Below are 44,740 nucleotides of genomic sequence, written 5' to 3'. Positions count from 1 at the left end.
TGGTTATTAAATGGGATCGAAAAATCAAAAATAAAGGCAATGCTATTTTATCCGGTTTAGCTGCGTAGCAGCTTATCTAATTATGGGCGGGCAGGATGCCCACCCCACAATCAAATTCACGGGCGGGCAGGATGCCCACCCCACAATCAAATTCATTCTTTGTGGAACAGGCATCTTGCCTGTTCCTGACAATAGTGCAAGATATCCGATCTAAAAAAACTTTTGCTACCCCCTTGACACGTGTGTAGTATATATGTAGTATGTAGATATGGAAAGCGCAGGACAAGCAAAAACCTGTATTTTTCGTGCAAATTCTGAACCTTGACAACTAAATATTGCTCAAAATTTCAACGAACATCAATTTGAAAGTCTTGCAATACAGACTCGATTGTCATGTTGTTACTTTATACGAAACTGTTCGGTTACAAACTGACTCGGACCGAGTCAGATGTTGTACGAAATCAGTCTAATTTCAACGAATTTCATGCGGATTCAGAACAGACAAGTTCAGCCAGATTTCAATCAACCAATAAGGCTGAGGAAATCCGCAAAATCAAACAAGCTTATCATTTAGAACGGCGCTTATTTTAGTAAAGATTATCATATTTCGTGAATCTTTACCGATACTGGCAATTTGCTAAGTCTCACAAAAAGCCAAAGTCGAGAGCAGATAAGCTACTAATCCCAAATCCAAAATCGCTCTAGGAGGTATCGGTAATGGTTCATATTCGTTTTGAAGGACGTTCCTACGACGTGGCAGAAGACCAACTGGGTATCGCGGCAGGAATGAGCGATCGAGCTATTAAAGAACGTCTGGCCAATCATTTTGATGTCAAGGGATCTCGCTTCGAGTCTTACGTTCTCGATCGCCGTCCCAGCGGGGATTTAATTGTCCGCCCAGAAGCCGTTTACGGCTAGGAATTCACTTAAAGCACGTATTAGGCAGCGCACCCCAACTAAAGAAGCTTACAAACTGGAAACGTTCGACTTAAAATCGAATAGTAGGTTCAATTCCTACCTGCCGAGAGGCTAAAAAAAGCTTCTCTGACTTGTGCGCTGCCTTTTATAGCTGAATTTTTTATATCTGGCGCTTAAAAGTTCCACTTCGCGCCCCAACAAAGGAAGCTTACATACTAGCTCATTGGTAGAGCAATTCCCTCTTAAGGAAACGGTCGCGGGTTCAACTCCTGCGTATGTGCCAACGGCTTTCTTGACTTGCGCGAAGTGACTTTTTAGGCGCTATAAACTCTTGTTGTTAATTCAGGATAATAATTAAGTAATCCTGTTTGTATTGAAGACTTCCGTCCTCAAAAATAAATTGGGTATTAGCCATGAGAAAAAGACTGGCAATTTACCGATCGCCCAACGAGATAGACAGTCTGATTCATGCCTTCCAAGAATGCAGCCTGTCGCGAAGTCAATGGACGCACGAAGCACACTTAACCGTTGCCCTGTGGTATCTATGTTATGACTCGGAGCAAGAAGCGATAAATGCGATTCGCAATGGCATTAAACGTTACAACTCGGTTCAAGGAATTGAAACCACAAAAAACAGCGGGTATCACGAAACACTAACGCTGTTTTGGGTGCGAACTATTCGCGGGTATCTCGCCGATGAAAGCCAAAATCGCTCGATCGTACATCTGGCTAACGGTTTGATTGCAAAATATGCCGATCGCACTTTACCTTTTACCTATTACACGCGCGATCGTCTGATGTCCTGGGAAGCTCGAATTAACTGGGTTGAACCAGATTTGAAGTCCCTCGAATCCGAAATAGTCCGCCAGGGATTGAAATCCCTGTCTAATAGCTAAAGTCCTCTGAAGAGGACTAAAGATATTTGTTTTTGTTGGTTTTTAATCACAGAAAATACATTTTTAAACACGCATTTCAGTCCTCTTAAGAGGACTTAAGCTTTGAGCCAGGGATTTCAATCCCTGGCGGACTGAAAGCACAGGTGCAAAATATTAGGTAACACCAATGAATATGAATACAGCAGAGCGCGATTTGCGTTTGGAAATGCTCAACAGTCTGCTCACAAATCCTCACCGTGTATTAGAAAAAGTAGCAGAAATCCACAAGTTAATTATCGAATTAGACCCAATATTTTACGGTCATTTAGCAGTGTGGTATCAAGGTCACGGCGACGTGCGCGATCACAAGGAAGTTTTTGCCGGAAACTTGCTAACTTCGGCGCTGACCGAACACCGAGATGCCGGTTTTATGATGCTGCAAGAGTTCCCTCCCTACGAGGTTTCCCGGATTGTGGACTTTATGAAGCGGCACCAGAATAAGGTGCCTCGCAGCGCGCGCACTGCTGTCACTCGCTATCTAAAATCGCGGGAAAAGAATCCGCAGTTTTTCGATCGCGCCGCCATCCGCAACCGCAAGGCGATGAAGCATTTGTACGCAACGCTGCACGTCAAGCCGAGCGATCGCGCTAATGCTATTCTGTTTAAAGACAATCCGCCGGAAGACTCTCTGGCATTCGTTTTGAAGCAGTTAGCAAAAGCGGCGACACCTGCGGAACAGGCGAATTTGATTGTTGAGTACAAGATTCCGTATACGATCGCAGTTGGTGCGATCAAACAGCTAACGCCAACAGTTTTGGCCGCGCTGATTAACTCGATGTCGCCGCAGGAAGTCATCAACAATTTGAAATCGATTCGGTCGCGCGGCGCGATGGATCACGCGGAAGTCAAGCAGTTGATTGACTCGAAGTTGGATGAAGCCGCAAAGTGCGATCGGGTTTCTGCTTACAAAGCGAGTGTTGCGGGTGCAGGCGCGAACTTCGACGCAGCAACGGCGGCGAAGCTGGAAGCGGTGACAAACGAACAGGTGAAGAAGCGCGGCAAGATTGCTAAAGCAACTGGTTTGTTGATTGACAAGTCGGGAAGCATGGAAAGTGCGATCGAAGTCGGGAAGCGTCTCGCTGCTTTGATTTCGGGCATTTCCGAGGCTGCGCTGTTCGTTTATGCCTTTGACACGATGCCGTATCCAGTGCAAGCAAACGGCAGCGAATTGACAGACTGGGAACGCGCTTTCAAGCACATCCACGCTGGCGGCGGCACAAGTTGCGGTTGCGCGGTGGAAGCAATGCGGATTAAGAAGCAGGTTGTCGAGCAATTCATTATGGTGACAGATGAAGGCGAAAACGCTGCACCTTATTTCGCGGATGCTTATCAGAATTACTGCCGCAGTTTGGGGGTAATTCCTGATGTTGTGATTGTGCGAGTTGGTGCTTGGTGCGAATATGTCCAGAAGCAATTGAAGGACAAACAAGTATCGGTGGAAACCTTTACGTTTGCCGGCGATTACTACTCCTTGCCGAATTTAGTGCCGATGTTGAGTCGTCCTTCGCGGCTGGAATTGTTGATGGAAATTCTGGACACGTCGCTGCCGGTCAGGGATGATAAGTAAATTGTAGGGTGCGCACTGCGCACCTTACTTATTATATGCTAAAATTGGCACGGAGCTGAAGGACAAGACACTATGAAACTAGCGGAAGCTTTAATTTTAAGAGCTGACTGTCAAAAAAGAATGGAACAACTGCGAGCCAGATTGACAAGAAGTGCTAAAGTACAGGAAGGAGAAGAACCTGCAGAAAATCCCCAAGCGCTGATGAGCGAAGTAGATGCAGGGGTGCAAGAACTGGAAGACTTAATTAAGAAAATTAACAAGACTAATTCGCTGACAACTCTGGAAGATGGAGTGACTTTATCGGATGCTTTAGCCAAGAGAGATGCTCTCGCGCTTAAGCGCGGCATCTACAATTATGTAGTTGACGCAAGTGCTTTGAGGCAAGACCGCTATACTCGATCGGAAGTCAAATTTTTCAGTACAATCGATGTTGGTGAATTGCAAACGCAAATGGATCGAATGTCTAGACAGTATCGGGAGTTAGATACTAAAATACAGCAAGCAAACTGGAATACTGAACTTATCGATTGAGCAAGTTGGTAGCCAATGCAATAGAAGCGAGCACAACCCCCCAACATTGGGACCAGCCTTTGATGCTGCTGGCATGAGGGGTCATGCTAAAACCTCACAAATTAAGCCCAGTATTGTTACAAGCGTACAGGGCATTGTTAAAGTTACTACCGCGTGCTGGTCTATTGATATTGGTGAGGGTGGGTTAGGGGTTTCTTGCTCAATTGCAAAAAGTATTGGGAATTATAGTATAATGTCAACTCAAATGACCTCTGCTGAGGCTAAAACTAATTTAGATAAAATTTGCGATCGCGCTGTTGAAACTGGGGAAGTAATAGTTATTACTAGACCGAACGGCAAAAATGCGGTTTTGATTTCTGAGGCAGAATTAGAAAGTTTGCTAGAAACGCTTTATTTGCTGAGGTCGCCTGCCAATGCAACTCGTTTGTTTACAGCATTAAAAAGAGCTAAAGCAAGAGTCATTCAACCTCAGACACTCGATGAAATTTGCGAAAAATTTGGCATTAATGAAGAGGATGATAGTGAAAATGAGGTAGCGATCGCCAGTTAAACCATTGAGGAGAGAATCACAATCTTCTACTATACTCTAAACTTGGGAGGAGCAGTGGGTGACTTCAATATTAATCAAAGATTTAGCAACCGAATTAGAGCTTTTCACCGAAGATCCCGTGGAAAGATTTATTACCAGCGGGGTAAGTTGGGAACAGTATGAACAACTACTGACTCAACTCGGAGATAGTCCTTGGTATCGGGTTACTTATTTAGATGAAGTGCTGGAAATTATGGCCCCAAGTCGCCGTCACGATCGAGATAAAACCAATATTGGGATGCTGCTAGAAGCGTATTTTCAAGAAACACGGACTCGGTTTTGGGGATTGGGTTCAACTACCTTCCGCATTCAAGCAAAAAAGGGGGGTACAGAACCGGATGAGTGCTATTGTATCGGTACAGAAAAAGAATTTCCTGATTTAGCGATCGAGGTTGTACTCAGCAGTGGCGGCCTGGACAAGTTAGCAGTTTACAAAAAGCTCGGAATCAGAGAGGTTTGGTTCTGGAAAAATCGTCGCTTTGAGGTTTATCATCTTCGGGGAGAGGAATATGAAAAAATGCAGCAAAGCGAGTTGTTGCCGAATTTGGATTTATCACTGATTGCAGAGTATGTACAACGCCCCGACCCCCTTGAGGCGGTGTTGGAGTTTCGAGAAAGAGTTAGAGAAAATTTAAGAGAAAGTTGAGATTTAATATCAATCTTTACTACCAAACATCTCCCTCAATATCCTCAAGCGACAACTTTTTACCTATTTTCAATTATTCTCGAGTTTGAGCGATAATTTCTAGTAACTCTGGATTAGCGATGGATGACACTAACTGAGAATCCGCAGCAGCTAAAGCAGCGCGCAACTTTTCCGAAGTCAGTGCAGGATATTTCTCTAACACTTGCTGTTCGGTCCATCCCGCAGCAAAGAGGCCAAGCAAGAATTCTACAGACAATCGAGTTTCTGGCGCTGCTGGTTGACTTGTTGAAGCTTTCGGGTTTGGATGAATGAGCTTTCGCCAGTCCATTGTTTTACTTAAACGATTGGGGAAGATTCCGCCGATTATACTGCATTTGGGTACAGTAAAAACACTGACCTCGTTGACTGACTTTGTAACAGTGCCACCGCAGGTCATACCATTTTAGATTTTAGATTTTGGATTTTAGATTGGGAAGCACTGAGGAATTAAGGGTTTGAAGCTTGGCTAGAGTCGCATTTTTTTTGAACTGGTGTCATTTCGCGGTTTTGCGATTAAATTGTTATTACGATCGCAGTACAGCATTTTCTTATAGACTAGAGTGATGGGGTAGCGACGGGGCGATCGCCTTTTTTCATTTTGTCCGTTTGAATACCAAACCGCGTTAGCGAAGCCCTCGAAGAGGATCGCACTAAATCTCAACCCACTGTGCAACCCACAATACAACTACTTTAACTTCTTAAAACTATGGGAAAAAAGTCGAAAGCCAAAAAATCCCAGGTCAAAAAACCCAGTTTGCTCTGCCAGCGACTCCAAGAAGCTCTCGATCGAGGCAGCAAAGTTTGGATTAAAACAAATAATAGCAGTTTCGGCGGCATCCCGATTAATTTGTTCGGGGAGTTTGCGGAACTTTTGGTGATAGTTCCCCCTAACGAACAGGCGGAAAATATCGATGCTTACGGACAAGTTACGTGGCTGATTCGAGTCTCTGATATTATTGCACTCGCTTACCCTACTGAATACTGGTCTAAAGATAGATTAGAAAGTTTGCTGCCACCTGATGCAGTTACTTCAGAAGTAGGAGATTCACTGTAAGGCGCGCAATGCGCACCCAACTTTTAGCGGATTTGGATTTGGTAAGGTGCGCAATGCGCACCCTACATTTCCTATTTTCTAAGCTGTTTTACGAGCTAAAATATACACCGCTACGATCGATTTTTATCAGTTTAATTACTTGTTGCAAGCTGAAAGTTGGACTTTACAGTTGCCGCCATCTAGCTCGCTGCAACCGGCTAGAGCTTGAGCTTCTGCTGCTGCTTTATCGTCGCCCCAGCCCGCACCTGCTCCTCCTTTGCCTACTGCGATCGCTCCACAATTATTAGTATTAGAGGTCAGCGGTTCGCAGTCGTTAGCACCTTCGCTGTGTTCATTGCAGACGGCTACTGCTGCGTTAAGTGCTTCTTTCTCTGTAGCATGATCCCAACTAATACCAGTGGCGTCAGAAGTCGGAGAATAAGCAGTAGCTCCATAGGTGTCCTGAGCTTTAGCTACCTGGACAGAGCCAAAAATAGGAAGTGTCAAAGCTGTCACTACAACCAACTTAGAAAAGAGCTTTTGCAGCATATTTACTTGAGATATCTACAAGGTTAAATTTGGAGGCTCGCTCAATATTAGATTAGGATATTCATTTCTGTCAACACTATTTACAAATATTTATATTAGTTAAATTAAAAGTGTGTTCTGTAAAAAAAAGTAAGATTACGGAGGTCAATTCAGTGGCAGATATTCGCAAAATCCTCAGCCAACTCGCGGCAAAAGAAGGGCAGCTACTCGATACCCAATTCCTGGCTCCCTGCGTGCGCGGGGGAAGCGTGCGGATAAGGATTAGCTCAATGGTTTATACTTTTCAACCGCAGCCGCGCAACTTTGAAGGATGGGCTATTTTTGGGCCGATTAATGAGAAAATTGCTGCGGTAATTGAGGAGCCGAGTTTGCCGCAAGTGGCAGAGTATTTGCAACTGCTCGTACCCGTTCGCTTGCACTTGGCTTGCCTGCTGCAAGGGCAAACTTGGCTGGCTTATCCTGTTAACGAATCTGATGCTAAACAGCGCACTGGTGTTGCGAAACCCGTACCAGTTCATTTAGTAACTGAAGGTTCGCAGTTTGAGCCGATCGTTGCGCGGTGGGACGGTCATTGTTTGTGGTTTGAAGAGATTGACAGGCGCGCCGATCCGCTGCCGTCTGAGGAATTGAAAGCAGCTTTGAAAAAGTTGATTTTGCCTCAAGAAGTTCGCTTTAAAGGGATGACGCCAGAAATGCGAAGTGTTTACGAATTGGTGTCCCGAAATATTAAAGATTTCGATCCGAAAGTGCGGGCAGAAAAGCGCTTGCAGCGGGCGTTGAAAATGGCCGGCGGCGAGTTGCGGGATTTTGGCGATCGCAAAAATTACTGGCTGGTGGAATGGACTAGCGGCAGTGGAGAACATCACACTTCGGCGATCGCCAAAAATGACTTGACAGTGATGAGTGCTGGCATTTGTCTCAGCGGATTGGACAAAGACTTCGACTTGCATTCATTGGTTGGAGTCGTCGAAAATCGCTAATTCTTGATTACCATGAGTATATTTTTTCACGAACAACTTTACAGAAGTGCCGCAGTGATGTCGCTGGTAAAAAATTTCCCGGTAACGGTGTGCGGCGCGGGCGCTTTGGGTGCGAATATAACAGAAAGTCTGGCGCGATCGGGCTTTTGTCAGTTAAAAGTCATCGATCGCGATCGCATCGAGGAACGCAACCTTTCCACTCAACCCTATTATCGATCGGACATCGGCGCATTCAAAGCCAAAATTCTCGCCAACAACCTCTACCGCGCTTTGGGAGTCAGCATTGACGCGCACTCAAAAGAATTGACGCCTGCAAATGCCGATCGGCTGCTGGCCAACAGCGCCACAGTCATCGATACTTTTGATAACAGTATCGGCCGACAAGCAGTCAAGGATTACTGTGCGAGTGTCTCCCTTCCCTGCGTGCACGTCGGATTAGCTGCGGATTACTCCGAAATAATTTGGAACGAACACTATCGGGTTCCTTCAGCGGCGAATGATGACGTTTGCGATTACCCGCTGGCGAGAAACTTGGTAATGCTGACAGTTGCAGTTGCCTGCGAAGTAATTGTTACCTTTGCTGCTACCCAAGAGCAACAAAATTTAACTTGCACGATCGGAGATTTTGCAGTAAAGCCACTTATATTGTAAAATGTCGGTTGACTGTTGCCAGAAACCCGGTAAATCGAGATTGGATGCCCCCATCCCAGAAACCCGGTTTCTCACCCTCAAACAATCGTCCAACTTGCAAAAAACGCTTGAAAATTTAACAGGGAAAGTATGGCAGGATCGCAGACTTTTTATTTTGTACTAGCAATTCTCGGTTTATTAGTTTTGACTGGCGCAAATGGAGCCAACTATGCAGCGGGCGACGCAGTTTGCCACACTAATGATTGCCATAGACCAGAGGTGAGACACCATAAAAGGATTTTAAAATGCGGCTCGAAAGGGCACGATGTGAAGAAACTGCAAAAGTTGTTGAACGCGCGGGGCTTGTCCCCACACCCGATCGTAATTGATGGCGTTTTCGGTCCGACAACCGAAAATGCAGTGAAAAGATTTCAGCGGCAAGCTCATATTCCTGTAGACGGAGTTGTGGGAGGCAAAACTTGGGACAGACTGTTTGCTAGTTCGTAACTTGAAGCACCGGACAATAAAGGTTCCTAAGTCATCATTGCTAATCATTAATCGCTGCGGTTTGTAGTTGGACAGATAGCGCATTTTGTGCAACTACAGACACAGAAGCTTTAATCAACAATCAATCGCATATCTAGATTGCTAATGAATGAAGTTTTAGATTTTTGGTTTGGTCGATCGCACTCTCCTGAGTTGGGCAAAGTCCAAAACAAGTGGTTTGAAAAAGATGCGGATTTTGATGCCGAAGTGCGTTAGCGAAGCCCTCGAAGAGGATCGGGCTTTCTGCAGCAATACGAACTAGCCGCCTCCGGTCAACTCGACTCATGGCAAGATTCCCCCGACAACTGCCTAGCATTAATTCTACTGCTCGATCAATTTCCGCGCAATATGTTTCGCGCGACACCTCAAGCCTTCGCCACAGACAGCAAAGCTTTAGCCACCGCCGAATACGCTGTTAATCACAACTTCGATCGCGAATTGCTGACTGTACAAAAATTGTTTATTTATCTCCCTTTTCAACACAGCGAAAACTTAGAAAACCAGCAAAAATCTGTGGAACTATTTCGCCAACTCAGCGGCGAACCTGACAGCGATTCACTCATTGAATACGCGCAGCAGCATTTGAAAATAATCGAGCGTTTTGGGAGATTTCCCCACCGCAATCAAATTCTCGGACGAGAAACAACCCCGGAAGAAGCAGAGTTTCTGAGACAACCCGGTTCGGGATTTTAAAGCGCGATCGCAAAACTTTTAGGCTACTTAAATTATCAATATGTGCTTCAAACACCAAGAATATATGGAACAATTAATAGCATTTAAACTCAGTAAATTTCCTTTATCTCTCAGAAGCATAGTCAATTTAGAATATTTCGACGGCCCGCTGCTGTCGCTTTTTGAGAATGAATACGGCGATAGCTATCTTTATTCTTGGTGCGATGTAGATAATTTGTACAATCGCTGGTTGGTTTTCAGAGTTGCACAACTAACTCTCAAGCTTTACATAGAGGGACAAGTTTCATTGCACGAGTTAATTGTAAATCCTGTTGACGGATTTCTCTATTCATTAGATATATAGCAATCCTAAATCAGTCGCAAAATCGAGCGAGACCAGAATCCTTGCAGTGCGAGCATCTTGCTCGCGTATAATGCAAGCAAATCATTTAGGATTGCTATAGACAATGATTTACAGGTGAAAAACACATATTTAATCCTGCCTGAAAATTTACCTGCAATCTACTTACCCGAAACAGATTCCTATTACGAACTGTCTGATTTAAATCGCGAAACGGCGGAAGAAGATAGGTTATTAATTTTTCAAAAGCTTTCCGATGAATCCCAACTTAGCAAGGTTTGAAGCTGACTAAACAACCAGATCCCCGACTTTTTGAAAAAGTCGGGATCTAATCGATCGCCCGATCGTCAGCCGCGATACTGCACCCGATAAATCCGGTTGTTCGCTTCCTCAGTAAACAGCAAACTCCCGTCAGGTAAAACCAGCAAACCAACAGGCCGCCCCCAAGTTTTCGGGCCCGACGGATCTGTGAGAAAACCAGTCAGAAAATCCTCATAATAACCTTGAGGGCGTCCGTTCGCCGCATTAAAAGGTACAAACACGATTTTATAACCAGTTCCAGCGTTCCGGTTCCAACTGCCGCGAAACGCCACAAACGCCCCGTTCAGGAATCTTTTGGGAAACGTTTTGCCGTCGTAAAACTGAAGCCCCAAAGCGGCCGAGTGCGCCTGAAAAAGCACGTCCGGCATTAATGTTTTAGCCGCTAAATCAGGTCGATCGCTATTGCCATTTCTGGCGTGGCGCGGGTCGAGCAAATTCGGCTTAAAATAAGCGTAAGGCCAGCCGTAAAACTCGCCTTGACGAATTCTTGTCAAGTAATCCGGCACCAAATCATCTCCCAAACCGTCGCGTTCGTTGACTGTCGCGTAGAGTTGATTTGTTTTCGGGTGAAAATCCAATCCCACCGGATTTCGCAAACCGGAAGCAAAAATTTGCGGGTTCTTGCCGTCCAAATTCATCACTTGAACAGACGCCCTCGGCAGCGCTTCAGAATCGGCATTAGACTGCGATCCAACTGATACGAAAAGCTTGCTATTGTCGGGGGAAACGACAACATTTCGCGTCCAGTGTTGGTTGTAGCCGCCGCCCGGTAAATCGGCAATTTTTTGACCGGTACCGGTCAATTGTTCCTGCCCTTGTGTGTAGGGAAACCGGCGGACTTCAGCGGTATTTCCGAGGAAAAAATAGCGATCGGCAAAAGCCATGCCAAAGGGAATATTTAACCCGTTTTGGGCGCTGGCAAAAGTCTTGCGAACCTCAGCAACGCCGTCGCGGTTGGCATCCCGCAACAGCGTAATCCGATTCTGCCGGGTTTCTGTTACCAAAACATCCCCTGTCGGCGTCAAAGCCAGCCATCGGGGAGCGTCTAAATTGTCAGCAAAAACGTTGACGACGAAGCCAGGAGGCACTCTCAGCACTGGCGATGCGGGAATTGGTACTACTTGAGGAGGTTTTGAGGCGCTTTCGCTGGCTCCTGGCTGCGGCAAGGAAGTTGCAACAATGCGGATTGGCTGCGGCGAAAGCGGTTTGGTCGGTACAATTTGACTTGTCCCAACATTTGCCAGGGGTACAGGGGAGGGAATTTGCGACAGGGGGCCTTGGTCGCCAACAGCAGGCGCGATCGCATCTGTAGCTCGATCGCACGCAATCACCGACAACAGCAGAATTAGCAGCAAGAAACGCAGGTAATACATAGCAGCGATTTCTCAACAATTGCTGGACAATTTTATTATTCTAACTGCTATTAAACAGCGAAGCCACCGCGCACGCGGTGGCTTAATTCCGTTTACAAATCTAGCTCTACCAAAGTCCTCTCACAGGAGCCGGAGCCGGAGCCGGACGGGGAGCGGGAATCGGAGCGGGAGCCGGACGCGGTGGCGGAGCCGGACGCGGTGCCGGAGCCGGTAATGGGGCCGGGCGCGGTGCCGGTGCTGGGATTGGGGGACGAACAACGGTTGTGGCTACCACCTTATAATCGGGGATCACGACGATGTTTTCCACCTGAGATCCAGCTACGGTGGCTCTGACTTTCATTCCCGGTACGAGGCCAATAATTCTCAGGACGCATCTTTGAATCCTGAGAGTCCTGTACGGCGCGTTTTCTTCGCGAATTGTTACTACGTCGCCGACAATATTTTTGACAAAACCGGTAATGGTTCGAGTGTTTGCTGTTGTGGTGGTCTGCGTTTGGGCTATTTGAGTTGCAGGGTTAGCCATCGCAGGATGCACTGAGACCGCCGATATAAGCACGGACAGGGTTGCACCTGTCAATAATTTGATGTTCTGAAGACGCATTGAAACCTCACATTAACTGCTATTCAGGGTCGGGTTTGCTTCCGCTGCGCGAAAGTCCCAACCTCTATACCTAATCCAGTTTAATCCCCGGAGTAGGAAATTTATGACAATCTCAAAAAAAGATTATCGAACAAGTATTGAAAGACTAAATTTTACATCATAAGTTCCCGATTTACAACAAGTTCAGCGGTTCGCATCTATCGAGTGTTGGCGTGATATATTGAGTTTGTTCGATCGACCGTTGCAGTTTTTTTTAAGCCAACTTAACTGTTGCTGGGCGGGAAACTCTGCCAAAAGACAGATTGTGCTTGCCGGATGCAGCAGCCCCATAGTTTCAATTCTCGATCGCCAGCCGGCCTGCAGCTAAAAAATCAAATTAGTTGGAGGTAAAATTTAATCATTTTCTTGCAGGATTTACGCATAAACCGGGTTTTTTCACGAAAATCTCTCGCGGAACTCCACCGATCCCCTTATAAAAACCCGGTTTTTTTGGTATTATTGCCTAAGTTTTGTGTTTAGTTACAAGTTATCAGTTGTGGAATATAAACTAAAAAATGCGTAGCATTGGCAGTCAAAAAGCCATCGGAAAATTTTAGTTAGCGGGTGCGGTTTGGGGATAATGAGATAGGAACTTTGTAGGAACTGCTGGTGAGGAATTTAGTCAACAAAACAATGGTGAACAGCAAATTTTTATTTAACAAGTTAATTGTGGTGAGCTTGAGTTCAGTCGCGCTGTCGGTCGCCCTACAGCAGCAAGCTGCTGCCGAACCTGTTGCTAATTCAAGTAATAGCGCGATCGCAGCGCAGTCGGTCAAATCCGAGCCAAAACTGCCGAATCTCCCAGCACCAGAATTGCCGCCGTTGGGTGAACCGTTTCGGTATATTCCGCAGGAACCAAAGCCTCCGGTAAATCCAATAGAAGAAGTGCGTTTAGTGCTGAAATTGCGAGAACGCCGCGTCTATCTTTACCGAGAAAATAAGGTGCAAGCCAGTTTCCCGGTTGCTGTGGGAAAAGGCGGCTGGGAAACTCCTACAGGCAATTTTAAAGTTATCCAAATGATCAAAGATCCAGTTTGGCAAAATCCTTGGACAGGAGAACTTATTCCTGCGGGGCCGGACAATCCATTAGGGACTAGGTGGATGGGGTTTTGGACGGATGGCAAGAATGTGATTGGTTTTCACGGTACTCCGAATCCAGAGTCGATCGGGGGGGCGGCTTCTCACGGCTGCGTCAGAATGTTTGACAAAGACGCGCAGGCTTTATTTGAGAAAGTCGCAGTTGGAACGCCGGTGATAGTCGAGCATTAGTTATTCGGAGGTTGCGGTGCACAAAAACACATGAACAGGCAAGATGCCTGTTCCACAAAGACTTAAATTTGGTTGTGGGGAGTAGGGGTTGGGCATCCTGCCCGCCCATGAAAGACTTATTGATAATGCAGCTATTGGGTGAGTTAAAACTTACATTTTGCACCCCTCTCAGCAACAGGCAAGATGCCTGTTCTACAAAGAGTTAAATAGATTGCTGGTATTTTTCCAGCAACTCCGGGATGTAATCGTAGCCGTCAACACCGATCGCCGGAATGATGTTCGATCGACTTTTCACCAAAGCTTGTTTAAAAGCTTCAGCCCCCATTTGTCCCCGCAAAATTGTCAGCAAACCAGCCGCTTGGCGCCACTCCGCCGCCCCAATTTGCTCCAAAGTATACATCCCCAAACTGCCAGCAAATATCGCTTGTTCTAGTGCGTTGATTCGGTAATAAGCTTGAGCCAAATAAGCCAAATTCAGACCCTGCAAATACAAGTCGCCCGAAAATTGGGCAGCTTGCCAACCTTTTAGCAAATATTCGATCGCACCTTCAGCATTTTCCAGGGCGATTTTAGCAATACCGAGACTGCTGGAACAAAAAGCTTGACTTTGGCGATCGCCCAATTTTTCCGACAGCAACAAACCTTGTTCCAAATAGCCGATCGCACTCTCATAAACCTCCGGTTCCACCTCCTCCAACTGCCGCGCTTGAAACACTTCGCTGTAACCCAAATTAGCCAGGGCATTTGCCTCGCCTTGTCGCTCTCCCGCTTGTCGTGCCATAATTAAAGCCCGCTGGCTGTAATTAATCGCTTCCTGATAATTTTTTTGAGCAACATAGTTGCGGCTGATGTGATTGAGATTGGCAACTTCGCAAGCTTTGTCTCCTTCCATGCGGGCAATTTCCAGCGCTTGCTTGTGCAGCAAGATCGATCGCTCGTAAGCCCCAGCCGCCTGCATCGAATAACCCAAAAGCGTCATAATCCGAGCTTTCGCTTGAGTGCCTTCAACTCGCCGCAGCGGTTCATCTAAATAATCCAAGGTATGCCGCAGAGACTTGCCATCAAACGAAGCAAAAATCCCGCCGTAAAGCGGAAAGTATTCCCGCTGAGAAAAAGCGCGCAAAATTTGCAAAGTTACTTGAAAACAAGCATTTGCCAACTGCTCGCCGCTCTTGGTAGAATTATTAAACCCACTAGCTAGCTGACTCCAAATTACAGCAAAAGTAATGTAAGTAGAAATTGAAGCTTTTGTTGACACTTTGGAATCGTAAACTTGCTTGTCAAACCATGTCGCCAACGCCCGCTGCAAGCACTGCAATATAATCGCTAATTCCACCAATACGCCTAACTCTAAATTCGATTGCTTGGCTGCGAATTGAACTACCGATTCACCGAGCGCAATAGTATTCAATAGATCGTGCGGAAAGCGACTGTTAACTTTTTTTGCCCAAAAAGCCCAAGGTCCATTTTGTTCGGGACTACCGGCAAATCCTAGCTGCTGCGGCTGATAAATCCAGCCCACAAGTTCCGGTTCCAAACGCTGCCAAGATTCTAAACCTTTGGCAATGCCGGCGGTGATTTGCTGCAAATCTCGCTCGCTTTCGGGATTAGAAGTTTGCAGCATTTGTTGGTGCAGAGATTTTGCCAATTGCTGCAATTGATCGAGAGTCAGCGGATGTTCTTTATTCGGATCGATTACTTGCAATAATGCCAGGAGGCGGCCGTTAGATTCCGCAGTAAGGATTTGTTGGATTGAAGATGCGATTTCGCGATCGACGCGGTTATCTTTCTGCCAGCGTTCCCATTCTCCTTGGATGGTTTTGAGCGCTCTAATGGTGCGATTTGCCTTTGCTTGTTTGATTTCGTCTTTTTCATTTTTGAGCATATTTTCGGCGGCGTCGAGGCGTTCTCCGAAGCAGCGTTCAAAGATTTCGCCGGTGCCGGCGCCGATGTCTTGCACGAGCATTTGATAGACTTGTTCTTTAGAGCGAATTTGACCTTTGAGGGTGATTTCGACAATTTTGTCGATTAGGGCTAAGTAGCGATCGCGCAATGAGGTAGATTCTGGCATAATTTATTTTTAGTTAATAACTTTTTACGGACACCGCTGGCAGTCGGCAGAAATTGATCCTGCTACTTAATTTTACAGTTCATCTGGATTAATGCCCATTGCTGTGAGGCGATCGGCCAATCGATTTGCTCGCTGACTTTCTAATTCGGCTCGCTGACTTTCTGATTCGGCTCGCTGACTTTCTAATTCGGCTCGCTGCCTTTCAAATTCCTCTGGAGTCAGAACCCAATCGCCGCTAGCATCGTACCACCGCAGCCACAACCTCGAACAACCTTGATAACAACCTTCCCACAAACCTATACCTAATTCTAATTCCGGTATCCAGAAGCGCGACTCGGTTAAAACTTGTTCGCGGTAACGATTGCCAATCAAGCGAAATACTCTCAGTTGATTGTTGTACCGACTAAAAACAAAGTAGTAAGGAATCTGCAAAATCTGTTCGTAAACTCGCCACTTAGTAGGCGGTTTATTTGGTGTTTCTTCTGTGATTCCTAAATCCTCATCTTCAGTTCCAGGTGACAGCAGTTCCACTACTACCAGAGGACTGACATTTTCTTGCCACATCACGTAGCTGAGGCGCAATTCGTCACCTCGATAAAATCTCGGAACTCCCAAGACGACAAACCAATCAGGTCTTTTGTACCAATTGAGATGGTTAGAATCGTAGTAGAGATTGAGGTCTGTCGCTATAAATATTTGTTCTGGCCGATGGTTTGCGGGGCGACAGGTTAGACGCAGCAGTTCAGGTTGAAAGTCGTGGAATTCGTCAGGCAAACCGGGTTCCTCCGGGTCTTCACTGGGTAAATCATACATCGTAGGGAGGACTTTTGTTTGCGAAGGCTGCGAATCCGGTACGTACATCGTCATAAGATTACCCAGGCGAGACGGCTTGAGGAGATTGAAGCGGTACGGCAATTGTAATATTATAGCGCGATGCGATTTGTTGCGGCAGAAAATCGGTATCTTTTGCACCGGGAATCTTGGCTAAATAACAATCACGAACTGCAAACATAAAACCTTTAATTGCCTCTGCTGCATTCAGAAAGTCGGCATCTATTAGAAAATCGCGCCACTTAGTTTCATTGTCATCATAAGTCTCTACTAAATGCAGACCTGCTAAATACTCGGCTACGGGGTCAAGTACAAAGCGGACATTCTCTTGGCTAGGAAGATTCGTTTGGATGAGGTGGAGTTTTTCTTCGAGATAGTTGAGGCGTTGCTCTGCATTTTGTGAATTTAAGACAGATAGCGCATTGATGGCATCTTTAATCTTCGTGCTAGCGGGTCGATAAGTTAGTTTCAAGCATTCCCAAGCCAGCAATTGAGCATCTTCGTACATGGTACGATCGGTCAATTTATTCTCTACCACATCCCGGTTGAGTTGCTTCAGGTACTCCAGCATCAAATCTGGTATGTTTTGAGGTAAATTTTCATCTTTGATTCCTTCCATTTTAGCGATCAACACATCTGCGTACAGTTTGGCAAACAATACAGTTGTACTTCTGCCTTGAATTCTGATTTCCTCTAAAAGTTTAGCCAAATCGCCGCAGACATAATGAAATTGCGAACCGTTGAAAAGATGCAGTTTCCCTAGCTTATCCAAGTATTTTTCCATAAAAGCTGATAGCTCAGAACCTTCTATTCGCAACGGGTGAATCGTTGTTTTGGGGACGTTACGCATTGTTGAATCAAGTCGCGAAGTCACAACCAAAGCATTGACGGGAAAATCGGGAGAATTAGGGTTTATTTCCTTTTGAGTTGTTTCTGCCATTTCTGAAAAATGGTCGGTAATTACCAGGATCCGGCGCTGTTGCAGCAAGTGTTGCAGCAGTTCTCGCTCAATGGTGGTAGGATGGTTGCTGATAGATTTTAGTTGACCGCTTATGGCTTCCAAGAACGGATGTTTTGCTGCGAGAGATTCACTTTCTAGTTCTTCGATCAGAATTGGAATCATCAGGTGTTTGCAGAGGCGTTTGGTTTTATCTGCTTCCATTGCCCTATCTGCAATTTGACAAGCGATGCTAGTTTTGCCGATCCCGCCTTCACCCCAGATGAGCAGACAAATTCGCTTTTTGGTGAAAATTGATTGCAAATCTTCGCCCCTGAGTTCAGGTACTTTTTTGTCGTCTAATTCAAAAGCAACTGGGATGTAAGTAGCGCGGCTTTTGACTGTTTCTATTTGGGAAAATTGTTCGCGGACTATTTTGATGTGGGCTGAAACCCAGGCATCTAGGACTCTGGTACGGTAAAGAAAAAAGCTGAAAAAGGTAAGGTCGCGAGTTCGCACCGGAGCACCGCCCAATGTTTCAGGTAGTTTGAATTCATAGGGTTTGAGTGCGTCGTTGATTCGCAGCAGCCATAAGGGACGCAGCCGGAGGATTGCCAGCCAAAGGGAGGGGAAGAAGATTAGGTAAATTATTGCTGCTGCTACCCATTGATTCTGGCCAATTAATTTGAATAACTTGGCGTTTTGTTCGGCTTTGAGAACATTGATGTATACACGGAGATTTGCGATATCTCTTTTTGAGAAATCAGCTTTAGGTTCTGCCACAATTTTCAAGGCAGATTCTAAGTTTGATACAGCCTGATTTAACTCCTGTGAAGTTAGCATCTTTGCTTTTTCTTGAAGGCTAAGAGCAATATTCACCAAGGCATCGGCGGTACTGCTACGCACATCTGCATTGGAGTCTTTAAGCAGGGGAATTAGCTGCGGCACAGCAGTTTTAGATTCTGCACCGATACTCCCCAAAGCATAGGCTGCACCATAACGCACATTTAGATCGGAGTCTTTAAGCAGGAGAATTAGCTGTGGCACAGCAGCTTTAGATTCTGCACCGATACTCCCCAAAGCAGAGGCTGCACTGCTACGCACATTTGCATCGGAGTCTTTAAGCAGGGGAATTAGCTGCGGCACAGCAGCTTTAGATTCTGCACCGATACTCCCCAAAGCAGAGGCTGCACGGCTACGCACATTTGCATCGGAGTCTTTAAGCAGGGGAATTAGCAGGGGAATTAGCTGCGGCACAGCAGTTTTAGATTCTGCACCGATACTCCCCAAAGCAGAGGCTGTACTGCTACGCACATTTAGATCGGAGTCTTTAAGCAGGGGAATTAGCTGCGGCACAGCAGCTTTAGCTTCTGCACCGATACTCCCCAAAGCAGAGGCGGTACTGCTACGCACATTTGCATCGGAGTCTTTAAGCAGGGGAATTAGCTGCGGCATAGCAGCTTTAATTTCTGATAGCGTTCCATACTGATACCAGCGATTGCTAATTGTCTCTAGCACAGCAGCAGCGCGGCGACGTACCCGCACATCTGAGTCTTTCAAGGCTTTGACAAGGGCAGGAATAGCAGGAGCGCCAATTTTTTCCAGCACCTCGATCGCACTCCGGCGGACTAGAAAATTCTTATCCCGCAAAGCTTCAATCAAAGCGGGAATAGCTGGTTCACCTATTTTTCCTAACTTCTCAATAGCTGCATCAATTTCCCTTTCATCGTTGCTCTTGAACTTCTCAATGAGGGAGGCAATCTCTTTGGGATTAGCCTTGGATGCGCTCAGCTTTTGGGCCGCAGCATTCCGAGTCAACAGCAAAGGCGATGTGAAAGATAGAAACGAGAGGGCAATTACGGCAACTAATCTTTGTCGGTAGTGCTTCGTCATGGGCCAGAATCCTTGTATTTGATGAGCCGTCTCAGCCATTTGAATAATTGTATCTACATTCTCATCAAATTGGTTTCCAGAGTTCGGGCGATCTAAATTTGTGATTGTCAGTGGTGAAATCGATCGCCCTAAATCCTGCTTAAAAAGGGAGACTTTAATAACATTCCGCTTCCCTGCTTCAAAAACAATTCTTTACGTGTAACTCTTGCTGGGAATTTGAATATATGAATCCGGCATTTCATTCTGCTGGTGAATAGCAAAAAAACGGCGCTCAATTTCTTTTAGAACTGCTGCCTCATAATAAATCATGCCACAATCCATACAAATTTCAACTGGCGTGTTAGGAACTAGCAAATATTTACCTTGATGACTGTAAAGGTAATTATTTTTACGTTCCTCATAGCGGTTGCTACCGCAGGTATTACATCGAATTTCTCGCATGGGTCTATCCTCTAGTTCTAGGGTTAATAAAATTGGGGGGACTTGGAATATATACAGTTATAATTGCTACTCTTTCACCGCGCCAACCACAGACTCTATGAATAGGAATCTCACCTGCATAACCTAATATTAGACAACTTTCACCTCGACCAGTGTTAGGATATTGCTCAAGGATCTCTCCGTTGAGTAAAGCTTCCTCAACCTGAGTAAAGGTTAACCCATCAGCCTGACGCTCGATATCTCCATGAGCTGTGTAAACATACAGATTTTGGCGAACTCTTGCTTGAATTTCCTCTGCTTTCATTTGCTAGTTTCCATCAATAGCGGTTCGACGCGCTCGTGACTAATCAGCCGATGAGCATAAACTAGACAAGCCTGAATATCTTCTCTTTCTAGCCAGGGATAGCCTTCTAGAATCGTTTCAGGAGTGTCGCCAGCGGCTAACATTCCTAGAATATGCTCAACTGCCAGACGGCGACCCCGAATAATGGGTTTTCCGCTAAATATTTGGGGATTTACTGTGATTCGTTCTAAGAGTTTTTGGGCATCCATAATTAATTTGAGGCATAATTAGATATCTTATATTCTATCATTTGTTTATGATTTCCGACCCCCTTACCCTCTCCACAAGCAATCCTATTTTAGCCGCCAAAGGATTAACTCGCCGCTTTGGCGGTTTAATTGCTGTGAATGACGTATCTTTTACAGTTGCAAAAAACGAGATATTTGGACTGATCGGTCCTAACGGTGCTGGCAAGACAACTCTATTTAATGTTATGACTGGATTGATACCTGCTTCTAGCGGCAACTTGATTTATCAAAATGAAAATATTTCCCAACTGCGGCCTTATCAAATTGCCAATAAAGGTATTGCCAGAACTTTTCAAAATATCCGTTTGTTTGGGGAACTTTCTGTTAAGGAAAACGTGGCGATCGCCCGACACATCCACAGCCGATCGCAGAACCCGGTTTTATCACTGTTAGCGGGCATATTTGCTTTGCCAACAGCCAATGCAATGGAGCGCCAAACCCACGAGAAAGCGTTGGAATTGTTGGATTTAGTCGGATTGGGCGATCGGGCTGGCGAACAAGCGAAAAACTTGCCCTACGGCGACCAGAGGCGCTTAGAAATTGCCCGCGCTTTAGCGCTAGAACCGCAAATATTGCTGTTAGATGAACCTGCTGCGGGCATGAATCCCAATGAAAAGCACAAATTAAGCGAATTTATCCGAGAAGTGCGCCAACAATTCAATTTAACTGTAATATTGATCGAGCATCATGTACCGCTAGTTATGGGATTGTGCGATCGAATTGCCGTGCTGCATTTTGGTCAGCTAATTGCCTTGGGAGAACCTGCTGTTGTGAGGAACGATCCTGCTGTAATTGAAGCTTATTTGGGAGATGAAAAGTAGATAAATGGAAATTGGATAAAACTCACATATTGCACCATTCTCACGCATTCTGTAAAGGCTGGTTTCACGAATAATCTCGGCCTAAGACCAATCATCTCGTAAACCCGCCCCCGCTTGGGCGGAAAATCGCAATCTACCTCTTTTAAAAGACAAGGAGCGGGTTGTTTCAAAAATAATTGCTTCATACTAATAATCTCATAAACTCGCCCCCAGCCAACGGTAAATTGGAATCTACCTCAAAGTCACATAAAATGCACGATACCCCACCCAAAACCACCCAAAACATTCTCTTAGAACTCAAAAACCTTTCTGTAAATTATGGTGGCATTCAAGCCATACAAAATATTAATCTCACGATTAATGCGGGCGAAGTTGTCAGTCTCATCGGCGCCAACGGTGCGGGCAAAAGTACCGCCCTGAGAGCTATTTCTAAAATAGTTAATCTACACCAAGGGCAAATTATTTATAGCGGGCGCGATATTACCCGCCGCCAAGCTCACGAAGTTGTGAAATTGGGAATCGCCCACAGTCCAGAAGGGCGGCGGGTTTTGGCGCAGCAAACGGTGTTGGCTAACTTAGAATTAGGGGCGTATATTCGATCGGACTCTGTGGCCGTAAAAGCCGATTTAGAGCGCCAATTTGAAATATTTCCGCGCTTAGCAGAAAGGCGCCGCCAGCTAGCAGGAACCCTCAGCGGCGGGGAACAGCAAATGCTGGCGATCGCCCGCGCTCTGATGAGCCGCCCGAAACTGCTATTATTAGACGAGCCTAGTTTAGGCTTAGCACCCGCGATCGTCAAAGAAATTTTTGCAATCATTCAAAACCTGCGCGCCACGGGCGTTACAATCCTCTTAGTCGAACAAAACGCCAATTTAGCACTCCAAATTGCCGATCGGGCATAGGTGCTAGAAGCTGGTAACATTACCCTCACAGGTATAGCATCAGATTTACTTAACAACGAACAAGTAAAGAAAGCATATTTAGGTTAATTTAGTTAATATACGGAGAAATTAATGCACAAAATAGCCGCCACACCCGGAGGTTGGAACCCTCAAGCAGAAGGAGTAATTTTTATTCAGCAAACCCCCGCACCAATAGTATTTATTAGTGCTGCTGACACCGACATTCAAACACTCGCGGCCGCCTCATCAAAAATGCCTGCCGAATTCCCCAAAGTGCGCGCCGTAAATCTGCTTCAGTTGCAGCAACAACTAACAATTGATACTTATGCAGAAGAAATCTTAGAACGCGCAGAGGTCATAATCTTAAGACTGTTAGGCGGGCGTTCTTATTGGTCTTACGGGTTAGAAATTCTGCGGGAAACGGCGCAGAAAACTAATGCTGCACTGATTATTATGCCCGGTGAAGACAGTCCCGATCCAGATTTGCTCAGCCATTCCAATGTATCGCTGTCAGCAGTAAATCAACTGTGGCGCTATTTCACAGAAGGCGGAGTCCAAAACTTTGTTAACGCACTCAAATTTGCAGCCGATACTTGTCTGAAAACTGCTTACAATCCGCCTCTTCCTCAAACAGTTTGCCGCGTCGGGATTTACGATTGGGTAGGGCGCGGGGCAGACGGGCAAGAGACCCGTTCTACCGCTCCTTTAGGATTCGACTCATTCCCAAGCTCTGGCCGAAAACACAGATCGAAAGCCTCTGCCTCTATTGTAACTCATACAGCTAATGATAATACAACCAATTTATTAACTGAGCAGCTATCCCCAGAATTTCCAGATATTTTAGCAGACTTATCAACCCCAAATAAAGTCGGAATTTTATTTTATCGAGCTCATTACTTATCAGGAAACTTAGCACCAATTGATGCACTTTGTCAAGCTCTATCAGAGCGAAACTTAGTACCAGTTCCCGTCTTTGTGTCTTCTCTGCGGGAACCAGATTTGCAAATAGAATTGCTGGAATATTTCAAACCAAAAGAATCCGAACCAATTCAATTATTGCTCAACACCACAAGTTTTGCCGTCTCCGGTTTCAGCAGTCAAGAACCGGAACAAAACAGCTTAAAATCCTTAGACGTTCCCGTATTGCAAGCCATCTTCAGCGGTGGCGGTTTAGAACAGTGGGAAACGGAACTTCAGGGACTTTCGCCCCGCGATGTGGCGATGAATGTAGCATTGCCGGAAGTAGACGGAAAAATCATTACTAGGGCCGTTTCTTTTAAAGCGGTACAGACTTGGAACAGCGAATTAGAAACAGATGTAGTAGGCTATGTCGCTGCGGGCGATCGCATTCAATTTGTAGCAGATTTAACCGCGAATTGGGTGAAGATGAAACAAACCCCAGCCGCCAACAGACGCATCGCCATAATTCTGGCAAATTACCCCACTCGCAACGCCCGCTTAGCCAACGGCGTCGGCTTAGATACGCCCGCTAGCTGTGTCGAAATCCTCAAAGCTATGCAGCAAGCTGGCTATCAAATTGAAAACATTCCCGCTAGCGGCAACGAGTTAATTGAACTGTTAACTTCGGGAGTGACAAATGACCCGGAAGGACGCGAATTGCGGCCGGTTCATCAATCTTTGGATTTGGCAGAATATGAAGAATATTTTGCTAGTTTGCCGCAGGAAGTACAGGATGGAATTTGCAATAGATGGGGGCTGGCGGAAGGTCATACACAAGGTAGGGACACGGCAATGCCGTGTCCCTACTTTCCGATTCCGGGGATTCAGTTTGGGAATGTGTTTGTGGGGATTCAACCATCGCGCGGATATGAAATTGACCCGAGTTTGAACTATCACGCACCGGATTTAGAACCAACTCACAATTATCTAGCTTACTATTACTGGCTGCGAGAAAAGTTGGGAATAGACGCTATAATTCATGCTGGAAAACACGGCAATTTAGAATGGCTTCCCGGTAAAAGTATAGCATTGTCTAACAAATGTTATCCAGAAGTAGCATTAGGCGCGATGCCGAACTTTTATCCCTTCATTGTCAACGATCCGGGGGAAGGTTCCCAAGCAAAAAGACGATCGCAAGCTGTGATAATCGACCACCTCACCCCGCCGATGACTCGCGCCGAACTTTACGGGCCGTTGCAGCAGTTGGAGACCTTAATCGACGAATACTGCGAAGCCCAAAGCTTAGATCCGTCTCGATTACCCATGATTCGCGATCGCATTCTCGCCCTCACCAACAAAGAAAACTTAGATAAAGACTTAGGAATACAACTAAATAAATCGGAGTTTACCGAATTTATCACCCGCACAGACGGCTATCTTTGCGAACTCAAAGAATCCCAAATCCGCGACGGATTGCACATTTTCGGGCAGTGTCCCGAAGGTAGACAGTTGAGAGATTTGATAATTGCGATCGCCCGCCATCCCACCAACGCGCGATCGGGCTTAACGCGCGCTCTAGCTAAGGATTTAGACCTAGACTTCGACCCGTTAACGGCCGATCCCACCTCAATAATTCAGCACCGTACAGCGGGCGATTTAACAGCAGAACTCGAAGAAAAAGCCGCTAAATTAGTAGATAATTTAATCGAAAACATCCGCGTTCATCAGCGTTCATCTGCGGTTGCCAATCCAGAAATAGGAGAAGCAACCCAACAAGAATTAGACTGGATAAATAACTATCTTTTACCTTCACTCCTCCAAACAAACCAAGAAATTACCAACCTTTTGCGCGGACTAGATGGGCGGCACATACCCAGCGGCGCATCCGGCGCACCCACCCGCGGCCGACCCGATGTATTGCCCACAGGTCGCAATTTTTACTCAGTAGATATCCGTGCCATTCCCACAGAAACCGCCTGGAGAGTTGGCAGAGTTGCGGCAGAAACTTTAATCGAAAGATACACCCAAGAAAACGGCGAATATCCGAAAACTTTGGGTTTGTCAGTGTGGGGAACATCCACCATGCGGACGGGAGGAGACGACATCGCCGAAGCCTTGGCGCTGATAGGAGTTCAACCAGTTTGGGATGGCCCTTCGCGCCGGGTTGTAGATTTTGAAATCTTGCCGATTTCTGTTTTGGGACGGCCGCGCGTTGATGTTACTTTGCGAATTTCTGGCTTTTTTAGGGATGCTTTTTTTAATTTAATTGATTTGTTTGATAGTGCGGTAAAAGCTGTGGCAGATTTAGACGAATCGGCAGAAAACAACCCTTTAGCAGCACAAGTTAAGGAAGAGATTTTGTATTGGGAATCTACAGGTTTGAGTCGAGAAGAGGCGCAAGGACGATCGCAATTTCGAGTGTTTGGCTCAAAACCGGGTGCTTACGGTGCAGGACTTCAAGGCATAATTGAAGCTCAAAACTGGACAGACGACAGCGATTTAGCAAAAGCTTACATTAATTGGAGCAGTTACGCCTATACCTCCTCTAGTTCCTCAAATTTGCCGGGAGATGTAGCAGGAGTTAAACAGAGTGAATGGGGATGTTCTGCACCCGAAGCATTTGCCAAACGCCTCGGCCAAATGCAAATAGTTCTGCAAAACCAAGACAACCGGGAACACGACATTCTCGACTCGGATGATTATTATCAATTCCAAGGGGGAATGACGGCCGCAGTTCGCAATTTGCAAGGCAAAAATCCTGCAACCTATTTCGGAGACAACTCGATTCCTGAGAAGCCGAAAGTGCGACAACTGCGAGAAGAAATTGCGCGGGTTTATCGCAGCAGGGCTGTGAATCCCAAATGGATAGAAGGTGCGATGCGCCACGGTTACAAAGGTGCTTTTGAAATTGCAGCAACTGTTGATTTTTTGTTTGCTTACGATGCTACGGCCAATTGTGTAGAGGATTTTATGTATGAAGGAATCGCAGAGGCTTACATTTTTGATGAGAAAGTGCAGGCATTTATCCAAGAAAACAATCCTTGGGCACTGCGAGATATGGCAGAAAGATTGCTAGAAGCTCGTCAGCGGGGGTTGTGGCAGTCCGCGAGTCAGGATATACTGGATAAATTGCGATCGATCGCCCTTGAAGCCGAAGCAGTCATCGAATCCCAGACAGAGATACGGTAAAAAATATAACAATCTAAAATCCCAAATCTCCAATGCACAATCCCCAATCGAAAATCTAAAATCTAAAATCGAATGATAGAATATAGTTAATATCCGAGGAATCCATGTTGCGCGATCTCACCATCCAAAATTATCGCTGTTTTAAAGATTTTCATATCGATGACCTAGCTAGGGTTAATCTGATGGTCGGTCAGAACAATAGCGGTAAAACTACTTTTTTGGAAGCGATTTATTTATTAGTCCAACAACAGAATATTCAAGCTTTGTTTGATGTACTAAACAGTCGTGGCGAAATCAGCAACATACAAACTAAAGCTGCATCTGGTCAAACAGTCAACCGCAGCAAGTATCAATTTGAACATATTTTTTACGGACACCAACTAACTCCAGATCGAAGTATTTACATTCAATCCCAGCAAGAACAACAACTCTCACTCAAAATCCAAGCTAACCCTACAAACCAACAGATGGTAATTCCGGTAGCTGAAGAACTAGAAACAAAATTTTCAGCATGGGAATTAATTGCTTACTACAATCAGAATTCCCACGTCAAAATTGAACTGCTACGCGATGCTACTATTGCTCGTATTGCTAGTTTACTTCCTGCTCAATTAACAGAGTTAAATAATAATTATAACTATAACTATTTATCCCTTTTTGAACCCAATAAAGATAATTTTAATTTAATCAAAACTACGGCAATAACTTTTAACGAAATGGCTGTGTTTTGGGATGCTATTACACTGACACCAAAAGAAGAAAGTGTAGTAGCAGCACTGCAAATCTTAGAACCAGATGTAGAACGTATTAGTTTTACCAGTAATCCCACTAATAACAGTGGTATTTTGATTAAAATCAGAGGACAGAATCACCCAATTCCTCTAGGCAGTATGGGAGATGGTATGCAACGAATTCTTAGTATAGCAATGGCAGCCGTCTCATCCGAGAATGGTTTTTTGTTGGTTGATGAAATTGATACAGGTCTTTACTATCAAACCCAAACTGATATGTGGCGATTAATATTTGAAACAGCACAGCAATTGAACGTTCAAGTCTTTGCAACTACCCACAGTTGGGACTGCATAGCCGCATTTCAAGAAGCCTTAGAACAGTCACAAGATAGTTCGGTTGGCAAATTATTTCGCTTGAGCCGGCGCGGCGAGGATATTCGTGCAGTTGAATACACTCCCGATGAATTGTCCGTTGCAGTGCGCCAAAGTATCGAGGTGCGCTGATGCCAAAAGCACGAAAACCTCCTCAACCAAAACCTCAACAGTTATTGGTAGAAGGTAAGAATGACCGACACGTAATCTGGGCTTTGTGCCAGCAATATCAACTGCCAGAAACATTTTCCGTCGAAGTACCGCAAGAAGAAGGTAGAGAAGGAGGTACAGAAGGAGTTGAAGCGCTGCTAAATGGCTTGCCAGAAAGATTGAAAGCAGAGGATTTACGCACCTTGGGAATTGTGGTAGATGCCGATCGCAATTTAAGTGGGCGGTGGCAATCTCTTAAAGATAAACTGAGTTCGATCGGCTATCGAGACATCCCCCAATCTCCCCCTCCCGAAGGCTGGGTTTGCGCGCCTTCAGATCCATACTTGCCTCGCGTCGGAGTTTGGTTGATGCCAAACAATCAACTTCCTGGAATGTTAGAAGATTTTGTCGCCTATCTCATCCCCCCTGGCGACACGCTGCATCCGAAAGCCGAAGCAATTTTACAAGAACTCGAACAAGCCGGACTTAACCGCTACACTTTAATTCATCATCCCAAAGCGCTAATCCACACTTGGCTGGCATGGCAGAAAACGCCTGCAATGCCGATGGGACAAGCAATAACAGCGCAGGTGCTGAGCTGCGATTGCCCGATCGCCTTAATTTTTATTGAATGGTTAAAACATCTGTTTGAGCTAATTGCTCCATCCGCCGGATAATTAGTAATATCTAGTAATATTTTGCCCACGGTGAAAGCTGTATGATTCGCCGCTACATTGCTAGCCTCAGTACCAGCATCTTAAAACGTACCTTCGCTGCTGCCGCCGTGCTCGCGCTAACAGTCGGATGTTCGCCTCCCAAGCCGCCGAACACCGCAGCGACTTCTGGTTCGATCGAATCCCCAGCCCTAGCGCAGCCACCAACGTCTCTGTTAGCTAAAAACGGCAACAAAACCAAAAAATCCCTCAGCGTTTCCTCATGCCCCCAAAACGATGGCTTCACGGAGTCAGTTAACTTTGCCACCCAAGCTTCTAATTTGGCTCAATCAGCCAATTCAAAACAAGACTGGGACGAAGTAGCCGCCCTGTGGGTGCAGGCCGTCGCTTGGATGCAAGCGGTTCCCCCCGGCAGTCCCAGGCGGGCGTTTGCTGAAAAAAAAGTAATCGAGTACATGAGAAACCTGGTTTATTCCCAACAGCAAGCGGGCCGGGCCCGATCGCAAGCCAGTACAGTCAGCTTCAGCAGCGATTTGCTCGACGAACAACTACAACTTTACCTATCCTACGTTGCTGCTGTCGGGCCACCAGATGTTTTGATTGTCGGCAGTTCCCGGGCATTGCAGGGCGTCGATCCCAAACAGCTAAAACAATCTTTGGCCCAAAGGGGCCGTCCGGGCTTAAAAGTATTTAACTTTTCAGTCAACGGCGCAACTGCACAAGTAGTAGACTTTCAACTGCGGCGGCTTTTGAAGCCCGGTCATTTGCCTCAAATGATTGTCTGGGCCGACGGTGTGCGCGGATTTAACAGCGGCCGGGACGATCGCACTTTTAATTCGATCGTCGATTCTGAAGGCAGCCAACTTTTAGCCGCAGGCGTTCGCCCCAAACTGGAGTCCGATGAACCGAATGTGATTCCCCTGTGTTACAGATTCCCGCAGCCCTGCGCTAACAACACTTTCCGCAGAGCACTGACATCTGTCGATCGACCTTTCAGGGGCGGGCAAGATGCCCACCCCACAATCCAATTCCTGTCTAGTGGAACGGGCATCTTGCCCGTTGCTGACACCCACCCCCCAATCAAATTCCTATCTCGTGGAACGGGCATCTTGCCCGTTGCTGAGAATGCTGCAAGATATGAGTTAAAACGAATCGCAGCCGATGCAGCAACTCAAAAAGCACAATTGATTCCAGTCTCGCGACGCACAACAGTAGCAATGAGGCAAGTCAGCGAATTGGCAGATTCGATCGACTCCAACGGATTCATGCCTATAGCGGACAGGTACAATCCCGACACTTATTATCGAGAACGCGCTTACGTTTCAGGCCAGTACGATCGCGACTACGAAAACTTCAACCTCGGAGGCAAACAAGCAACAGCCTTTAATTCAGTTGTAGCATTTACCAAAGCTCGCAAAATTCCCCTGATTTTCGTCAATTTGCCCCTCACCGACGACTACTTAGACGGAACTCGCCTGCGGGCAGAACAGCAGTTCCGGCAGCGAATGGACCAACTCTCGCGGCAAAAAGGCTTCGCTTTCCGCGACTTGTCGCAGCGCTGGCCCGGCCGCAACGACTATTTTTTTGACCCCAGCCACCTCAACCGCTTTGGGGCGATCGCAGTTTCTCGCCTACTCGCGGCCGATTCCAGCATTATCTGGCCGCGGCCCAAATCCAGCCGCACCGAGGGATAATACCATTTTCGATTTTCGATTTTCGATTTTCGATTAAAGAATTGGGAATGACAGATGATATCAAATCCGCCCTTCATCGGAATTATTCATCTCTCTTCCCTTCCTCTCTATCCTCTGCGTCCTCTGTGGTTTAATCATTCCGATCTAACCGGAATTGATATGAGATAAGGGTTTGCAGCTTGCCAAAAATTGCATTACTTTTTGGAACTGCTATAAACCAGAGGGAGAGTCTCCGAGGGGAGATGTCCTGGGGCATCGGAATAATATTTTTCCAAGTACAGTGCGATCGTCCCGCTCGCGGCGATTCAGTCTAAAATCTAATAATCTAACAATCCAAAATCCAAAATCTAAAATCTAAAATTGATAGGTTGTGCAACTAAAACAAGTAATTATTGCCCACAAAGCCAGAGATACCCTCAGCCAGCGGTGGGCAGAACAGTGTGCCCGCCAGTTAGAAAGTCGCGGGTGTCACGTTTTAATGGGCCCCAGCGGCCCGAAAGATAACCCGTATCCGGTGTTTTTAGCTTCTAGTAACAGCCCAATTGATTTAGCGGTAGTGCTTGGCGGCGACGGTACGGCCTTGGCCGCGGCGCGGAATTTGGCGGCTGACGGCATCCCGATTTTGGCAGTGAATGTGGGGGGACATCTGGGTTTTTTAACCGAGTCTTTTGAGGATTTCCAAAATACTGAGGAGATTTGGGACAGACTTTCGGAAGACAGGTATGCCGTGCAGAAGCGGATGATGTTGCAGGCGGCGATTTTTGAGGGAAACAGAACCAATCTCGAACCGGAAAGCGAGCGATTTTTGGCACTCAATGAAATGTGTATCAAACCTGCTTCAGCCGATCGAATGCCGAGCTGTATTTTAGAAATGGAAGTTGACGGCGAAGTAGTCGATCAATATCAAGGCGACGGTTTAATTGTGGCAACTCCCACCGGTTCGACTTGCTACACCGCATCTGCCAACGGGCCGATTATTCACCCCGGAATGGACGCGATCGCAGTTACTCCAATTTGCCCTTTGAGTTTATCCAGTCGGGCGATCGTACTGCCGCCCGGTTCAGTCGTCAGCATTTGGCCTTTAGCAGATTACGAACTCAGTACAAAACTCTGGATGGACGGCATTTTGGCTACTGCAATTTGGCCGGGACAGCGCGTAGACGTGCGGATGGCAGACTGCGAAGCCAAGTTTATCATTTTGCGGGAAAACTATTCTTATTACGGCACTTTGAGGGAAAAACTTCACTGGGCCGGAGCCAGAATTCGGTACAGCAACAATCACCGCAATTAATCCGCATCATCCACCGTGAAACTGCATTAACCCGTGGGGCCCGTAAGCGTCAAAAAACCTCTGAAATCACCAACAATCTAGATACAAAAACCGCCCTCAGCCAACGCACAATTTCTGTACTCTGTTAAGATCGCTCAATATCTTGACAAACAGCCTGATCTATGCAGACTTTCAAAAAATCAACCCGACCTTTCAACCCTCAAGATACATATCCCTGTCCCGTGTGCCGCACCGGTCAAATTTCCACCATGCCGATGATGGAAGCCCTAGCTTGCAACTTCTGCCAGCACATTTTTACCGCAAGCGTTGAAAGACAATCGCTCAAAATGGCCGATCGCCAACCGCCCGTAACTTGGCACTGGAACGGCAAACGGTGGATAGGAGCCCACCTCGAAGGCGTAGAATTCGGATGGCCCTATTTTGCAGCAGCGATCGGTCTAATTTTCCTTCCCACTACCTTGCTGGGACTTTCAGCTTACTATTTTCCCCCGGTTCCCGGCAGCCGCTTGTCGTGGCTGCCCGCAGCTTGGACGGGCTTAGCTTTTTTGTCCCATTTAGGCATTGTGCTGTGGCTGATCGGTGAATTTTATCAATTCCCGGTGGCAACTTACTTCAGAGCTTGGGGGCGCAGGATTGGCCGGCGCTAGCTTAAATGCTCTCAAAAAGCCGATCGGCCGAGGACGGCGCACCGACATCGATCCAGGTAAAATTAGAGGCGATCGCAAAACTCAATTCCCAATCAGCACTTAAGCAGCTATAATCGATAGCTATTCTAAATAGTCAGATACAAACGCATTGCGATTTGTGAGGAGACGAATGAACATACTTGGAATCTCGGCGTACTATCACGACAGCGCCGCAGCCTTAATTCGCGACGGAGAAATTATAGCCGCAGCGCAGGAAGAAAGATTTTCCCGCAAAAAGCACGACGCCAGATTTCCCAAGAATGCGATCGCTTATTGCTTGAAAGAAGCGAACATAGATTTGCGGGAACTCGATCGCATAGTCTTTTACGACAAACCTTTAGTCAAATTCGAGCGCCTTCTCGAAACCTATTTAGCCTACGCACCCCAAGGTTTTCGCTCTTTCGTAACCGCCATGCCGATATGGCTAAAAGAAAAGCTTTACCTCAAAACCATGCTCAAAAGAGATCTGGCAGCAATAGCAAACTGTAAAACGAATAAACTGCCATCTCTGCTATTTACCGAACACCACCAATCCCACGCAGCATCGGCATTTTTCCCCAGCCCGTTTCAAAAAGCAGCCGTTTTGTGCCTCGACGGCGTGGGCGAGTGGGCTACAACCTCAGTTTGGTTGGGAGACGGGAACGAACTTACACCTCAGTGGGAAATCGATTTTCCCCACTCCTTGGGTTTGCTTTATTCAGCTTTCACCTATTACACAGGCTTCAAAGTCAACTCTGGCGAATACAAACTCATGGGTTTAGCTCCTTACGGCGAACCCAAGTATGTAGACAAAATTCTCAACTATTTAATCGACCTCAAAGATGACGGAACTTTCCGTTTGAACATGGATTATTTCAACTATACTGTTGGCTTAACCATGACAAACAAGAAGTTTGACGAACTGTTTGAAGGGCCGCCGCGTCAAGCTGAAGGAAAATTGACTCAGCGGGAAATGGACATTGCAGCTTCCATTCAAGTTGTTACCGAAGAAGTTGTTCTGCGGCTTTGCAGAACAGTTAAAAAAGAATTGAATGTCGATTATCTTTGTCTTGCCGGCGGCGTTGCTCTCAACTGCGTTGCTAACGGCAGACTCTTGCGGGAAGGTATTTTCAAAGATATTTGGATTCAGCCGGCGGCGGGAGATGCTGGCGGTGCTTTGGGCGCGGCTTTGGCGATTTGGTATCAGTATTGCGAATCATCGCGCGATGTTGTGGCGGGCGATCGCACAATTGCGAATAATAATGTAGAAGAGAAAACAGAAGCCCTGAGTGCAAACCAAGCGGTGGCAACTGTTACTAAGTCTACTGCTCATTTAACTTGTCGCGACCAAATGCGCGGTTCGTATTTGGGGCCAAAGTTTAGCGATGCAGAAATTCTCGAATATTTGGATGCTGTCAAAGCCAGCTATCACCGATTGGACGATGCCGAATTAATGCCGCAGTTGGCTGAAATTTTGGAACAGGGAAATGTGGTGGGATGGTTCCAGGGGCGGATGGAATTTGGGCCGCGGGCTCTGGGCGGTCGATCGATAATTGGCGACCCCCGCAATGCTAAGATGCAGTCGGTGATGAACCTGAAAATTAAATATCGGGAATCCTTTCGACCTTTTGCGCCGTCAATCTTAGCCGAACGAGTTGCGGATTATTTCGAGATTGACCATTCCAGCCCTTATATGCTATTGGTAGCACCTGTCAAATCCAGTCTCCGCATTCCGATGACTCCCGAACAAGAGCAGTTGTTTGGCATTGAAAAGCTCAACATTCCGCGATCGGAGATTCCGGCTATCACCCACGTCGATTACTCGGCTCGCATCCAAACTGTTCACAAAGAAACCAATCCTCGGTACTATGACTTAATCAGCCATTTTGAAGAGCGATCGGGCTGTTCAATTGTGGTAAATACGTCTTTCAACGTGCGAGGCGAACCCATTGTTTGCACTCCAGAGGATGCTTACCGCTGTTTCATGCGAACGGAAATGGACTATCTGGTTTTAGAGAATTTCTTGCTTCCCAAGTCCGAACAAATTCCTTGGAAACAAGATGATGCTTGGAAAAATGAATTTGAACTCGATTAGTCATTAGTCATGAGTCATTAGTTATTGGTTCTTTAACAATGAACCAATAACAAATAACAACTAGCAACTAACAACTAACAACTGACAACTAACAACTGACAACTGACTAATGAGCGACGAAATTAAAAAACTCGATAAAAAAGGCTTGCGCGATTTCGGACTGCTAATTGGCGGGCTGATAGCAGTCCTGTTCGGTTTAGCAGTACCTTTACTGCGGCGGCATTCTATACCTTGGTGGCCCTGGATTGTCGGCGCAGTGCTAATTGTGTTAGCGTTAGTTGCGCCGAAATCGCTAAATCCCGTTTATCACGCATGGATGCGCTTTGGACTGATTCTCAACAAAATCGAAACGCCGATCGTCTTAGGAATAGTTTTTTACCTGATAATTTGGCCGATGGGAGTTATCAAAGGCCTGTTTGGCGAAGATGCAATGCGGCGAAAACTGAATCCAAAAATGGATACTTACCGCGTCCCCAGTAAAGCAAGAACCAAAGTTAGTATGGAGCGTCCTTTTTAAGTGTTTGAAGCAACTTTAGATTTTCTCAAAGATTTGTGGGCGTTTATGAGAGAACGCCAAAAGTATTGGCTGTTGCCGTTAATTGTGACTTTAGTCTTTTTGGGAGCTTTGATTGTCTTGAGTCACGGTTCTGTGATTGCTCCGTTTATTTACACGCTGTTTTGAAAGAATGAGCAAGTTGAAGAATTTGGGTGTCAATATAGGTTTGACACTCGGCGGTTTATTGATGGGGGTGATAATTGGTGAAATTGGATTGCGAGTTGCGGGGATTGAAGGCTATCCAAAAATAGGAGATTTCGTAGACTCGGCGCCAACTCGTTTCCACACTTCCGATCCGAACTTGGGCTGGAAGCTGAAACCGGGTGCGTCGGGGGAATGGAATGGGGAAGGTGCGAGTTTTGTGCAGGTGAATAGCGAGGGCTTGCGCGATCGCGAACACACAAAAGCAAAACCTCCAAATACTTTGCGGGTGGCGGTTTTGGGCGATTCTTTCACCGAAGCAATTCACGTACCTGTCGAACAAACTTTCTGGTCGAAATTAGAACGAAAATTAGGCAATTGCGCGGCCGTCAAGGGGAAAAAAAATGTTGAGGTAATTAATTTCGGAGTGCAGGGTTACGGTACTGCTCAAGAATTAGTTATGCTGCGAAAAAAGGTGTGGGATTACAATCCTGATATTGTAGTGCTTGCCTTTTTTACTGGCAATGATGTGATTAACAATTCCGCGAAACTCGAATACGATCGCTACCGACCATTTTTTGTGTATGATGCTAGCGGTAAGTTAGTACCGGATATGTCTTTTCGCAATCTGGCGCCGATCGATCGCAACGAAAGAGCTGTTTCCTTTGTTGACAAGTTACCTGGGTGGCTTGTCAGCAATTCCAGGATTTTGCAGGTTGCGAAAAAGGCGGATTTAGAGCGGAAAAAGCGGCAGTTGTCTGAGGATTTTACGGCTTTGAGTGCCAAAAATCTCAAGCCGCCGGAGAATGCTGTTTGGGAAGATGCGTGGAAAGTGACAGAAGGTTTAATCGTGAAGCTGCGGAATGAAGTAGTGCAGAAAAATGGTGATTTCTTGCTGGTAGTTATCGGCGATCCCATCCAAGTCGAGCGCGATCCGGCGAAGCGCAAAAAGTTTATGCAGGAAAACAATATTCAGGATTGGTTTTATCCCGACAGGAGGCTGGAAAAATTGGGCGCGCGCGAGGGTTTTCCGGTATTAACTTTAGCCGAACAGTTCCAAGGTTATACTGAAAAATATCAAGTTTGCGTCCACGGTTTTGACAATTCTGTACCCTGCGGCGGCCACTGGAACGAAATCGGACACCGACTGGCCAGCATCAAAATCAACCAGAATTTGTGCCAACAATTGAAGCAGTCTCAACTGCCAAAGCGTCAACCGTAATTTGTCTAATTTTATGAAAGATTCAACGCTATTAAAAAAAGGCAAAAATCTATCGGTTTTAATCGCTGTAAATTTGGCGATCGCATTTGTTTGTCTGGAAGCTTTGTCGCTAGCTTTTTATTTTATCAACCAAAAGCAGTTTTTTTATACCCGAACTAAAACCAAAGAAAAAGTAGTAGAAGATATTGAGAGGATCGGAATTAGGCTAGATGAGTCGATTGTAGAAAGACTGCACCCGTTTTTTGGCTACGTACTCAAACAAGGTGCTTTTACCAATGAAAAATTAAAATTAAAAGTCAACAAACAGGGCTTTTTTTCCCTCTACGATTATCCGTTTATTAAAACCAATAAAAATCAAGTTATTATCGGAATTTTTGGCGGTTCGGTTGCCAACAATTTTGCAGTAGATGAATATGTCACTCGAAGATTGTCTAATAAATTGAAGACTTATCCAGAATTTGCAAACAAGGAAATTATTGTTTTAAATTTTGGCAACGGCGGCTACAAACAGCCCCAACAATTATTAATTTTAAATTACTTTCTGGCTTTGGGTCAAAAGTTAGATTTAGTCATCAATATTGACGGTTTTAACGAAGTAGCGCTGTCAAATCTAAACAACAAAGCCCAAGTAGAAATAGGAATGCCCAGCGTTCAACACATACAGCCTCTGACGGGTTTAGCCAACAACAACTTGTCACCGGAAGCGATGAGTTCGATCGTGCAAATTAACGAAATCAAAAAACAGTTGAAAGCAGGTATCGACAAATTGCAAACTTGTCAACTTGCTTTGTGTCACGCTGTTACCTCGCTACAGGTGAAACAATTAGTCAACAATTACCAGCAAGCAGTTGTCAAGTACGATTCGCAAGTCAAACAATCGAACCCAGACACGGCAAATAGCGGTATAGTATACATTCCAAAAGCTGACTCTGTTTTGCAAGATGCCGCTGCTTTTGACAAAATGGCATCGATGTGGTATCAATCCTCGATCGGGATGAATCAAATTTTATCAACTAGAAATATCCCCTATTTTCACTTTATCCAGCCCAACCAGTATTATCCAACTAAGCGAGTGTTTACCGCGAAGGAAAACGAAATCGCGATTGACAACAAGAGTCCTTACATTGAAGGGGTGAAAAAAGGTTATCCGGTGCTGTTGTCCAAAGTAGACGACCTGCAAAAAGCTCGGGTTAATATTTTTAGCGCAGTGAATATTTTAGACAATACAAAAGAGACGGTTTACAAAGATGCCTGCTGTCACTATAATTCAGTAGGAGACGAAATACTGGCAAACTATGTTTCTAGTTCCATTATTAAAATAGTAAGAGAGTCGAAATAGATATTTATGAAAGATTTAAAATTTTTGAAAAAAGGACAAGAATTCCTAAAGATCGCTCTAGTTAACTTAGTGCTTTTACTGGTTTTCCTCGAACTCGGCTCCCTGGGATGGTATTTTGTCAAACACAAGCAATTTTTCTATACTAGGGAAAAGACGCAAGATAAGTCGGCTCTAGGGATTAATTTAGAAGGAGTGCGACTGAATCAGTCTATTGTCGAAAGGTTTCATCCTTTTTTTGGGTTCATCCAGAAACCCGGCCCCGACTTTCGCCCCGGTTTTAAAAATAACAACTATGGGTTTATCTCACCTTACGATTACCCTTTCCAAAAGACTAAACCCAATCAATTTATTATCGGAGTATTTGGCGGTTCAGTTGCTTCGGGCTATGGAATATTTGAAGTCCAAAATCAAGTTCTCCCTAAATACCTCAAACAGTTGCCTGGTTTAAAAGATAAAGAATTCATTATTTTATCTTTTGCCACGGGAGGTTACAAACAGCCGCAGCAGTTGCTAATTTTAAATTACTTTTTGGCTTTAGGTCAAGAACTCGATATGGTGGTCAATATCGACGGCTTTAACGAAGTAGCCCTTTCAAATTTAAACAATCAAAATAAAGTCGATTTGGCGATGCCAAGCATTCAGCACATCCTGCCGCTGACAAACTTAGCCAGTAATAGCCTTTCTACAAAAGCGATGAAAGCGACGATCGCAATTAAAGAAAATAAAGCTAGGATTAATCAGGGTTTGAACAGTTTGCAGGAATGCAAGTTAGCTGCGTGCGATGCTTTAACTTCTGTTTACGTTCAAAACTTGGTAAACAACTACCGAAAAGATGTCATCAGGTTTGAAAAAGAGAGCAACAAAACGCAGAAAGATGACGGCGGCAGCGTGATTTATCTCAATCTTAAAAATTCTGTTATGAAAGATGATGCTGCTTTTGAACAAATGGCCCAGAATTGGGCGAAAAGTTCAATATTTATGAATAAAGTATTGTCTGCTAGTAATGTGCCGTATTTTCACGTGCTCCAGCCCAATCAATACTATCAGACAAAAAGGGTGTTTGGCGCAGATGAAAAGCAAATTGCTTTTAACAAGGATACTCCTTATGCTAAATCTGTGCAAATTGGATATCCGGCTCTTTTCAAAAAAATTCCTAATTTGGAAAAAAATAATATAAATCTAGTGAATGCTGTCAATGTTTTTGACAAGACTAAAGATGCTGTTTATGTAGATAGCTGCTGCCACTACAATCAAGCTGGAGAGGTGGTTTTTAGCAATTATGTAGGCCGTTCTATTCTGGAATCTTTGCGGAAGGATGGGGCTAGAAGCAAAAAAAAGTAGGTCTGAAATATCCGCTTGATTGTGGATAGGGTGCGCATTGCGCACCTTACCGCTGAGTTCAAATTTTAGGTTTTTGGTTGGGTTCTAGATCGATCGCCCGTTGGCTCGATCGGCATTACCAATATCTTATCAACTCGGTTGCCGTCCATATCGACTACTTCCACGCGCAAACCGTTCCATTCAAAATGCTCGGCTGCTGCGGGAATTTTGCCCAAATTTGTAATCACAAAACCGCCCATTGTGTGGTAACTTCCTTTGTGTTCTGCTGACAATTCTTCGATTCCAAACAGCTCAAAAAAATCTTCGACTGCTAGCATTCCGTCTAACAGCCAAGAACCGTCTTCGCGCTGCACGGCTTGTGGCTCGTCCGCATCTTCAATCGAGGGAAAGTCGCCAACCAGTTCGACTAAAATGTCGTTGACTGTAACCAATCCTTGAATCACGCCGTATTCGTCTACTACCAAGGCAATTTGATTGCTAGATTGTTTGAAAAGTTCTAATACTTTTAAACCCCGCGTGCTTTCCGGCACAAATAAAGGTCGTCGTAAAGAAGCGCTTAAATCGAGGGGTTGACCGGTCAAAGTGCGAGACAGCATATCGGTAACGTGTACTAAACCGACAACGTTGTCGAGCCCGCCCTGACAAACTGGAAACCGAGAATGACCGCTGCCGAGCATTTTTTGGCGGTTTTCTTCTACTGAGTCGTCGAGGTCGAGCCAGACAAGATCGGGCCGCGGGGTCATTAAGGCGCTGACTCGCCGATCGCCCAAACGAAAGACTCTTTCCACCATATCTTGTTCGGCTTCTTCAAAAGTGCCGGCTTCGGTTCCTTGCTCTATTAAAACTTTAATTTCTTCTTCTGTGACTTGCGGTTCCGTCGAGGGCAAAATCCCCATGATGCGCAGCACTAATTCCGTGGAATAACTTAAAACATAAACCGCAGGAGCGCCTATTTTTGAGAGCATTCGCATGGGAATGGCGACGCTTGAGGCGATCGGCTCAGGGTTGTTGAGGGCCAGCCGCTTCGGCACGAGTTCGCCAATAATTATGGTCAGATAAGTTATGGTTAAAATTGCGATGACTGAGGCGATCGTGTGAGAGTAGGGCCCCAGGGCAGGAATCAGTCGCAACAAAGGCTCTACTCTTTTAGCAATGGTCGTTTCTCCCAAAGCGCCCGACAGAATAGCCAGCAGCGTAATCCCGATTTGAACTGTCGGCAAGAACTGATTTGGGGCATTAGCCAGATCCAAAGCTACACGGGCATTCGTTGAACCCTGGTTTGCCATCTGTTGCAGTCTCACCTTCCGTACTGAGATGATGGCCATCTCTGACATCACAAACACGCCATTGAGGAAAACCAGCAGGAGAACAATCAGAATATCGGTACTTGGAGACATTTCTAAAATTATTCGGTAGTAACGGCGAAGCGCTCTTCCCGGTTAGTCGATTTTAGATTTTAGATTTTAGATTTTAGATTGACTCCGCAGCCAGTATCTGGGGGATTTCCCTAATGTCTAAAATTTTTCGATCTTCACAACTTGAGTCGGGGGCTTGTATCCGTCTTTGGGTGCAGTAACAGGAGAGGTCTGGAAGCTGTCAATCTCGATCGCAAAATCGAAATTGTTTCTCAACCTGGCCCTATATTAACGGAACTGGCTCATTTCGATCGCAAGTTCGAGATATTTAGAGAAGACCTGTAGCAAAAATCTACCCGCAGTTCAGTGGAACTACCAAGAGCCGATCGCCACAATGATAGATGTTTGTCGTACAATCTTCCTTAGTAGGTAGCAGGGAAGAGCCTTCGCCCATCGGGGATTAAAATTAACAGCGCATGACTTTCTCTTCGATAATTCGTACCCTGGGGCGATCGCCCCTAGCAACAGAACTTCTCAACAAGCTCAAACGGCATCACTGCGTGCAACTGTCCGGCATCGCCCGCTTGCCTAAAGGTTTAGTAGCTTCCGCCCTAGCACAGCAAGAGGGGCGAAACCTATTGGCCGTGACGGCAACTCTCGAAGAAGCCGGCCGCTGGGTGGCCTCTTTAGAAGCGATGGGCTGGCAAACTGTACATTTTTACCCGACTTCGGAAGCTTCGCCCTACGAGCTATCTTACTCCGACGAGAACGAAATGACTTGGGGACAAATGCAGGTGCTGGCGGATTTGGTAGACAAGGAAGAAAAAAGCGCCAATTCGTCTAAGCCGATCGCGATTGTAGCTACAGAAAGAGCTCTCCAGCTTCACTTGCCACCTATAAGTGCTTTTGAACCCTACTGTCTGACACTGAATCGAGGTGCGGTTCAAGACTCGAAGATACTTGACCGCCAACTTGCCTCGATGGGGTACGATCGGGTGACTCTGGTGGAAATGGAGGGCCAGTGGAGCCGCCGGGGCGATATTGTCGATGTGTTTCCGGTGGCGGCCGAGTTGCCGGTGCGGCTGGAGTGGTTCGGGGATAGTTTGGATCGACTGCGGGAGTTCGATCCATCGAACCAGCGATCGCTAGATAAGGTCGATCGGTTAGTTTTAACTCCTACTAACTTTAACGCAATTATTAAAGCGGTTTTAGCCCAAAAAAATCTTGACGAAATCAACCAAATAGGCTCTCTTGACACAGAAAATGAAGCCGAAAAATTTGTCCGCAGGCTGTTGGGTTTGGCTTTTGAGAAACCTGCGTCTTTGTTAGATTATTTGCCCGAAAATACTTTAGTTGTAGTTGACGAACCGGAAGGGTGCGAAGCTCACAGCGACCGCTGGTTCGAGAACGCGCAGGAACAGTGGGAAAATTGCGATCGGCAAACGGAAGTTGCGGATGGGGAAACCGAAAAGTTACCAATTGCTAAGTTGAAAGTTCCGAAAATTCACCGCACTTTTGCTGAATCTATGGCAGATGTCGCAGGTTTCGACAGACTTGAACTTTCAGAATTGGCAGAAGATTCTACTACTAAAAAAGCTCAAAGCTCTACAGAGGGCGACCCGCTACCGGCTGCGATTAATTTGGCTTCTCGGCCTGTGCCGGTGATGCCTCACCAATTTGCGAAGCTGTCTCAAATGCTCAGGGAAGAGCGCGATCGGGGTTTTACAGTTTTTCTAGTTTCTGCTCAACCGAGTCGCTCTGTTTCTCTGCTGTCGGAACACGACTGTCCGGCTCAGTTTGTGGTGAATCCTCGCGATTTTTTGGCGATCGACAAATTGCAGTTGCAGCACGTTCCGGTTGCTTTGAAGTACAGCGGGTTGGCAGAATTGGAAGGGTTTATTCTGCCGACTTTTCGGATAGTTTTAATTACCGATCGGGAATTTTACGGCCAGCATTCCCTGGCTACTTTTAGCTACGTCCGCAAGCGCCGCCGCGCTGCTTCTAAAAAAGTTGACCCGAACAAGCTGAGTCCGGGCGATTTTGTGGTTCACCGCCAGCACGGAGTGGGCAAGTTTCTTAAGTTGGAACGCTTGACGATCGATCGCGAAACTCGCGAATATTTGGTGCTGCAATACGCTGACGGTACTCTGAGGGTGGCGGCCGACCAGTTGGGGGCTTTGTCGAGGTTTCGGACTGTAGGCGATAAAGTACCCGATCTAAACAAACTGACTGGTCAAACTTGGGAAAAAACTAAAACAAAAGTTCGCAAAGCTGTTAAAAAATTGGCAGTGGATTTGCTGAATCTTTATGCTAAAAGAGCTAAGCAACAAGGTTACGCTTTTCCTCCCGATATGCCTTGGCAGCAAGAGTTGGAGGATTCTTTTCCCTATCAACCAACGCCGGATCAGTTGAAGGCAACTCAAGATGTCAAACGCGACATGGAGGGCGATCGACCGATGGATCGCCTGGTCTGCGGCGATGTCGGTTTTGGCAAGACAGAAGTTGCTCTGAGAGCTATTTTTAAGGCGGTTACAGCGGGCAAGCAGGTGGCTTTGCTCGCACCGACGACGATTTTAACCCAACAGCACTATCACACGCTCTCGGAGCGTTTTTCCCCTTACCCGATCGAAGTTGGTTTGCTCAATCGCTTTCGCACAGAAACCGAACGCCGGGAGATTCACAAGCGTTTGGCAACTGGGGAGTTAGATGTGATTGTCGGTACTCAATCTGTTTTGAGCAAAGCGATTAAATTTCGGGATTTAGGCTTGTTGGTTGTGGACGAAGAACAGCGGTTTGGGGTCAAGCAAAAGGAAGCGATTAAAGCTCTGAAAACTGAAGTAGATGTCCTGACTCTCACCGCAACGCCGATTCCCCGGACTTTGTATATGTCGCTGTCGGGGATTCGGGAGATGAGTTTGATTGCGACTCCGCCACCGAGTCGGCGTCCGATTCAGACGCATTTATCCCCCTACAATTTGGAAGCGGTGCGGACGGCAATTCGTCAAGAATTGGACAGGGGCGGTCAGGTGTTTTATGTGGTGCCGCGGATTGAGGGGATTGAGGAGTTGGCGGATACGTTGCAGGAGATGGTTCCGGGGGCGAGAATTGCGATCGCCCACGGTCAAATGGAGGCTTCGGAACTAGAATCGATCATGCTGACTTTCAGTGCGGCGGAGTTCGATATTTTGGTGTGCACGACGATTATTGAGTCGGGTTTGGATATTCCGCGAGTCAATACAATTTTAATTGAAGACGCGCAGCGGTTCGGTTTGGGTCAGCTTTACCAGTTGCGGGGACGGGTGGGACGCGCGGGGATTCAAGCTCACGCTTGGCTGTTTTATCCGAAGCAGAACAAGCTGTCGGATGCTGCAAGGCAGAGGTTGCGGGCTATTCAAGAGTTCGCGCAGTTGGGTTCTGGCTATCAGTTGGCTGTCCGAGATATGGAAATTCGGGGCTCCGGTGATGTTTTGGGTACTGAACAGTCGGGTCAAATGGAGGCGATCGGTTTTGATTTGTATGCTGAAATGTTAGAGGAAGCTATTCGCGAAATTAAGGGTCAGGAAATTCCGAAAGTGGAGGACACGCAAATCGACCTCACTTTGACAGCGTTTATTCCTGCTGATTACATCGCGGATTTGGATCAAAAGATGAGCGCTTATCGGTCTGTTGCTTCTGCTAATACTCCAGAAGAGTTGGAGCAGATTCGGGCCGATTGGTGCGATCGCTACGGCCCCATTCCTATTCCGGCCCAGCAACTTATCCGTGTTGTCGAACTCAAACAAATCGCCAAGCAAATCGGTTTTTCTCGCATTAAACCGGAAAATAAGCAGCACATTGTTTTGGAAACGCCGATGGAGGAACCTGCTTGGAATTTGCTCAAGGCTAATTTGCCGGAACATTTGCGCTCTCGTTTTGTCTACAGCAAGGGGAAGGTTACTATTCGAGGTATGGCGGTTTTGACTGCCCAAAAGCAATTGGATAATTTGATTGATTGGCTGGGTAAAATGCAGGGCGCTTTGCCGGAAGCAAATGTTTTATTTTAAGATAACATCCCGGAATATCAAATCGTGAAAAAGTTAGTATGTGTTTTTTTTGCGATCGCGATAGTGCAAGGAGTGCCAATGGCGGTTAAAGCTCAACAAATAATTGACCCGATCGACCGGGTTGTGAGTGCAGGATTGATGAAAAAAGATGCGATCGGCAATTTTAATGCTGAGGGCATTCTCAGCCGCGCCGATTTGGCGGTGATTTTAGTCAAAACTTTTGGTTTGGAACGGCGGAAAACTGCTCAGAAACCGGATAGGGAATTGCCGGACGTACCTAAGAGTTACTGGGCTTACAGTGCGATTCAAACTGCTTTGAAAACGGGCACGATGAGTGGATATCGCGACGGACTGTTTTTCCCAAATCAAAGGGTAACTCGCGCTGAAGCTTTGGCGATTTTTGCTCAAGCTTACGGGGTTTTTCAGTTTCCTGACGCCAGTGTTGCCGAGATTTTAGCTAAGTATCCAGATGCAGGCGAAATCCCTAATTGGGCTAGAAAGTCTATGGCTACTGCACTTTATGAAGGGTTTGTTAATGTTGAACTCGGAACTAATAAAATTAATCCTTTGAAGCCGATGAGTCGCGGTGATATCGCTTACGCTTTGAGCAAGTATTTGGAGCGGCAGGTAAGGCCCACTTCTTTGCCTGTCCCGGACGAGGAGCCTCCTAATCGCGGCATCGGGCGTTAAATATCTTGGAGTTGTGAGTGTTGAGTTGTGATATCGTTTCCGGTTGCATCGGAATAATATATTTGGATAATGTCAGTGCGAGCTTAAGAGCTCGCGAGCCACGCCGCGAGCTCTTAAGCTCGCACTACATAGGGCTTGCTGAATAAGTTAGAAAAAATCGCGATCGCGTAGCTAACCGCAGACATCGCACTTGATGGGCAATTCAA

At 46.0% G+C, this 44,740-nt stretch carries 41 protein-coding genes and 1 tRNA gene; 31 read left to right on the top strand and 11 right to left on the bottom strand.

The features are described from left to right. The first annotated feature begins 717 nt into the window (after positions 1–717). The 7 genes from QUA02_RS24720 to QUA02_RS24690 all read left to right on the top strand — a co-directional run bounded on the left by QUA02_RS24720 (position 718) and on the right by QUA02_RS24690 (position 5,186). Positions 718–918: a hypothetical protein gene (locus QUA02_RS24720; RefSeq protein WP_333031681.1), complete on the top strand. Its 201-nt coding sequence runs from the start codon at positions 718–720 to the stop codon at positions 916–918. Positions 919–1,128: 210 nt separating this feature from the next. Then, a tRNA-Lys gene (locus QUA02_RS24715) sits at positions 1,129–1,201 on the top strand. Between the two features lie 130 nt (positions 1,202–1,331). Further along, positions 1,332–1,814, top strand: coding sequence for a hypothetical protein (locus tag QUA02_RS24710; RefSeq protein WP_333031680.1), 483 nt, complete (start codon positions 1,332–1,334; stop codon positions 1,812–1,814). A gap of 166 nt (positions 1,815–1,980) precedes the next feature. Then, on the top strand, positions 1,981–3,420 hold the full coding sequence (locus QUA02_RS24705; protein WP_333031679.1) for a hypothetical protein: 1,440 nt from the start codon (positions 1,981–1,983) through the stop codon (positions 3,418–3,420). A 72-nt stretch (positions 3,421–3,492) separates the two neighbouring features. Then, positions 3,493–3,951, top strand: coding sequence for a DIP1984 family protein (locus QUA02_RS24700; protein ID WP_333031678.1), 459 nt, complete (start codon positions 3,493–3,495; stop codon positions 3,949–3,951). Positions 3,952–4,183: 232 nt separating this feature from the next. Beyond that, positions 4,184–4,501 carry a type II toxin-antitoxin system Phd/YefM family antitoxin gene (locus QUA02_RS24695; protein WP_333031677.1) on the top strand — a complete coding sequence of 106 codons (318 nt, stop codon included), beginning with the start codon at positions 4,184–4,186 and terminating at the stop codon, positions 4,499–4,501. Between the two features lie 58 nt (positions 4,502–4,559). Beyond that, entirely contained in the window at positions 4,560–5,186 is a 627-nt protein-coding gene (locus QUA02_RS24690; RefSeq protein ID WP_333031676.1) for a Uma2 family endonuclease, read from the top strand. A gap of 73 nt (positions 5,187–5,259) precedes the next feature. Here QUA02_RS24690 and QUA02_RS24685 read toward each other — a convergent pair whose 3' ends face one another. Next, on the bottom strand, positions 5,260–5,514 hold the full coding sequence (locus QUA02_RS24685; RefSeq protein WP_333031675.1) for a DUF433 domain-containing protein: 255 nt from the start codon (positions 5,512–5,514) through the stop codon (positions 5,260–5,262). 417 nt (positions 5,515–5,931) lie between these two features. On the opposite strand from QUA02_RS24685, the gene QUA02_RS24680 reads away from it, so the two are divergent. Beyond that, a complete protein-coding gene (locus QUA02_RS24680; protein ID WP_333031674.1) occupies positions 5,932–6,279 on the top strand; it encodes a hypothetical protein in 348 nt (115 codons plus the stop codon). A 135-nt stretch (positions 6,280–6,414) separates the two neighbouring features. Here the strand turns inward: QUA02_RS24680 and QUA02_RS24675 are convergent, their stop codons facing one another. Beyond that, positions 6,415–6,807, bottom strand: coding sequence for a DUF4189 domain-containing protein (locus QUA02_RS24675; RefSeq protein WP_333031673.1), 393 nt, complete (start codon positions 6,805–6,807; stop codon positions 6,415–6,417). A 152-nt stretch (positions 6,808–6,959) separates the two neighbouring features. On the opposite strand from QUA02_RS24675, the gene QUA02_RS24670 reads away from it, so the two are divergent. From QUA02_RS24670 to QUA02_RS24645, 6 genes are all read left to right on the top strand, one after another. Further along, on the top strand, positions 6,960–7,787 hold the full coding sequence (locus QUA02_RS24670) for a hypothetical protein (protein ID WP_333031672.1): 828 nt from the start codon (positions 6,960–6,962) through the stop codon (positions 7,785–7,787). Between the two features lie 12 nt (positions 7,788–7,799). Next, a complete protein-coding gene (locus QUA02_RS24665) occupies positions 7,800–8,438 on the top strand; it encodes a ThiF family adenylyltransferase (protein WP_333031671.1) in 639 nt (212 codons plus the stop codon). Between the two features lie 129 nt (positions 8,439–8,567). Beyond that, positions 8,568–8,924 (top strand): peptidoglycan-binding domain-containing protein, encoded by a 357-nt coding sequence (locus tag QUA02_RS24660; protein ID WP_172192017.1) that lies wholly within the window; start codon positions 8,568–8,570, stop codon positions 8,922–8,924. Positions 8,925–9,206: 282 nt separating this feature from the next. Continuing rightward, positions 9,207–9,656, top strand: a complete 450-nt coding sequence (locus QUA02_RS24655; protein ID WP_445305203.1) for a DUF924 family protein — start codon at positions 9,207–9,209, stop codon at positions 9,654–9,656. 64 nt (positions 9,657–9,720) lie between these two features. Then, complete coding sequence (locus QUA02_RS24650; RefSeq protein WP_333031670.1) at positions 9,721–9,999, top strand: DUF6575 domain-containing protein; 279 nt, start codon at positions 9,721–9,723, stop codon at positions 9,997–9,999. A 114-nt stretch (positions 10,000–10,113) separates the two neighbouring features. Next, positions 10,114–10,278 (top strand): hypothetical protein, encoded by a 165-nt coding sequence (locus tag QUA02_RS24645; RefSeq protein WP_333031669.1) that lies wholly within the window; start codon positions 10,114–10,116, stop codon positions 10,276–10,278. 65 nt (positions 10,279–10,343) lie between these two features. Here the strand turns inward: QUA02_RS24645 and QUA02_RS24640 are convergent, their stop codons facing one another. Both QUA02_RS24640 and QUA02_RS24635 read right to left on the bottom strand, forming a co-directional pair. Further along, positions 10,344–11,690, bottom strand: coding sequence for a PQQ-dependent sugar dehydrogenase (locus tag QUA02_RS24640; protein ID WP_333031668.1), 1,347 nt, complete (start codon positions 11,688–11,690; stop codon positions 10,344–10,346). A 106-nt stretch (positions 11,691–11,796) separates the two neighbouring features. Further along, positions 11,797–12,213: an autotransporter gene (locus QUA02_RS24635; RefSeq protein ID WP_333031667.1), complete on the bottom strand. Its 417-nt coding sequence runs from the start codon at positions 12,211–12,213 to the stop codon at positions 11,797–11,799. Between the two features lie 750 nt (positions 12,214–12,963). Between QUA02_RS24635 and QUA02_RS24630 the strand changes: the two genes are divergently transcribed. Beyond that, the gene (locus QUA02_RS24630; RefSeq protein ID WP_333031666.1) at positions 12,964–13,599 is read left to right on the top strand and encodes a L,D-transpeptidase; all 636 of its coding nucleotides are present in this window, start codon (positions 12,964–12,966) and stop codon (positions 13,597–13,599) included. A 202-nt stretch (positions 13,600–13,801) separates the two neighbouring features. On the opposite strand, the gene QUA02_RS24625 is transcribed toward QUA02_RS24630, so the two are convergent. From QUA02_RS24625 to QUA02_RS24600, 6 genes are all read right to left on the bottom strand, one after another. Continuing rightward, a complete protein-coding gene (locus QUA02_RS24625) occupies positions 13,802–15,670 on the bottom strand; it encodes a tetratricopeptide repeat protein (protein WP_333031665.1) in 1,869 nt (622 codons plus the stop codon). Between the two features lie 72 nt (positions 15,671–15,742). After that, a complete protein-coding gene (locus QUA02_RS24620; RefSeq protein ID WP_333031664.1) occupies positions 15,743–16,537 on the bottom strand; it encodes a Uma2 family endonuclease in 795 nt (264 codons plus the stop codon). A gap of 4 nt (positions 16,538–16,541) precedes the next feature. Beyond that, complete coding sequence (locus QUA02_RS24615) at positions 16,542–19,331, bottom strand: HEAT repeat domain-containing protein (RefSeq protein ID WP_333031663.1); 2,790 nt, start codon at positions 19,329–19,331, stop codon at positions 16,542–16,544. A 192-nt stretch (positions 19,332–19,523) separates the two neighbouring features. Next, on the bottom strand, positions 19,524–19,772 hold the full coding sequence (locus tag QUA02_RS24610) for a type II toxin-antitoxin system MqsA family antitoxin (protein ID WP_333031662.1): 249 nt from the start codon (positions 19,770–19,772) through the stop codon (positions 19,524–19,526). Positions 19,773–19,776: 4 nt separating this feature from the next. Further along, complete coding sequence (locus QUA02_RS24605; protein WP_333031661.1) at positions 19,777–20,076, bottom strand: DUF4258 domain-containing protein; 300 nt, start codon at positions 20,074–20,076, stop codon at positions 19,777–19,779. Then, positions 20,073–20,324: a DUF433 domain-containing protein gene (locus tag QUA02_RS24600; protein ID WP_333031660.1), complete on the bottom strand. Its 252-nt coding sequence runs from the start codon at positions 20,322–20,324 to the stop codon at positions 20,073–20,075. The genes QUA02_RS24605 and QUA02_RS24600 overlap by 4 nt, the downstream gene beginning before the upstream one ends. A 47-nt stretch (positions 20,325–20,371) precedes the next feature. Here QUA02_RS24600 and QUA02_RS24595 point away from each other — a divergent pair, with 47 nt between their 5' ends. The 14 genes from QUA02_RS24595 to QUA02_RS24530 all read left to right on the top strand — a co-directional run bounded on the left by QUA02_RS24595 (position 20,372) and on the right by QUA02_RS24530 (position 38,446). Further along, positions 20,372–21,184, top strand: coding sequence for an ABC transporter ATP-binding protein (locus tag QUA02_RS24595; protein WP_333031659.1), 813 nt, complete (start codon positions 20,372–20,374; stop codon positions 21,182–21,184). A 251-nt stretch (positions 21,185–21,435) separates the two neighbouring features. After that, positions 21,436–22,086, top strand: a complete 651-nt coding sequence (locus tag QUA02_RS24590; RefSeq protein WP_445305202.1) for an ABC transporter ATP-binding protein — start codon at positions 21,436–21,438, stop codon at positions 22,084–22,086. 111 nt (positions 22,087–22,197) lie between these two features. Further along, positions 22,198–26,175, top strand: a complete 3,978-nt coding sequence (gene cobN, locus QUA02_RS24585) for a cobaltochelatase subunit CobN (protein ID WP_333031658.1) — start codon at positions 22,198–22,200, stop codon at positions 26,173–26,175. 104 nt (positions 26,176–26,279) lie between these two features. Continuing rightward, positions 26,280–27,410, top strand: a complete 1,131-nt coding sequence (locus QUA02_RS24580; protein WP_333031657.1) for an AAA family ATPase — start codon at positions 26,280–26,282, stop codon at positions 27,408–27,410. Then, complete coding sequence (locus QUA02_RS24575) at positions 27,410–28,105, top strand: DUF3226 domain-containing protein (RefSeq protein WP_333031656.1); 696 nt, start codon at positions 27,410–27,412, stop codon at positions 28,103–28,105. Before QUA02_RS24580 ends, QUA02_RS24575 begins: the two co-directional genes overlap by 1 nt. 41 nt (positions 28,106–28,146) lie before the next feature. Further along, complete coding sequence (locus tag QUA02_RS24570) at positions 28,147–29,796, top strand: hypothetical protein (protein WP_333031655.1); 1,650 nt, start codon at positions 28,147–28,149, stop codon at positions 29,794–29,796. A 370-nt stretch (positions 29,797–30,166) separates the two neighbouring features. Beyond that, positions 30,167–31,087, top strand: a complete 921-nt coding sequence (locus tag QUA02_RS24565; RefSeq protein ID WP_333031654.1) for an NAD(+) kinase — start codon at positions 30,167–30,169, stop codon at positions 31,085–31,087. A 161-nt stretch (positions 31,088–31,248) separates the two neighbouring features. Then, positions 31,249–31,734: a hypothetical protein gene (locus QUA02_RS24560; RefSeq protein ID WP_333031653.1), complete on the top strand. Its 486-nt coding sequence runs from the start codon at positions 31,249–31,251 to the stop codon at positions 31,732–31,734. A 169-nt stretch (positions 31,735–31,903) separates the two neighbouring features. After that, positions 31,904–33,847 carry a carbamoyltransferase family protein gene (locus QUA02_RS24555; protein ID WP_333031652.1) on the top strand — a complete coding sequence of 648 codons (1,944 nt, stop codon included), beginning with the start codon at positions 31,904–31,906 and terminating at the stop codon, positions 33,845–33,847. A gap of 109 nt (positions 33,848–33,956) precedes the next feature. After that, a complete protein-coding gene (locus QUA02_RS24550; RefSeq protein ID WP_333031651.1) occupies positions 33,957–34,364 on the top strand; it encodes an SxtJ family membrane protein in 408 nt (135 codons plus the stop codon). After that, positions 34,365–34,529, top strand: coding sequence for a DUF5989 family protein (locus QUA02_RS24545; RefSeq protein WP_333031650.1), 165 nt, complete (start codon positions 34,365–34,367; stop codon positions 34,527–34,529). 4 nt (positions 34,530–34,533) lie between these two features. Beyond that, the gene (locus QUA02_RS24540; protein WP_333031649.1) at positions 34,534–35,766 is read left to right on the top strand and encodes an SGNH/GDSL hydrolase family protein; all 1,233 of its coding nucleotides are present in this window, start codon (positions 34,534–34,536) and stop codon (positions 35,764–35,766) included. Positions 35,767–35,779: 13 nt separating this feature from the next. Continuing rightward, entirely contained in the window at positions 35,780–37,105 is a 1,326-nt protein-coding gene (locus QUA02_RS24535; RefSeq protein WP_333031648.1) for a hypothetical protein, read from the top strand. Positions 37,106–37,111: 6 nt separating this feature from the next. After that, positions 37,112–38,446 carry a hypothetical protein gene (locus QUA02_RS24530; RefSeq protein ID WP_333031647.1) on the top strand — a complete coding sequence of 445 codons (1,335 nt, stop codon included), beginning with the start codon at positions 37,112–37,114 and terminating at the stop codon, positions 38,444–38,446. 65 nt (positions 38,447–38,511) lie between these two features. On the opposite strand, the gene QUA02_RS24525 is transcribed toward QUA02_RS24530, so the two are convergent. Further along, positions 38,512–39,843, bottom strand: coding sequence for a hemolysin family protein (locus QUA02_RS24525; RefSeq protein WP_333031646.1), 1,332 nt, complete (start codon positions 39,841–39,843; stop codon positions 38,512–38,514). A gap of 434 nt (positions 39,844–40,277) precedes the next feature. Between QUA02_RS24525 and mfd the strand changes: the two genes are divergently transcribed. After that, the gene (mfd, locus tag QUA02_RS24520) at positions 40,278–43,844 is read left to right on the top strand and encodes a transcription-repair coupling factor (RefSeq protein ID WP_333031645.1); all 3,567 of its coding nucleotides are present in this window, start codon (positions 40,278–40,280) and stop codon (positions 43,842–43,844) included. 24 nt (positions 43,845–43,868) lie between these two features. Further along, positions 43,869–44,534, top strand: coding sequence for an S-layer homology domain-containing protein (locus QUA02_RS24515; protein WP_333031644.1), 666 nt, complete (start codon positions 43,869–43,871; stop codon positions 44,532–44,534). The last annotated feature ends 206 nt before the right edge of the window (positions 44,535–44,740 follow it).

Source organism: Microcoleus pseudofavosus SVA1_A4, assembly GCF_036700565.1.
Lineage (GTDB): Bacteria > Cyanobacteriota > Cyanobacteriia > Cyanobacteriales > Microcoleaceae > Microcoleus.
The sequence above is the reverse complement of the archived record's forward strand: the minus strand, read 5'-3'. Positions and strand labels throughout refer to the sequence as shown.

Excerpts from the sequence above, each read along its gene's own strand:
- QUA02_RS24720 (WP_333031681.1), top strand. The coding sequence starts at position 718 with ATGGTTCATATTCGTTTTGAAGGACGTTCCTACGACGTGGCAGAAGAC.
- QUA02_RS24710 (WP_333031680.1), top strand. The coding sequence starts at position 1,332 with ATGAGAAAAAGACTGGCAATTTACCGATCGCCCAACGAGATAGACAGT.
- QUA02_RS24705 (WP_333031679.1), top strand. The coding sequence starts at position 1,981 with ATGAATATGAATACAGCAGAGCGCGATTTGCGTTTGGAAATGCTCAAC.
- QUA02_RS24700 (WP_333031678.1), top strand. The coding sequence starts at position 3,493 with ATGAAACTAGCGGAAGCTTTAATTTTAAGAGCTGACTGTCAAAAAAGA.
- QUA02_RS24695 (WP_333031677.1), top strand. The coding sequence starts at position 4,184 with ATGTCAACTCAAATGACCTCTGCTGAGGCTAAAACTAATTTAGATAAA.
- QUA02_RS24685 (WP_333031675.1), bottom strand. The coding sequence starts at position 5,514 with ATGGACTGGCGAAAGCTCATTCATCCAAACCCGAAAGCTTCAACAAGT.
- QUA02_RS24680 (WP_333031674.1), top strand. The coding sequence starts at position 5,932 with ATGGGAAAAAAGTCGAAAGCCAAAAAATCCCAGGTCAAAAAACCCAGT.
- QUA02_RS24675 (WP_333031673.1), bottom strand. The coding sequence starts at position 6,807 with ATGCTGCAAAAGCTCTTTTCTAAGTTGGTTGTAGTGACAGCTTTGACA.
- QUA02_RS24665 (WP_333031671.1), top strand. The coding sequence starts at position 7,800 with ATGAGTATATTTTTTCACGAACAACTTTACAGAAGTGCCGCAGTGATG.
- QUA02_RS24660 (WP_172192017.1), top strand. The coding sequence starts at position 8,568 with ATGGCAGGATCGCAGACTTTTTATTTTGTACTAGCAATTCTCGGTTTA.
- QUA02_RS24650 (WP_333031670.1), top strand. The coding sequence starts at position 9,721 with ATGGAACAATTAATAGCATTTAAACTCAGTAAATTTCCTTTATCTCTC.
- QUA02_RS24640 (WP_333031668.1), bottom strand. The coding sequence starts at position 11,690 with ATGTATTACCTGCGTTTCTTGCTGCTAATTCTGCTGTTGTCGGTGATT.
- QUA02_RS24635 (WP_333031667.1), bottom strand. The coding sequence starts at position 12,213 with ATGGCTAACCCTGCAACTCAAATAGCCCAAACGCAGACCACCACAACA.
- QUA02_RS24630 (WP_333031666.1), top strand. The coding sequence starts at position 12,964 with ATGGTGAACAGCAAATTTTTATTTAACAAGTTAATTGTGGTGAGCTTG.
- QUA02_RS24625 (WP_333031665.1), bottom strand. The coding sequence starts at position 15,670 with ATGCCAGAATCTACCTCATTGCGCGATCGCTACTTAGCCCTAATCGAC.
- QUA02_RS24620 (WP_333031664.1), bottom strand. The coding sequence starts at position 16,537 with ATGACGATGTACGTACCGGATTCGCAGCCTTCGCAAACAAAAGTCCTC.
- QUA02_RS24615 (WP_333031663.1), bottom strand. The coding sequence starts at position 19,331 with ATGACGAAGCACTACCGACAAAGATTAGTTGCCGTAATTGCCCTCTCG.
- QUA02_RS24610 (WP_333031662.1), bottom strand. The coding sequence starts at position 19,772 with ATGCGAGAAATTCGATGTAATACCTGCGGTAGCAACCGCTATGAGGAA.
- QUA02_RS24605 (WP_333031661.1), bottom strand. The coding sequence starts at position 20,076 with ATGAAAGCAGAGGAAATTCAAGCAAGAGTTCGCCAAAATCTGTATGTT.
- QUA02_RS24600 (WP_333031660.1), bottom strand. The coding sequence starts at position 20,324 with ATGGATGCCCAAAAACTCTTAGAACGAATCACAGTAAATCCCCAAATA.
- QUA02_RS24595 (WP_333031659.1), top strand. The coding sequence starts at position 20,372 with ATGATTTCCGACCCCCTTACCCTCTCCACAAGCAATCCTATTTTAGCC.
- QUA02_RS24590 (WP_445305202.1), top strand. The coding sequence starts at position 21,436 with ATGCACGATACCCCACCCAAAACCACCCAAAACATTCTCTTAGAACTC.
- cobN (WP_333031658.1), top strand. The coding sequence starts at position 22,198 with ATGCACAAAATAGCCGCCACACCCGGAGGTTGGAACCCTCAAGCAGAA.
- QUA02_RS24580 (WP_333031657.1), top strand. The coding sequence starts at position 26,280 with ATGTTGCGCGATCTCACCATCCAAAATTATCGCTGTTTTAAAGATTTT.
- QUA02_RS24575 (WP_333031656.1), top strand. The coding sequence starts at position 27,410 with ATGCCAAAAGCACGAAAACCTCCTCAACCAAAACCTCAACAGTTATTG.
- QUA02_RS24570 (WP_333031655.1), top strand. The coding sequence starts at position 28,147 with ATGATTCGCCGCTACATTGCTAGCCTCAGTACCAGCATCTTAAAACGT.
- QUA02_RS24560 (WP_333031653.1), top strand. The coding sequence starts at position 31,249 with ATGCAGACTTTCAAAAAATCAACCCGACCTTTCAACCCTCAAGATACA.
- QUA02_RS24555 (WP_333031652.1), top strand. The coding sequence starts at position 31,904 with ATGAACATACTTGGAATCTCGGCGTACTATCACGACAGCGCCGCAGCC.
- QUA02_RS24550 (WP_333031651.1), top strand. The coding sequence starts at position 33,957 with ATGAGCGACGAAATTAAAAAACTCGATAAAAAAGGCTTGCGCGATTTC.
- QUA02_RS24540 (WP_333031649.1), top strand. The coding sequence starts at position 34,534 with ATGAGCAAGTTGAAGAATTTGGGTGTCAATATAGGTTTGACACTCGGC.
- QUA02_RS24535 (WP_333031648.1), top strand. The coding sequence starts at position 35,780 with ATGAAAGATTCAACGCTATTAAAAAAAGGCAAAAATCTATCGGTTTTA.
- QUA02_RS24530 (WP_333031647.1), top strand. The coding sequence starts at position 37,112 with ATGAAAGATTTAAAATTTTTGAAAAAAGGACAAGAATTCCTAAAGATC.
- QUA02_RS24525 (WP_333031646.1), bottom strand. The coding sequence starts at position 39,843 with ATGTCTCCAAGTACCGATATTCTGATTGTTCTCCTGCTGGTTTTCCTC.
- mfd (WP_333031645.1), top strand. The coding sequence starts at position 40,278 with ATGACTTTCTCTTCGATAATTCGTACCCTGGGGCGATCGCCCCTAGCA.